At 71.3% G+C, this 56,218-nt stretch carries 54 protein-coding genes (2 of these 54 only partly in view); 29 read left to right on the top strand and 25 right to left on the bottom strand.

The features are described from left to right. Together ACPA54_RS23895 and ACPA54_RS23890 are read left to right on the top strand one after the other, a co-directional pair. Positions 1–464 carry the 3' portion of a hypothetical protein gene (locus tag ACPA54_RS23895; protein ID WP_423532917.1) on the top strand. Its footprint begins 4 nt before the window's first position, so only the last 464 of its 468 coding nucleotides appear in the window; the start codon falls outside the window, past its left edge; it ends in the stop codon at positions 462–464. A gap of 904 nt (positions 465–1,368) precedes the next feature. Then, complete coding sequence (locus tag ACPA54_RS23890; RefSeq protein ID WP_423532915.1) at positions 1,369–2,376, top strand: ArsR/SmtB family transcription factor; 1,008 nt, start codon at positions 1,369–1,371, stop codon at positions 2,374–2,376. On the opposite strand, the gene ACPA54_RS23885 is transcribed toward ACPA54_RS23890, so the two are convergent. Both ACPA54_RS23885 and ACPA54_RS23880 read right to left on the bottom strand, forming a co-directional pair. Next, positions 2,353–2,667, bottom strand: coding sequence for a DUF397 domain-containing protein (locus tag ACPA54_RS23885; RefSeq protein ID WP_423532913.1), 315 nt, complete (start codon positions 2,665–2,667; stop codon positions 2,353–2,355). The two genes, ACPA54_RS23890 and ACPA54_RS23885, sit on opposite strands and share 24 nt — an antisense overlap. After that, the gene (locus ACPA54_RS23880; RefSeq protein ID WP_423532911.1) at positions 2,664–3,488 is read right to left on the bottom strand and encodes a helix-turn-helix domain-containing protein; all 825 of its coding nucleotides are present in this window, start codon (positions 3,486–3,488) and stop codon (positions 2,664–2,666) included. The genes ACPA54_RS23885 and ACPA54_RS23880 overlap by 4 nt, the downstream gene beginning before the upstream one ends. A gap of 116 nt (positions 3,489–3,604) precedes the next feature. Here ACPA54_RS23880 and ACPA54_RS23875 point away from each other — a divergent pair, with 116 nt between their 5' ends. The 5 genes from ACPA54_RS23875 (at position 3,605) to ACPA54_RS23855 (ending at position 6,868) form a co-directional block, all read left to right on the top strand. Continuing rightward, positions 3,605–3,982, top strand: coding sequence for an ATP-binding protein (locus ACPA54_RS23875; protein ID WP_423532909.1), 378 nt, complete (start codon positions 3,605–3,607; stop codon positions 3,980–3,982). 48 nt (positions 3,983–4,030) lie between these two features. After that, positions 4,031–4,672 carry a TetR/AcrR family transcriptional regulator gene (locus tag ACPA54_RS23870; RefSeq protein WP_423532907.1) on the top strand — a complete coding sequence of 214 codons (642 nt, stop codon included), beginning with the start codon at positions 4,031–4,033 and terminating at the stop codon, positions 4,670–4,672. Between the two features lie 259 nt (positions 4,673–4,931). Further along, on the top strand, positions 4,932–5,372 hold the full coding sequence (locus tag ACPA54_RS23865) for a hypothetical protein (RefSeq protein ID WP_423532905.1): 441 nt from the start codon (positions 4,932–4,934) through the stop codon (positions 5,370–5,372). Positions 5,373–5,430: 58 nt separating this feature from the next. Beyond that, positions 5,431–5,853, top strand: coding sequence for a hypothetical protein (locus tag ACPA54_RS23860; protein ID WP_423532903.1), 423 nt, complete (start codon positions 5,431–5,433; stop codon positions 5,851–5,853). A 130-nt stretch (positions 5,854–5,983) separates the two neighbouring features. Beyond that, positions 5,984–6,868 carry an alpha/beta fold hydrolase gene (locus ACPA54_RS23855; RefSeq protein WP_423532901.1) on the top strand — a complete coding sequence of 295 codons (885 nt, stop codon included), beginning with the start codon at positions 5,984–5,986 and terminating at the stop codon, positions 6,866–6,868. A 61-nt stretch (positions 6,869–6,929) separates the two neighbouring features. Here the strand turns inward: ACPA54_RS23855 and ACPA54_RS23850 are convergent, their stop codons facing one another. Together ACPA54_RS23850 and ACPA54_RS23845 are read right to left on the bottom strand one after the other, a co-directional pair. Next, entirely contained in the window at positions 6,930–8,369 is a 1,440-nt protein-coding gene (locus tag ACPA54_RS23850) for a flavin monoamine oxidase family protein (protein ID WP_423532899.1), read from the bottom strand. 9 nt (positions 8,370–8,378) lie between these two features. Beyond that, the gene (locus ACPA54_RS23845; protein ID WP_423532897.1) at positions 8,379–9,191 is read right to left on the bottom strand and encodes an alpha/beta fold hydrolase; all 813 of its coding nucleotides are present in this window, start codon (positions 9,189–9,191) and stop codon (positions 8,379–8,381) included. A gap of 172 nt (positions 9,192–9,363) precedes the next feature. Here ACPA54_RS23845 and ACPA54_RS23840 point away from each other — a divergent pair, with 172 nt between their 5' ends. The 3 genes from ACPA54_RS23840 to ACPA54_RS23830 all read left to right on the top strand — a co-directional run bounded on the left by ACPA54_RS23840 (position 9,364) and on the right by ACPA54_RS23830 (position 11,792). Continuing rightward, positions 9,364–10,215 (top strand): helix-turn-helix transcriptional regulator, encoded by an 852-nt coding sequence (locus tag ACPA54_RS23840; RefSeq protein ID WP_423532895.1) that lies wholly within the window; start codon positions 9,364–9,366, stop codon positions 10,213–10,215. A gap of 63 nt (positions 10,216–10,278) precedes the next feature. Beyond that, a complete protein-coding gene (locus tag ACPA54_RS23835; protein ID WP_423532893.1) occupies positions 10,279–11,064 on the top strand; it encodes an ABC transporter ATP-binding protein in 786 nt (261 codons plus the stop codon). Next, positions 11,061–11,792 (top strand): ABC transporter permease, encoded by a 732-nt coding sequence (locus ACPA54_RS23830; RefSeq protein WP_423532891.1) that lies wholly within the window; start codon positions 11,061–11,063, stop codon positions 11,790–11,792. Before ACPA54_RS23835 ends, ACPA54_RS23830 begins: the two co-directional genes overlap by 4 nt. Positions 11,793–12,028: 236 nt before the next feature. On the opposite strand, the gene ACPA54_RS23825 is transcribed toward ACPA54_RS23830, so the two are convergent. Continuing rightward, positions 12,029–12,361, bottom strand: coding sequence for a DUF1330 domain-containing protein (locus ACPA54_RS23825; protein WP_423532889.1), 333 nt, complete (start codon positions 12,359–12,361; stop codon positions 12,029–12,031). 244 nt (positions 12,362–12,605) lie between these two features. Between ACPA54_RS23825 and ACPA54_RS23820 the strand changes: the two genes are divergently transcribed. Beyond that, the gene (locus ACPA54_RS23820; RefSeq protein ID WP_423532887.1) at positions 12,606–13,400 is read left to right on the top strand and encodes an enoyl-CoA hydratase/isomerase family protein; all 795 of its coding nucleotides are present in this window, start codon (positions 12,606–12,608) and stop codon (positions 13,398–13,400) included. Here ACPA54_RS23820 and ACPA54_RS23815 read toward each other — a convergent pair. Continuing rightward, on the bottom strand, positions 13,397–13,813 hold the full coding sequence (locus tag ACPA54_RS23815) for a DUF3592 domain-containing protein (protein ID WP_423532885.1): 417 nt from the start codon (positions 13,811–13,813) through the stop codon (positions 13,397–13,399). The two genes, ACPA54_RS23820 and ACPA54_RS23815, sit on opposite strands and share 4 nt — an antisense overlap. Before the next feature lie 167 nt (positions 13,814–13,980). Continuing rightward, a complete protein-coding gene (locus ACPA54_RS23810) occupies positions 13,981–14,724 on the bottom strand; it encodes a hypothetical protein (RefSeq protein WP_423532883.1) in 744 nt (247 codons plus the stop codon). Between the two features lie 166 nt (positions 14,725–14,890). On the opposite strand from ACPA54_RS23810, the gene ACPA54_RS23805 reads away from it, so the two are divergent. Continuing rightward, positions 14,891–15,544 carry a class I SAM-dependent methyltransferase gene (locus ACPA54_RS23805; protein WP_423532881.1) on the top strand — a complete coding sequence of 218 codons (654 nt, stop codon included), beginning with the start codon at positions 14,891–14,893 and terminating at the stop codon, positions 15,542–15,544. A 17-nt stretch (positions 15,545–15,561) separates the two neighbouring features. Here ACPA54_RS23805 and ACPA54_RS23800 read toward each other — a convergent pair whose 3' ends face one another. From ACPA54_RS23800 to ACPA54_RS23790, 3 genes are all read right to left on the bottom strand, one after another. After that, complete coding sequence (locus ACPA54_RS23800) at positions 15,562–16,722, bottom strand: ABC transporter permease (RefSeq protein WP_423532879.1); 1,161 nt, start codon at positions 16,720–16,722, stop codon at positions 15,562–15,564. Between the two features lie 104 nt (positions 16,723–16,826). Beyond that, on the bottom strand, positions 16,827–17,522 hold the full coding sequence (locus ACPA54_RS23795) for an ABC transporter ATP-binding protein (RefSeq protein WP_423532877.1): 696 nt from the start codon (positions 17,520–17,522) through the stop codon (positions 16,827–16,829). Further along, a complete protein-coding gene (locus ACPA54_RS23790) occupies positions 17,519–18,811 on the bottom strand; it encodes an efflux RND transporter periplasmic adaptor subunit (protein WP_423532875.1) in 1,293 nt (430 codons plus the stop codon). The genes ACPA54_RS23795 and ACPA54_RS23790 overlap by 4 nt, the downstream gene beginning before the upstream one ends. A gap of 254 nt (positions 18,812–19,065) precedes the next feature. On the opposite strand from ACPA54_RS23790, the gene ACPA54_RS23785 reads away from it, so the two are divergent. The 3 genes from ACPA54_RS23785 (at position 19,066) to ACPA54_RS23775 (ending at position 21,723) form a co-directional block, all read left to right on the top strand. Beyond that, the gene (locus ACPA54_RS23785) at positions 19,066–19,494 is read left to right on the top strand and encodes a peptidase inhibitor family I36 protein (RefSeq protein WP_423532873.1); all 429 of its coding nucleotides are present in this window, start codon (positions 19,066–19,068) and stop codon (positions 19,492–19,494) included. After that, on the top strand, positions 19,491–20,402 hold the full coding sequence (locus ACPA54_RS23780; RefSeq protein WP_423532871.1) for a hypothetical protein: 912 nt from the start codon (positions 19,491–19,493) through the stop codon (positions 20,400–20,402). The genes ACPA54_RS23785 and ACPA54_RS23780 overlap by 4 nt, the downstream gene beginning before the upstream one ends. Before the next feature lie 172 nt (positions 20,403–20,574). Next, on the top strand, positions 20,575–21,723 hold the full coding sequence (locus ACPA54_RS23775) for an RNA ligase (protein ID WP_423532869.1): 1,149 nt from the start codon (positions 20,575–20,577) through the stop codon (positions 21,721–21,723). Positions 21,724–21,797: 74 nt separating this feature from the next. On the opposite strand, the gene ACPA54_RS23770 is transcribed toward ACPA54_RS23775, so the two are convergent. Next, entirely contained in the window at positions 21,798–22,445 is a 648-nt protein-coding gene (locus tag ACPA54_RS23770) for a TetR/AcrR family transcriptional regulator (RefSeq protein WP_423532867.1), read from the bottom strand. Positions 22,446–22,484: 39 nt separating this feature from the next. Here ACPA54_RS23770 and ACPA54_RS23765 point away from each other — a divergent pair, with 39 nt between their 5' ends. Continuing rightward, positions 22,485–22,811, top strand: a complete 327-nt coding sequence (locus tag ACPA54_RS23765; protein WP_423532865.1) for a rhodanese-like domain-containing protein — start codon at positions 22,485–22,487, stop codon at positions 22,809–22,811. Positions 22,812–22,836: 25 nt separating this feature from the next. Here ACPA54_RS23765 and ACPA54_RS23760 read toward each other — a convergent pair whose 3' ends face one another. Together ACPA54_RS23760 and ACPA54_RS23755 are read right to left on the bottom strand one after the other, a co-directional pair. Then, on the bottom strand, positions 22,837–24,372 hold the full coding sequence (locus ACPA54_RS23760; protein WP_423532863.1) for an MFS transporter: 1,536 nt from the start codon (positions 24,370–24,372) through the stop codon (positions 22,837–22,839). 123 nt (positions 24,373–24,495) lie between these two features. Further along, positions 24,496–25,365: a phosphatase PAP2 family protein gene (locus tag ACPA54_RS23755; protein ID WP_423532861.1), complete on the bottom strand. Its 870-nt coding sequence runs from the start codon at positions 25,363–25,365 to the stop codon at positions 24,496–24,498. 351 nt (positions 25,366–25,716) lie between these two features. Between ACPA54_RS23755 and ACPA54_RS23750 the strand changes: the two genes are divergently transcribed. The 4 genes from ACPA54_RS23750 (at position 25,717) to ACPA54_RS23735 (ending at position 32,102) form a co-directional block, all read left to right on the top strand. Further along, positions 25,717–26,580 carry a response regulator transcription factor gene (locus ACPA54_RS23750; protein WP_423532859.1) on the top strand — a complete coding sequence of 288 codons (864 nt, stop codon included), beginning with the start codon at positions 25,717–25,719 and terminating at the stop codon, positions 26,578–26,580. Then, a complete protein-coding gene (locus ACPA54_RS23745; RefSeq protein WP_423532857.1) occupies positions 26,580–27,683 on the top strand; it encodes a sensor histidine kinase in 1,104 nt (367 codons plus the stop codon). Before ACPA54_RS23750 ends, ACPA54_RS23745 begins: the two co-directional genes overlap by 1 nt. A gap of 327 nt (positions 27,684–28,010) precedes the next feature. Next, complete coding sequence (locus ACPA54_RS23740) at positions 28,011–31,796, top strand: multifunctional oxoglutarate decarboxylase/oxoglutarate dehydrogenase thiamine pyrophosphate-binding subunit/dihydrolipoyllysine-residue succinyltransferase subunit (RefSeq protein ID WP_423532855.1); 3,786 nt, start codon at positions 28,011–28,013, stop codon at positions 31,794–31,796. Between the two features lie 126 nt (positions 31,797–31,922). Beyond that, the gene (locus ACPA54_RS23735; protein WP_345678884.1) at positions 31,923–32,102 is read left to right on the top strand and encodes a DUF6104 family protein; all 180 of its coding nucleotides are present in this window, start codon (positions 31,923–31,925) and stop codon (positions 32,100–32,102) included. Between the two features lie 100 nt (positions 32,103–32,202). Here ACPA54_RS23735 and ACPA54_RS23730 read toward each other — a convergent pair whose 3' ends face one another. Next, positions 32,203–33,645, bottom strand: a complete 1,443-nt coding sequence (locus tag ACPA54_RS23730; protein ID WP_423532853.1) for a phosphotransferase family protein — start codon at positions 33,643–33,645, stop codon at positions 32,203–32,205. A 716-nt stretch (positions 33,646–34,361) separates the two neighbouring features. Here ACPA54_RS23730 and ACPA54_RS23725 point away from each other — a divergent pair. Further along, positions 34,362–35,144, top strand: coding sequence for a hypothetical protein (locus tag ACPA54_RS23725; RefSeq protein WP_423532851.1), 783 nt, complete (start codon positions 34,362–34,364; stop codon positions 35,142–35,144). A 542-nt stretch (positions 35,145–35,686) separates the two neighbouring features. On the opposite strand, the gene ACPA54_RS23720 is transcribed toward ACPA54_RS23725, so the two are convergent. Then, on the bottom strand, positions 35,687–36,547 hold the full coding sequence (locus tag ACPA54_RS23720) for a DUF4184 family protein (protein ID WP_423532849.1): 861 nt from the start codon (positions 36,545–36,547) through the stop codon (positions 35,687–35,689). 383 nt (positions 36,548–36,930) lie between these two features. Between ACPA54_RS23720 and ACPA54_RS23715 the strand changes: the two genes are divergently transcribed. Then, positions 36,931–37,752: a DUF4097 family beta strand repeat-containing protein gene (locus ACPA54_RS23715; RefSeq protein WP_423532847.1), complete on the top strand. Its 822-nt coding sequence runs from the start codon at positions 36,931–36,933 to the stop codon at positions 37,750–37,752. Continuing rightward, the gene (locus ACPA54_RS23710) at positions 37,749–38,795 is read left to right on the top strand and encodes a PadR family transcriptional regulator (protein ID WP_423532846.1); all 1,047 of its coding nucleotides are present in this window, start codon (positions 37,749–37,751) and stop codon (positions 38,793–38,795) included. Before ACPA54_RS23715 ends, ACPA54_RS23710 begins: the two co-directional genes overlap by 4 nt. A 180-nt stretch (positions 38,796–38,975) precedes the next feature. On the opposite strand, the gene ACPA54_RS23705 is transcribed toward ACPA54_RS23710, so the two are convergent. The 8 genes from ACPA54_RS23705 to ACPA54_RS23670 all read right to left on the bottom strand — a co-directional run bounded on the left by ACPA54_RS23705 (position 38,976) and on the right by ACPA54_RS23670 (position 48,948). Then, entirely contained in the window at positions 38,976–39,338 is a 363-nt protein-coding gene (locus tag ACPA54_RS23705; RefSeq protein ID WP_423532844.1) for a peptidase inhibitor family I36 protein, read from the bottom strand. 405 nt (positions 39,339–39,743) lie between these two features. Then, complete coding sequence (locus tag ACPA54_RS23700) at positions 39,744–41,204, bottom strand: catalase (protein ID WP_423533071.1); 1,461 nt, start codon at positions 41,202–41,204, stop codon at positions 39,744–39,746. 136 nt (positions 41,205–41,340) lie between these two features. Then, positions 41,341–42,414, bottom strand: coding sequence for an allantoicase (gene alc / locus ACPA54_RS23695; protein ID WP_423532842.1), 1,074 nt, complete (start codon positions 42,412–42,414; stop codon positions 41,341–41,343). Between the two features lie 91 nt (positions 42,415–42,505). Beyond that, positions 42,506–43,864: an allantoinase AllB gene (gene allB / locus ACPA54_RS23690; RefSeq protein ID WP_423532840.1), complete on the bottom strand. Its 1,359-nt coding sequence runs from the start codon at positions 43,862–43,864 to the stop codon at positions 42,506–42,508. Then, positions 43,861–45,015 (bottom strand): glycerate kinase, encoded by a 1,155-nt coding sequence (locus ACPA54_RS23685; protein ID WP_423532838.1) that lies wholly within the window; start codon positions 45,013–45,015, stop codon positions 43,861–43,863. The genes allB and ACPA54_RS23685 overlap by 4 nt, the downstream gene beginning before the upstream one ends. 401 nt (positions 45,016–45,416) lie before the next feature. After that, positions 45,417–47,132, bottom strand: coding sequence for a glyoxylate carboligase (gene gcl / locus ACPA54_RS23680; protein WP_423532836.1), 1,716 nt, complete (start codon positions 47,130–47,132; stop codon positions 45,417–45,419). After that, positions 47,132–48,112 carry a 2-hydroxy-3-oxopropionate reductase gene (locus ACPA54_RS23675; RefSeq protein WP_423532834.1) on the bottom strand — a complete coding sequence of 327 codons (981 nt, stop codon included), beginning with the start codon at positions 48,110–48,112 and terminating at the stop codon, positions 47,132–47,134. The genes gcl and ACPA54_RS23675 overlap by 1 nt, the downstream gene beginning before the upstream one ends. Then, positions 48,112–48,948 carry a hydroxypyruvate isomerase family protein gene (locus ACPA54_RS23670; protein ID WP_423532832.1) on the bottom strand — a complete coding sequence of 279 codons (837 nt, stop codon included), beginning with the start codon at positions 48,946–48,948 and terminating at the stop codon, positions 48,112–48,114. The genes ACPA54_RS23675 and ACPA54_RS23670 overlap by 1 nt, the downstream gene beginning before the upstream one ends. A gap of 201 nt (positions 48,949–49,149) precedes the next feature. Between ACPA54_RS23670 and ACPA54_RS23665 the strand changes: the two genes are divergently transcribed. From ACPA54_RS23665 to ACPA54_RS23640, 6 genes are all read left to right on the top strand, one after another. Beyond that, positions 49,150–49,404: a thiamine-binding protein gene (locus tag ACPA54_RS23665; protein WP_423532830.1), complete on the top strand. Its 255-nt coding sequence runs from the start codon at positions 49,150–49,152 to the stop codon at positions 49,402–49,404. Then, positions 49,401–49,769, top strand: coding sequence for a helix-turn-helix domain-containing protein (locus ACPA54_RS23660; protein ID WP_423532828.1), 369 nt, complete (start codon positions 49,401–49,403; stop codon positions 49,767–49,769). The genes ACPA54_RS23665 and ACPA54_RS23660 overlap by 4 nt, the downstream gene beginning before the upstream one ends. A gap of 169 nt (positions 49,770–49,938) precedes the next feature. Further along, positions 49,939–50,895: a 2-oxo-4-hydroxy-4-carboxy-5-ureidoimidazoline decarboxylase gene (uraD, locus tag ACPA54_RS23655; protein ID WP_423532826.1), complete on the top strand. Its 957-nt coding sequence runs from the start codon at positions 49,939–49,941 to the stop codon at positions 50,893–50,895. Between the two features lie 4 nt (positions 50,896–50,899). Then, entirely contained in the window at positions 50,900–51,811 is a 912-nt protein-coding gene (gene pucL, locus ACPA54_RS23650) for a factor-independent urate hydroxylase (RefSeq protein ID WP_423532824.1), read from the top strand. 184 nt (positions 51,812–51,995) lie between these two features. Continuing rightward, a complete protein-coding gene (locus tag ACPA54_RS23645; RefSeq protein WP_423532823.1) occupies positions 51,996–53,360 on the top strand; it encodes an 8-oxoguanine deaminase in 1,365 nt (454 codons plus the stop codon). A 264-nt stretch (positions 53,361–53,624) separates the two neighbouring features. Beyond that, positions 53,625–54,131, top strand: a complete 507-nt coding sequence (locus tag ACPA54_RS23640) for a hypothetical protein (protein WP_423532821.1) — start codon at positions 53,625–53,627, stop codon at positions 54,129–54,131. Here ACPA54_RS23640 and ACPA54_RS23635 read toward each other — a convergent pair. Together ACPA54_RS23635 and aceB are read right to left on the bottom strand one after the other, a co-directional pair. After that, positions 54,106–54,495: an allophanate hydrolase-related protein gene (locus ACPA54_RS23635; protein ID WP_423532819.1), complete on the bottom strand. Its 390-nt coding sequence runs from the start codon at positions 54,493–54,495 to the stop codon at positions 54,106–54,108. The genes ACPA54_RS23640 and ACPA54_RS23635 overlap by 26 nt on opposite strands. Before the next feature lie 153 nt (positions 54,496–54,648). Further along, positions 54,649–56,218 carry the 3' portion of a malate synthase A gene (gene aceB / locus ACPA54_RS23630; protein WP_423532817.1) on the bottom strand. The gene runs 35 nt beyond the window's last position, so 1,570 of the gene's 1,605 nt are visible here — the last part of the coding sequence; its start codon lies beyond the right edge, outside the window; the stop codon is at positions 54,649–54,651.

Raw genomic sequence — 56,218 nt, 5'->3', positions numbered from 1 at the left:
CGAAGACCCGGCGGATTACCGCCGCCTCCGTGTGCGCCGTCGGCGCCGTGGCCGGCGCTATCGCGATGGCCGGCCCGGCGTTCGCGGCGGGCACCGGCACGGCCGTCTACAACTGCACCGACTCCGTCGGCGGCAGCTACCCCGGCGTGACCGTGAAGTACGTGCGCAACAGCGCCAGCGTCCTCACGCTCACCGCCGCCATCTCCAGCCCCGCCCCGATCGGCGTCGGCGACATCACGGGCAACGTCAGCTGGGCGACCAACCCGCCCGCGCCGATCGGCGGCCTGGTCAACACCACGACCACGAACCCGATCGTCCTGTCTGCGCCCACCAGCACGGCTCTGCCGACCGCGCCGGCCAACGTGGACCTCAGCATCCACAGCGGCGGCAGTGGTGGCCCGGTCATCGCGACCGTGCACTGCGGGTGGTCCAGCACGACCTCGTGGCCCGTCGGCGGTATCTGATCCCACCCGGCAGGGTCCGGTCGTGAACACCGCACGGCCACCAAGACCCGGCCGCCAGGCCCAGAGTGCCCACCTTCGCTGCCCGTACCGCTAATACGGGCAGATAGGCAGGCACTCGCGGCCGCGCTCAAGGGCAACTGCCCTGCGAGCGTGCGGGTTTGACGCTACAGCACCCCGCACACTCAGTGCACAGGCGCAAGAGCGGAAAGTGGCCTCCGGCTTCGGCCGGGGGCCACTTTTCGTCGTCCCGGGGCGCCGGCCGGGCTGCCCCGACGCGCCAACCAACGAAACGGAATCGACCATCCTGACACCGCGCCACGCCCCGGTCAATGGGTGATGACAAGATCAACTTGGTGACACGTGTCGATTTATCGAATGCCTCGCGAGAGGCCTCCAGAGACCCTAAGAATCATGGTCAGCCCCCGTTGACATGGCCTGATGAACGGTCTTTAATCAAGAGGCTCGGCAGCCTTATCGGAGACCTCGGGGGACGATCTTCGACACCCCCCGGGGCTGCCTCGGTATTCGAGGTCCGTTAATTGCGCGTGCGATATTTTCGCATGCGCTTTTTTCGCAGGCCGACCCCCGGGCCCACTGCCCGGCATTTCTCGCCCGGCGGTAATAACCAGGGCTGCGATTCGGGAAATACGCTGCGCATACAAAAATCGACGGAGCGTCATCCGCGGCACGTAATGCGGATTCGCACATCCATCCCGGTTTTGTGAACCCCGGCAAACCGACCGTCGAGTTGGAATGTCGTGCCACCGGACCCCGGGTGCGGGCCGCCGAACACTGGTGTGCGGCACGGCGGAGCCGACGGCGGCAGCCGGTCGCGACACGCCCCTACATGCCCTCTACGCTGCAGGTTTTCAGGTTGGCACGTAAATGATTTAGTCTGTGCCGAATGATGCCGGAGGAGCGGTTTGTCGGCGGGGTCGTCGACATCGAGTTCACCGCCGACGACGTTGCCCGGACCCGGTTCGCGGTCTCCCCGCTGTGGGAGGTCGTTGCCAGCGTCCGTGTGCTGATGGGTGCGGACGAGCAAGGCCTGCACCGCGTTTGGACCCACCAGGCCCTCGACCGGATCGCCGCGGCGAAGCTCCGGATCCCGATGCTGACCTCGCTGGTCGAGGTCCCGACGCTGAGCATCCCGGGCTTCCTCGCGGCACCGCCGACGACGGCGCACCCCACGCTCGACCTCGAACTCGCCGCACTGCGGGCAACACCACCGGAGTTGGTTCGCACGTCGCCGTTGGGGCCGGTGCGGGCGGTCGCCGCGATGCGGAAGGATCCGGCGCGGTCGCTGGCGATGCTCGCGGAGGAGATCGAGGCGTATTGGGAAGTGGCCATGGCGCCGTTCTGGCCGCGCGTCCAGACGCTGGCCGAGGCCGATGTCCGGTACCGGGCCAAGAGGTTCGCGGAGGGTGGGGCGCAGCGGCTGTTCGCTGATCTGAGCCCGGATGTGTCGTGGCATGGCGACACGCTGCACTTGAGGCACCGGTTCACCAGTGGGCGGAAGACGCTCGGGGGGCGCGGACTGCTGCTCGTACCCTCGGTGTTCGTCGTACCCGAGGTCTTCGTGACCCTCGGGTACGACGAACCCCTGCCGACGCTCCGGTACCCACCACGGGGGGATGTGGGCAACCAGGCGTGGCAGCCGAGGCCGGAGCCCGGCTCCGCGGCGTTGGCGCGCATTTTGGGGCGGGGGCGCGCCAACATTCTCGCGGAGCTTGGGGCCCCGGCGTGCACTGCGGACCTCGCCCGACGGCTCGGGAAGACGCCGGGCGCGATCTCGCAGCATCTGGGGGCGATGCGGGCTGCCGGACTGGTCAGCGCGCACCGCAGCGGTCGGATCGTGTTGTACGCCCGAACGCGGGTGGCGGAGGCGCTATTTGAGCGCCCCGGTGAGTGAGGCCCAGGAGGCGGAGGGGATGAGGAGGTGGCCCCGGTTCGCGTCCTTGGAGTCGCGGACGGGGACGAGGGTGTCGGCGGTCGTGTTGACCTCGACGCAGTCACCACCGCTGCCACCGCTGTGGGAAGACTTCCGCCAGGCATCGGCGACCTCAAGGCACTCACCGCCGCTGCCACCGCTGTACGTGCCCTTACGCCAAGCGTGGGCCACCTCAATGCAGTTGCCGCCGTTGCCGCCGCTGTACGACGACTTGCGCCACCCGATGAACCCTGCCCGGTCGGTACGGGTCATTGCCACTCCTCAGCCCAACGCTCAATGGCCACAAGCGATTCCTGCGGCGACAGTGCCGCCGCTCGGACAAGATCGTAGGCCGTCTGAGCACGGGCAACCAGCGCCGGGTCGTCCAGCAGATTGCCGGTAAACACACCCTCAACGTAGGCCACGGGAGGCGCATCCTCGAAGGTCATCAAGAAGATTGGTCCTTCCATCAGCGCGTGTGCTCCGGCCACTGATGGGACCACCTGAACGATCGCCTTCTTGTCCCTGATCAGCTTGGCGATGTGCTGGCACTGGGCCCGCATCACCTCGTGCCCGCCGATGGGCAACTGCAACGCGAACTCGTGCAGGATGAACCACAACCTCGGCTTTGCCGAGTTCTCCAAGAGGCGCGCCCGCTCCATCCGGGCGCGGATACCGTCCTCGATCTCCTCTTCGGGCCCCCACGGCATCCAGGCTTCGAAGACTGCCCGCGCGTAGCCCTCGATCTGCAACAGCCCTGGCACCAGGTTCGGCGAGAACTCGCAGATGCTGTCCGCCTGCTGCTCCAGATCGGCAACCTCAGCGAAGTACACGGCGTGCTTGGTCTGGTTCACCAACTCGCACAGTCGCGCCAGCAACCCGCCGCTGTTGAGGATCTCGTCCAGCCGCACGGACATGTCCATCTGGGGCTTCCGCACCGCCGCCTCGATCTGGCCGAGATACGCCCCCGAGCAGAACACCAGCTCCCCCAACCGGTCTTGCGTCAGGTTTGCTTGCTCGCGCAGCCGGCGAAGCTCGGCACCGTAGAAAGCACGCGGTGACTTCGACGGGTCCAGGTACTTCGGGCTGCCCATGATCCAATCCCCCTGTCCGGCTTCGCCGTTGCTGGCTGGCCAACACTGTCAAGACTAACTCCGGACAGCGACGCTGGAACCACACTCTGCAACATTTTCGAGAAGGGGTTCCACTCATGCCACCCGCTTTCGAACGCGTCTTCGACCTCCCCGACGACCCGCGCGCCGCCGGTCTCGCGCGGGCGCACACCCGCGCCTTCCTGCGCGGACGTGCGCTCGCCACCCTTACGGATGACGCCGAACTGCTCGCTTCCGAGCTGGTCACGAACGTGATCCGGCATGCCGGCGGCCGTCCACAACTCACTCTGACGAAGGACGCGTCCGCGGTGCGCATCGGCGTGTCGGACAAGGGCTTCGGCCTCCCCTCCCTCAAGGCCCCCGACCTCGACACCCTGACCGGCCGCGGCCTGTTCCTCGTCGACCGCCTGTCGGCGCGGTGGGGATTCACGCGTGAGCCAGACTGTTCGACCGTGTGGTGCGAACTGGCCACCTGACCCGTCCCCGCCCCGCGCCCGAGCCCGCGTACGACCCCAGGAGCCCCCGTGACCGCCAGCACCCCCGGACCGCCCGGAACCGGCACCGGACCCGGCCCCGGACGGCCTCGCGATCCGCGTACCGACGACGCGATCCTCGACGCCGTCCGCGAGCTGCTGCGCGAACAGGGCTACAACCGGCTCAGTATCGAGGGCGTCGCCCGCCGTGCCGGGGTCTCGCGTCCGACGGTCTACCGCCGCTGGCCGACCAAGGCGCACCTCGTCCACGAGGCCGTCTACCCGGCCCAGGACGTCCACTTCGCCGCGCCCGACGACGACTCCGCCGAGTCCGCCGCCGGGCGCGACTTCACCGACGACATCGAACGCTTCGTGGAGGCCGCACTGGTCTCCTTCCAGCGCCCGGAGACCGCCTCGGCCGTCCCCGGCCTCCTCGCCGACTACCGCGACCAGCCGGAACTCCGGGAAGCCCTGAACACCCGGCTGGACGCCGTCCGCGCCGCGTTCCGCGACCTCGTCGACGCCGCCGTGGCCCGCGGCCAGGCCCGCCCCGACCTCGACGCGGACCTCCTGTACGACACCCTCAGCGCCGTCGTCCTCTACTCCACGCTGAGCAGCAGCCGCGCCGTTGGACCCGGCTTCGCGCGCTCGGTCGCCGAGCTGGTGGTCGGCGGTGCGGGGCGCGGCGATTAGCCCCGGGAATGTCACACAAACAGCTCCGACAATCACACAGAATAGTCGGAACGATAGGCGACACGTGTCATCAACATCATTTTCCTTTTCTTGATCTTTGTTGATCCATAATCATGGCTATACGTAGCGAAAATATCGCCGGACACCTTGACTCTCGCCATGCCTTCGGCCACGGTATTCACCGGAACATCGCGCTGGCACCCCCTCTGAACTGGCACTTCAGCCGATCCTCGCCTGTCGAGTGGAGGGAGAAATCCCCATGCGCACCTTCCGCAAAACTGCTGGTACCGCCTTGTGTGCGGCCGCCCTCACCACCGGAACCATCGCGTTGGCAGGACCCGCGTCCGCGGCCGGAACCGGTGAAGCCTTGTACAACTGTTCCGACGGCCTGGGCGGCAATTACTCAAACGTCGACATTTTTTTCAACCGCACGACCGGCGGCTTCCTGACGGTGGGCACCGGTCTCACCATGACCCCCGGCCCCAGCGGAACCACGGCGATGTTGAGCTGGGGCGGAACGCCGCCAGACATCCCGGGGCTGACGGAAGACCCGCTCCATCCCGGCCAGTTCTCCAAGTCGGGCACCCCCAGCCTGCCGACACCGCCGCGAACGATCATCAGCCACATCCCGACGACGCCGCCCGTCACGGTCACCTGCGTGTACACCGCCACCGTGCGCTGGCCCGTCGGCGGGATCTGATCCCGCACCGCGGGATCCCTTGCGACGTACCCCTGCTCCGATCCGAAAGGAAGAGGACATGTCCAAGCTTCGACGCGCGGCCGCCGCGGCGGCCTGCACTGCTGCACTCACCACGGGCACGTTCGCCATGGCCGGGCCGGCAGCGGCGGCCCCGGGATATTTGACCTACGACTGCACGATGGGAGCCGCGACGTTCACCGGTGTGGACGTCTCGCTGCAGCGGACCGCAGCGGGCCACGTAACGCTCGTCGTGGACATCACTCCCCCGCCCAGCATCGCCGCTGACATCTTCGCCAACGTCGGTCACGCCGTGCTGTACAACCACTACGTCGTAGTTCCCCCCGGCCCATTCTTCCTCGAAGGCGACACCTTCATCCCCATCGGAACGCCGCCGCCGACACTGGACCTGCGCTTCATATCCGCGGGCACCACGATGAACTGCACCCTTGTGCACGTCTGGTCGTGGGACCCAAGCATCTGACGGCGCCCGGCCCGACGAAGCGTGCCGCCCGTGGATCCCTCCACGGGCGGCACTTTGCGTGCGGGCATTGCAATCCTTCGCGGCCCTCAATATTTTACGTGTCGTAACGTAAAGAAATTCGGAGGCCTACATGACGACCACCCCCACCCCGCTCACCGAACCGTCGATCCACAGCGACGGGCTGAACCGCGAGCGGATCCACGCGAACGGCATCACCTTCTCGGTGGTCGTCGAGGGCGACCCGAACGGGCAGCCGGTCCTCCTGCTGCACGGCTGGCCGGACTCCTCCGCGCTGTGGCGGTACCTCGTCCCGGTGCTCGCGGACGCCGGATTCCGCGTCATCGCCCCCGACCTGCGCGGCTGCGGCGACACCGACCGTCCTGAGGACGAGTCGACCTACGCGATCGCGAACATCCTCGCCGACGTCAACGCGATCCTCGACCACTACGGCATCGACAAGGCGCACGTCGTCGGCCACGACTACGGCGCCGTCCTGTCCTGGTCATTCGCGGGCTACTTCCCGCAGCGCGTCGACCGGCTGACCGTACTCTCGGTCGGCCACCCGAACACCTTCAAGGAGCGCAGCGTCGAGCAGAACGCCAAGTCGTTCTACGTGCTGCTCTTCCAGTTCCGCGGCGTCGCCGAGACCTGGCTGTCCCAGAACGACTGGGCCAAGCTCCGCGAGTGGCTGGCCAGTTCCCCCGACGTCGACGAGTACGCCCAGCACCTCGCCCGCCCGGGAGCCCTCCAAGCCGCCCTCGCCTGGTACCGCACCAACGTCACCCCGGAATCCCTGGTGACCGACGCGCTCCCGACTCCCACGGTGACGTCCCGCACGATGGCGCTGTGGGGCACCGAGGACATTGCCCTCACCGAGGACTTCATCACCCGCTCCGCCGAGCACGTCGACGCGCCGTTCCGCTACGAGCGCTTCGAAGGCGCCGGGCACTGGTTGTCCCTCGAACGCCCGGCCGAGGTCAACAAGTTCGTGCTGGACTTCCTGACCGGCGAGTGATCCGCGGGTGGCGGCGCAAGGTCATGCCGTGGTCGGTGCCGCCACCCCCGGAACTACCGCGTCAGGATGCGCCGACGACCCGCGTCAGCTCACTGAACGGGACCGGCGCGCCGAGGATCCGCTCGGCGACCCGGTGCCCGGACTGGAAGGCGCCGTCGACCGTGGCCGGCGAGGTGCCCCAGGTGGCTTCGCCCGCGAAGTGCAGGACGCCGTCGACGGGTTCGCCCAGCGCGTCGTGGTCGCGGTGCGACGAGCCCGCGGCGATATAGGAGTAGGAGCCGAGGGCGAGCGGGTCGCTGCCCCAGCGGGTGATCCAGTGCGCCGTGGGCTCGGGGACGGCGTCGCCGTAGATCCCGCGGAGGGAGCCGACGACCGACGCGACGATCTCGTCGTCCGTCTTCTGTTCGATCTCCCGCGCCCAGGCACCCCCGGCGAAGGTCAGCAGCATCGGCGTGCCGCTCACCGCGGAGACGTCGTACCAGGAGTGCCATGGGACACCAGGGCGGCCGTGCTGCCGGATCGCGTAGACGCCGTCCGGCCAGAACCGCTCCGGGAACTGGAGGAAGACCTTGTTGAACACGCCCATGCCGAGCCGCGCGATCGGTCCGGCGACGGCCTCGGGCAACGCGGGCGTGAACGTGATCGCTCCGGCCTTGAGCACGCCCAGCGGCACGGTGACGATCACGTGGCGGGCCTCGAAGGACGCGTCCGCGGTCTCGACCCGCACGCCGTCGCCCGTCCGGGTCACCGCGGTGACCGCGGTTTCCAGGCGTACGTCGAGGCCTTGGGCGAGCGTCCGGGGAACCACGTCGTAGCCGCCCGGGAAGATGACCTCGTCGCCGTCGATGGCGTCCTCGTCGAGGCCGTGCGCGTCGACCTGCTCGATCTCCGCGCCGCACTGCTCCTCGGTGCGGTGGCGGTAGAAGGCTCGGAGGCGTTCGACGCGTTCGGCTTCCCAGCCGGTCTCGGTCAGGGTGCGATCGGTCGCGGTGGCGTAGCTCTCGCCGGGAGCCGCCGCCGCGGCGGTACGCAGGAGCGCTTCGTCGGCCGCGGCGACGTCGGCGATCCACTGGCGGGTCGCCTCGTCGTCCAGCCGTTGCCGCGACGCGTCGTAGTCGGCGATCGGGCGGCCGCCGGCCTGGAAGCTCCCCACGGTGAACTCGCGCGTCTCGATCCCGAGCGCGTCGACCAGGTGCGCGAGCGGGTTGCCGTTGATGCCGTGGATCCACGAGGCGCCGCGGTCGACGGAGAACCCCGCCTCGCGGTCCGTCCACATCCGCCCGCCGATGCGGTCCCGGGCTTCGAGCACCACCACACGCCGTCCTGCGTCGTGCAGCAGCCGTGCCGCCGTAATGCCGGAGATTCCGGCTCCGACGACGATCGTGTCCAGCATCTTCCACCGTTCCCAGGGGACGTTCAGTCGGCATTTGGGAGCGTATCGGGCCGAATCCGCGCACCGTTTGCGGGGCCGACCGGGAGAGTCGGCCCCGCGGACCGGCACCCGTCCACGTCAGGAGCCGAGGACCGCGCGGATCCGCTCCGCGGTGCCCCGCGGCCGGAAGACGTAGCCGTTGTGGCCGCCCGGGAACAGCTCCAAGGATGTGCCCAGTTCACCCGCGAGCATCGCGGCGCTCGCGTGTGGCCAGACGTGGCGCGAGTTCTCCCCCGCGGCCGGCACGATCCTCGACGTCGTGCCCTTGAGCGTGGCCACGTCGAGGACGTGGCCGCGGATGGCGGGCAGGTCGTACGTCAGGAGCACCTCCGCGTCCCGCCGATGCTCGGGCGGCGGGGTCCGGGTCGGCAGGTCCGGCTCGGCGTCGCTCGGGTCGATGTCGATGTCGGCGGCGAACCGGCGCATGGCCGCCACCGCGCCCTCCGCCCGGAAGATCTCCTCGACGGCCTCCAACTGCCCCAAGGCGACGTGAGGTTCCGGCAGCACCTGCGGGACGGCCGGTTCGTGCGCGATCAGCGTCGCGACCTGCTCCGGGTGCCGGACGGTCAGCTCCAGGGAGATCAGGGCGCCGAAGCTCGTCCCGTACACGAATGCGGGCTCCGACGTCAGCGCGGACAGCAGTGCGGACACATCCTCGGCGTGTGTGCCGATCGACGTGGCGGGGGCGTCGGTCGCGCTCCCCGCCAGGCCGCGGCGGTCGAAGGTCAGGACCCGGTAGCGGTCAGCGAGGTGGCGGGCGAGCGGTTCGTTCGCGTCGACGCCGTGGTGGCCGCCCGCCACCAGCAGGAGCAGCGGGCCGTCCCCGCGGACGGTGTAGCGCAGCCGCGCGCCGGGGACGGCCAGGACGGATTCCGTGACGGTTGCTTCCATGATGCGACCACCGATCTGCTCGTCGGACGGGCCTTCGCTCGGCCCGCCACCGATCGTGCCGCCGCCGTCCGGACCGCGAAATCGGAGGCCTTCCCCTAGGAGTCGCGCTCCCAGGATGAGCCGCACGCGACCCCGGTGCCCGCCGGCACCGCCCGGCTATCCTGCGAAGGCGATGACACCGAACCGCCCCGACCTGGCCGATTTCCTGCGCCGCTCGCGCGAGCGGCTGACACCGCGCGACGTCGGACTGCCGGAAGGGACGCGGCGCCGTATCCCAGGCCTGCGCCGCGAGGAGGTCGCGATCCTCGCCGGGATGTCCGCCGACTACTACATGCGGCTGGAGCAGGCCCGCGGCTCCCAGCCCTCCGTGCAGGTACTCGCGGCGCTGACGGCGGCGCTGCGACTGACCGAGGACGAGCGGGACCACCTCTATCTGCTGGCCGGACACCGCCCACCCGAGGGCGCCCGGGCCGGGGAGTATCTGCGGCCGGGTCTGCGCTACCTCCTCGACCGGCTCGACGACGTGCCCGTGCAGGTGGTGAGCGACCTCGGCGACCTCCTCGCCCAGAACGACCTGGCGCTCGCCCTGTTCGGGTGTGTGTGCACGGTCGCCGAGGAAGACCGCAACATCGTGCTGAGCTGGTTCACCGACCCGGACGTGCGCGGCCACTTCGCCGCCGAGGAACACGACGAGCAGGCCCGGCAGCTGGTCGCCGACCTGCGCGCCGCGACGACCCGCCGCGGCGACGACGAGGCCTCGCGCGCGCTTGTGGCCCGGCTCCAGGCCGCGAGCCCGGAGTTCGCCGAACTTTGGGAGCGGCATGAAGTCGCCGTCCGCCGCTCGCACCCCTACCGGCTCGTGCACCCCGACCTGGGGCGGATCGACCTCGACTGCGAAGTCCTGGCCACCCCGGCCGCGGACCAGCGGCTGCGGATCTTCACCCCGCCGCCCGGCGGCACCTCGGTCCTCGACGAACTGCGCGTGCTCGGACCGCAGCACCGGCACCGCGCGGCCGCACCGTAGATCCGCCACGCCGAGGGTCACTCGCCCCTTGACCGGCTCACCGCCGCCCTCGATATTCGGCGCATGCCGACCCCGGATCCGGACGCACGCCCGGCCATCGATGCCGCCGACCTCACCGTTGTACGCGGCGGCCGCACCGTCCTCCACGACCTGACCTTCACCGTCCCGCGCGGCAGCGTCACCGGCCTGCTGGGCCCGAGCGGCTGCGGCAAGACCACGCTCATGCGCGCCCTGACCGGCGTCCAGGCGCACGTCCAAGGCACCCTCACCGTGCTGGGCCGCCCCGCCGGACACGCAAGCCTCCGCACCCGGCTCGGCTACGTCACGCAGGCGCCGTCCGTCTACACGGACCTCACCGTGCGCGAGAACCTCGACTACTTCGCCGCGTTGCTGCGCGTCCCCAAGACCGACGTCGACCGCGTGATCCACGAAGTCGACCTGGACGCCCACGCCAAGGACCGCGTCTCGCACCTCTCCGGCGGCCAGCGCGCCCGCGTCTCCCTCGCCGCGGCGCTGCTCGGCACGCCCGAACTCCTCGTGCTCGACGAACCCACCGTCGGCTTGGACCCCGTCCTCCGCCGCGACCTGTGGGACCTCTTCCACCGCCTCGCCGCGGACGGCGTCACGCTCCTCGTCTCCAGCCACGTCATGGACGAAGCGGACCGCTGCCAACGCCTCCTGCTCCTCCGCGACGGCAGACTCCTCGCCGACGAAACCCCGGACTCCCTCCGCGAAACCACCGGCGCCGCGGACGCCGAATCGGTGTTCCTCGCCCTCATCGAAGCGGGTGCGGGCGCCCAAAGCCCCGAGAGCGCCACCCGTTCCAGCGGAGAGGCCGATCCCCGATGACCCCGCTCCTCGCCACCGCCCGCCGCGTCCTGGCCCAACTCCGGCACGATCCGCGGACGATCGCCCTGATGCTGCTCGTCCCGTGCCTGCTGCTCGCCCTGCTGCGGTGGCTCTACGCGGGCAACGCACCGATGTTCGACCGCATCGGCGGCCCGCTGCTCGGGATCTTCCCGTTCGTCGTCATGTTCCTCGTGACCTCGGTCGCCACGCTCCGGGAGCGCTCCAGCGGCACCCTGGAACGCCTTCTCACGCTGCCCATCCGCAAGTTCGACCTCATCGGCGGCTACGGCCTCGCCTTCGGCCTGATGGCGGTACTCCAGGCGCTGCTCGCCACCGGGCTGTCCCTCGGGCTTCTCGGCCTCGACATCGCCGGGTCGACGTGGCTGCTGCTCCTGGTCGCTGTGTTGGATGCGCTGCTCGGCCTCGCCCTCGGACTGCTCGTCAGTGCCTTCGCCGACACCGAGTTCCAGGCCGTCCAGTTCATGCCGGCGGTCGTTCTTCCGCAGTTCCTGCTGTGCGGGCTCTTCGTCCCGCGTGACGACATGCAGCCGGCGCTGCGCGTGATCTCCGACGTCCTGCCGCTCTCCTACGCCGTGGACGCCATGAACCAGCTCACCAAGTCACCCCACGTCGGAGGCGACTTCGTCGTCGACATCGCCGTCGTCGCGGGCAGCGCGACAGCAGCCCTCGTGCTCGGCGCGACGACCTTGCGCCGAAGGACGGCGTAGCGCTTCCCCCGAATGGCGGATTGGTCCTACGACCCCAACTCGGCAGACTCGTCCGGGGATTCGCACCAACGAGTCCTGTCCCGGGAGGCGCTGCCTCCGGGGCGGGACGGGCCGACCTGACCACGACGGCCCGTCCTCCGCACATCCGGCGGTGCCGCGCACCTCCGAGCGCGGCACCGCCGCCAGGGACCGGACACGTCGAGCCGCGGCGTGAGCCCGGCAAGCCGGAGCCGCGCTCACTGCTCCTTCACCGCCTGCTCGGCGCGGTATCCGGCCGGGACGCCCTCGACCAGGATGATGTCCGCGTCCATGTGGCGGGTGCGGAGCGGGAGGATCTCGCGGTAGGCGGGGCTGTCCCACCAGGCCGTGGCGGCGTCCATCGACGGAAACTCGATGACGATCGTCCCGGCGTCGCCCCAAGTGCCTTCCATCACGCGCAGGTCCTTGGGGGCGTGGACGATGAACCGGCCGCCGAACGGGTCGAGGGTGGCGTCGATGCGCAGCAGGTACTCGACGATCTCGGCGTTGAACCGGACGGAGTTGACCTGGGCGATGGCGTAGGCGGTCATGGCGGGCTCCTCGTGGGTCGGGGTTTCCGGCTCTTGCGCCGGTCCCGTGTCGGGTCTTCGGTGCGGGGCGCTTGCGGCGTCTCCCTCTGCCCATGAACCTACGGAGCGGCGCCGGGGGCGGAATCAGTCGCGCATAGGTAATGCGGAGTCGGGTGCCCGGCGGCCAACCCGTACCGTGACCGGTACGGCAGCCGGATCGGTCCCCCGACCGGCATCTCGCGAACCTCGGAAGGGGCCGATACGCATGGGCGCACGTCAGCTGGACACCGGCGCGGACGGGCTGGTCGCCACCGTCGAGGACGGCATCGCCACGCTCCGCATCGACCGCCCGCAGGCGAAGGGCGCCCTCACGGCGGCCATGTGGTCGGCGATCCCGGGCCTGCTGGACGTGCTGGCGCAGGACGCCGAGGTCCGGGTCCTGGTCCTCCGCGGCACCGGCGGGGTCTTCTCGGCCGGCGCCGACATCCGCGAGCTGCGCGGGCACTACGCCACCGCGGAATCCGCCGACGCGTACCACGCGCTCAACGCGACCGCCGAGCAGGCGCTGGCGGCGTTCCCCAAGCCCACCATCGCCCTGGTCCAGGGCCCGTGCGTGGGCGGCGGCTGCCAGCTCGCGGTCGCGTGCGACCTCCGCTTCGCGGACAGCACGGCCCGCTTCGGTGTCACCCCCGCCAAGCTCGGCATCGTCTACGACGCCACGTCCACGCACCGCCTGGCGCGGCTGGTCGGCGTCTCGACGGCGAAATACCTGCTGTTCACGGCGGACCTGATCGACAGCCGGCAGGCTCACGAGGCGGGCCTCGTGGAAGCCGTCCACAGCCCCGAAGACGCCGAGGAGCGGGTCTACGCCGTCGCGGCCACGATCGCCTCGCGCTCCCAACTGACCGTGCGTGCAGCAAAGGACCTGCTGGGTTCGGAAACGATCGATCCCGACCGCGTCCACGCCTGGGAACAGGCTTCGCGTGCTTCCACGGACGTCCAGGAAGGCCTGGCCGCGTTCACCGAGCGCCGGGCGCCGGAGTTCACCTGGGGCGGCTAGCCGAGGAGTCCCGCCAGCCCGATGCCGAACATGCCCAGGCCGACGACGAGACAGACCGGCATCATCACCAGGATGAGCGCCACGGCGGTGACCTGGTCACGGTTGGCGACCACGGAGACGGTCGTGGGTGTGGTCGGCAGGTACGTGATGTCCTCGGTGTCGCCGACCTCGCGGGCGCTGTGGACGGAGAGCCGGTCCGTGACCACCTCGGTGCCGTCCGCGGTCGTGAACTCGGCGACGATCCAGTGCGTGTCGCCGTCGTCGTCGGTGTCATAGCCGACGCGAACGACCACCGCTGTCGCGGGCATGCCGTCGCGCTTCATCTTCCGTTGGGCGACGAAGGTGCGTATGCACCACCACCCCAGGTACGCCAGGAAGGCGCCCAGCAGAACGAAGAAAATGTCGCGCACCATGACCCGGATGGTGTCGTACGGCCGGAGGCAGGACAACGGGCATATCCCTCCGGCACGGAGGGTGCTCACGCCGTCGCACGCCGGGCGGATCGCGGCGGCGATCCCCCGGCGTGCGGCGTGGTCAGGTCACGGCGGGCGGACGTGGTGGTTCACGTCCGGTGCCCGGGTCAGCGCGGGGCGACGCCCCAGCTGACGGACTTGCCCGGCTTGTCGTACGGCTCCTCGGTCCACTCCGCGCCCGCGACCTTGCTGCTGCTCGGGGCGAGGGCGATCACGCAGGTGTCGAACGACTTGCCCTTGGTGAAGGCCGTCGGGGCGGTGTGGTCCGTGCACTTGGGGAAGTCGGCGCCGAACAGGATCAGCGGCTGCGCCATGCCGCCGTCCGGCATCAGGCCGTGCATGTTGGTCGCCGACGTGTACGACAGGTCCGTCGTCCCGGCGTTCGTGATCGTGTACTTGATGTAGTACGGCGTCAGCCCCGCGATGCTTCCGCTGCCGGTCATCTTCAGCGAGGACAGGTCGGCCGGCGAGCCCGCGTCGATCGACGTCACCGTCATGGTGACCGTGCCCTTCGTCGAGCCGCTCTGGAAGTCGATGGTCGCCGCTTCGCCGATCTTCAGCGTCGTGCCGGGCTTCGCGGCGCTGCCGCCGGAGCCCGAGCCGCCGCCGTTCGCCGCGCTCGTCGGCGCCTTCGAGTCGGACGACGAGCCGGCCGAGGAACCCGCGGCCGACCCCGCCGAGGGGCTGTTCGAGGCGGCGGCCGTCGAGACTCCGGACGGCGGACCGCTGTCCGGGTTGGTCTTCTCGCCGCTGTTCTTCTTGGAGTCGTTGCAGCCGGTCAGGACCAGCGAACCGGCCACCACCAATCCGGCTATCGCCGCGACGGACCTCCGCGTCCGGAAGACGTTCATGGGTTCCTCCCCGTGGGTAACGCAAGTGATGCACGTGGCCTGTGTGATGGCACAGCGCGCCGAGCATCCTCCCGGGACATCGGCAAACCGGCGGTCACGGATCCGGCCGGATATGTCCTGCGGCGAGTAAATGAGGTATTTCCCTCGGCCGTTAGGGTCGTGTCCCGTGACCGACGCCTCCCCTGCCCAAGCGCCCGCCTACCTCGCCACCACCGCCGACGCGTACGACGCCGTCGCCACCCTCTACGCCGACATGGCACGCAACGCCCTCGACACCACACCCCTCGACCGCGCGTTCCTCGCCGTCTTCGCGGAACTCGTGCACGGCCGCGGGCCCGTCGCCGAACTCGGCTGCGGACCCGGTCAAACCACCGCACATCTTCGTGATCTGGGCCTCACGGATATTTTCGGCATCGACCTGTCCCCGGCGATGATCGGACTCGCCCGCGCGGCCTACCCGGACATCCGCTTCGAGATCGGCTCGATGACCGCCGTGGACCTCCCCGACGGCACGCTGCAGGGCATCCTGTCGTGGTACTCGGTCATCCACACGCCGCCGGTCGAACTCCCCTCCTATTTCGCCGAGTTCCGGCGCCTCCTCGCGCCCGGCGGGCATCTCGCGCTCGGGTTCTTCGAGGCGGAAGGCGGTCCGGTCACCCCGTTCGACCACAAGGTGACAACCGCCTACCGCTGGCCGGTCGACGACCTGGCCGCCATGGCCGGCGCGGCGGGCTTCACCGAGGTCGGCCGCATGCTCCGCGAACCACTCGAAGGCGAGCGGTTCCGGCGCGGCCATCTGCTGATGTCCAGCGCCGAGTAAGCCGGCCCCGGCACAGCTCACCGGCGCAGGGCTTCGACCGGCTCGATCCGGGACGCCCGCCACGACGGGTACAGCCCCGCGACCAGCCCGGTCAGCATGCCGATGAACGGCGCCGCGAGCACCGTGCCGGGGTGCACGACCGGCGTCCAGTCGCGCGCCACGGCCGTGCCGACCACGGCGATGGTGCCGAGGCTGGTGCCGATCAGGCCGCCGACCGCGCCGAGCGCCGCCGATTCGGCGATGAACTGCGCCAGGACGTGGACGCCGCGCGCACCCAGCGCGCGGCGCAGTCCGATTTCGGCGGTGCGTTCCATGACCGCGACCAGGGTGGTGTTGGCGATGCCGACCGCGCCGATCGCCAGGCAGATCCCGGCCAGCATCAGGAACAGCGTGTCCAGGTCGGAGGTGACGTTGTTGCGCAGCGTCCGCGGGTCCGGCGGCGGTATCGGCTTGAAGTAGTCCGGGTGTTCGGGGCGCAGCGCGTACGGGGATTCCTGGGCGACCTGCCGGGCGGCGCCCATGCGGGTGGAGATCAGCATCGCGGCGCGTCCGCCCGCGTCGGGGGGACCCCAAAGCCCTTCGGCGGCGGTGCGCGGCACCAGCACCGACACCAGGAGGTCGGGCATGCGCTTGGTGCTGCCGAGGATGCCGATCACGGTGAACGGCTTGTCGGCAATAAACACGGCCGGCTGGGTCTCCAGCGTCGTGATCCCGAGTCGCGCGGCGACTCCGGCGCCGATCACGGCGACGCGTTCGCCGCGGCCGTCGTGGAAGGCGTCCCAGGACCGGCCTTGGGTGAACTGCGCTTGGGCGGCGCCGAAGACGCCCGCGGTGGCGGCCACGAGCGGCGGGCGTTCGCCGGCCGGGCCGCGGCCGGTCGGCAGCGAGCGGATGTCGTCCTCGGGGCTCAGCCGCACCGTCCAGTACGTGCCGGCGGCCGTCACCCCGTTGAGGGCGCCGACCCGGGTGTCCGCGTCCGCGGGGAACGAGTTGGGCACGTAGTCGGCGTCGCTGCCGCCGGTGTCCTGCACCGTGACCTCGGTCGCGGTGAACCGGTCGAACCGTTCGTCGATCTGTGCGCCCGCGGTCGCCGTCAGCCCGAGCACGGCGACGAACGTGCCGACGCCGAGGACGGTGCCGAGCACCGTCAGCATCGACCGCGCGGGACGCTGGAGCATCCCCGCCACGGACTGCCGGACGAGGTCGCGCCGGCCGAAGGTGGAGCGCGGCAAGTCCGAGGCCGGGCGCCGGCCCGGCCGCCACCGGAGCTGCGGCAGACGCCTCACCGGACCGCGTCCCGCGGTGCCCGCACGGTGAGCCGTCCGTCGCGGATGGCCAGGCTGCGGGTGCCGCGGGCGGCGACCGCCGGGTCGTGGGTGATCAGCAGGACGGTCATGCCGGCGCCGTGGAGCGCGTCGAGGTGCGCGAGGACTTCGTCGGCGGTCGCGCTGTCGAGGTTGCCGGTCGGCTCGTCGCACAGCAGCAGCTTCGGCTTGCCCGCCAACGCCCGGGCGATCGCCACGCGTTGGCGTTCGCCGCCGGACATCGTGGTGGGCATCGCCGTCATACGGTGCCGCAGGCCGACGAGGAGGAGGGCGCGGCGGGCCCGGACGACCCGTTCACTGTGCGGAACTCCCTGGTAGACCATGGAGAGTTCGACGTTCTGCGCGGCGGTGCGGTGCGGCAGGAGGTGGAACGACTGGAACACGAAACCGATGCGGCTTCCGCGGAGGCCGGAGCGTTCGGCGTCGGTCAGGGTCGAGGTGTCCGTGCCGTCGAGGAAGTAGCGTCCGGAGGTGGGGCGGTCGAGCAGGCCGACGACGTTGAGGAACGTCGACTTGCCCGATCCGGACGGGCCGACGATCGTCACGTACTCGCCGGTCTCGATCCGCAGGTCCACGTCCGCGAGCGCCGTCGTCTCCGGCGGGCCCGGGTAGGTCAGACCGACGCGCTCCAGCGCGATGACCGGCGGCGTCACTTCGCGCCCTTGCCGTCCGCGCCCGCGGCGTCGCCGCCCACGCCGACCACCACTCGTTCGCCGGGGCCGAGTTTCGCCGTCCCGGCCGGGGTGACCTGGACGAAGCCGCCCGCGGTGGCGCCCGGCCGCACCTCGACCCGGCGCCGGTCGCCGTTCGGGCCGACGACCGTCACCACGGTGCGGCCGTCCGCCGTCGCCGACATCGCGGTCACCGGGACGACGAGCACGGGGCCGGCCGACGCGGCGGCCTCGACGGTGAGCCGGACGTCCTGCCCGGCGAGCTGCGGATCCAGCGGCTTGGTCGGCGTCACCACGACTTCGAACGAACGGCCGCCCGAGACGGCGGCTTTGCCGTCGCCCGACGCCTTGTCCGCGGCCGGGTCGGTCGGTGTGTCGGCGACCGACGACACCGTCGCCGCGACCTCGACACCGGTCAGCTCGGACAGCACCTTCACGGCCATCCCGGTACGCACCAGCTCTTTGTCCGCCGGGGCGAGCGCGCCCCGCACGACGAGCGTGCCCGCGGACAGCGTCAGCGCGTGCTCGGCGACGGCTTCGCCGACCTGCGCGTCGAGCGCGGTCACCCGGCCGGGGAGAGTGCGCAGGAAGACCACTTCGGACGCGGGCAGCATGGCTCCCGCGGGCCCCGCCGCGTCCTTGCCGTCGCCGGCCGCGGAGGCCTGCGGCGCGGTGTAGCCGATGCGCTGGTAGAAGGCGGCGACCCCGTCGCGCGTGCCGTTGCCGTAGGAGCCGGCGGCATCCGAACCGGTCGACACGCCAACAGCACTGAGCGCCTTCTGCAACTGTTCGACGTCCTTGCCCTGCGCGCCCGGCTTCAGGTCCCGGTACGCGGGGACGTCGCCCTGGAGCACGAACACCGGCCGCCCGGAGATCTCCAGCAGCACCTGGCCGCCGTTCACGGCCGCCCCGGTCTTGACCCGCACACCCGTCACCACCGCGGCCCCGCCGTCGGCGCCGGACTTCCCGGCGCCGCTCGCGGGCACCTGGACCGACTGCGCGGGCGTCACCTTGCCGCGCAGCATGACCGTGTCCACCAGACGGCGGGATTCCACCTGCGCGGTGATCAGGGACTTCGCCGGCGGCGCCGCATCGCTGGCCCGCTGCGCGGGCGATTTCACGAACTGTGCGGCCAGCAGGCCCAGGACGACGAGCAGAACCGAGCCGACGACGATCACGATGAGCATCCGCCGCCGCCGGTCGCCGGGGCCCGTCTCGGATGCGGAGCGCCGGCCGCCGGGCGGGGTGTAGACCGCCTCGCCGAGAATCACCTGCTCGCCTCCGGTTCCCGGTCGCGACCGGGCGCGCTCCCGCCCCCGGCCTGTCCTGCCGACGGGCAACGGTGCCACGAACGGGCCGCGGGAGGCCGCCGTGCGCGCGTATTGGATAGGTGATTGACCCCCCATATTTTCCGGCCCAAAGATGAACTCTGCTATGACGGCGTTGACTTCGGAATCACCCCCACCAAGCCGCCGGCACAGCGACCCGAGTTCGGTTTCGGAATGCACAGACAACAAGGAGGACGATGGTGAATCGCCCACGGACTTTCCTCGCGGCAGCCTCCGCAGCCGCGATCCTCGGCTCGGTTTTCCTCACGGCCACTCCGGCCTCCGCGACCGCGGGATCCTGCAAGGCGGGTGACGCCTGCCTGTACTACAACTCCGGCTACGGCGGGTCGAAGTACGGGATCAGCGGCCCGGTTTCGGACTACGCGCCCTACAAGTTCAAGGGCGGCAACGCCAACGGGCAGCGTCTGAAGAACAACGTCGCGTCGGTGCGCAACATGAGCACCTCGCTCACTCTGACGGTGTTCTACAACAACACGTACAACTGCAAATACGCCTGCCAGAAGTTCCCCCCGGGCAGCAAGGCCAACCTCAACAGCAAGATGAAGAACGAGAATGCGTCGCAGCTCATGAACACGGGCCTCGACCTGTCCCACAAGCCCGTATGAGAATTGCGCGCACCGTACTCGGCCCGATCGCGGCTTTCGCCATAGTCGCCGGTGCCACGGCCTGCTCGTCGTCGTCCGACGGCGGGACGGACGCGGCTCCGCCCTCGATCGGTCCGGTGCAGCAGCTGACGGACATGTCGCACCAGGCACTTCCCCTGGAGGCGTACATGCTGCAGCCCGGCCAGTTCGCCACCATCATGAGCGCCCGTCGGCAGCTGGTCACCCAGTGCATGCAGCGCTTCGGGTTCGACTACCGGCCCGCGACGGCGGACGGCGGCACGGATCCCACCGCCGGCAAGACGCAGTCGCAGATGCGGTACGTGGACAGCAGCGCCCACGTGTCGGCCTACGGCTACCACCAGGAGCCGGGCGTCGGCACTCCGGCCGTGGAGCCGCAGCGCTCGCCGACCGAACTCGCGGTCCTGACCGGCTCCTCCGACGGCGGCGACGCCCCGGGGCAGACCACCGGACGCGACATCCCGGAAGGCGGCTGCTTCGGCGAGGTGGACCGGACGCTCGCCCAGCGCGGCGTCATCATCCAGGACGACGAGCTGGTCAGCACGATCAACATCGAGGGCATGTCGCGCTCGACCCAGGACCCGCGTCTCAAGCAGGCGTTCGCGGCCTGGTCCGCGTGCATGAAGGGCAAGGGCTACACCTACGCGACGCCCAAGGAGGCGAACCAGGATCCGCGCTGGTCGACTCCCACGGCAAGCGCGGAGGAGATCGGCACGGCGGTGGCCGATCTCGCGTGCATGACCGAGAACAACGTGGTCGGCACCTGGTTCGCCGTCGAATCGGCCTACCAGAAACAGCAAATCGAAGCGAACTTCGAGAAGCTGGAGCAGGTCCGCCGGTCCATCGACACGAGCATCCGCGTCGCGAACGGCATCGTCACCGCAGGGTGACCGGACCCGGCCGCGGAACGGCCTCCCGAAGGCAGTTCCGCGGCCACCGCCCCGCCTCCACCGGGCCCCCCGCGAAATTGACGCGACTGCGCGACGGGTCGCCGCGCATACTCGGCCGCGTTCGCCGTTTCGTCTGTGCCCGGGGGTTTCCGTGGAGGCCGAGCTACGTCCCGTGTCCGATGCGCGATCGGGGCCTGAACCGCGCCCGCTGTCCGCGCTGATGTCGCCCGCCGCGTTGGCCGAGGAGGTGGCCGCGGGCTTCGTGCGCCGCACCCGGCACCCGGAACTCCCGCTCTCCGTCTACGCGTACACCGCACGCTGCTTCCTCACCCAGCGCTGGACGCCGGTCACCCGCTGGACCCGCGGCCTGATCGTCGACGACGAGACCGGCACGATCGCCGCGCAGGCCTTCCCCAAGTTCTTCAACGCCGAACAGCACACCCCCGACTCGCCGTTCGCACCGCCCCTGCCCGCCGGCGAGCCGTTCGAGCTGTACGACAAGGTCGACGGCAGCCTCGGCATCCTCTTCCACCACGCGGGACGCTGGCGCGCCGCGACGAAGTCCTCGTTCACCTCGCCGCAAGCCGTCTGGGCGCAGGCCTGGTTGGACACGCACGACACCGGATCCCTCTCCCCCGGCACGACCTACCTCGCCGAGGTCGTCTACCCCGAGAACCGGATCGTTGTCGACCACGGCTCGCGCAGCACGCTCGTCCTGCTCGGCGGCTACGGGCCCGACGGTGCCGAACTCCCGCTCGCCGAGCTCGCCGCGGCCTGGCACGGCATCGGCGACGTGGTCGACAGCCACCGCCCAGGCTCCCTCGCCGACTTGCTGCGCGACGCGGCGAACAACCGGGGCCCGGACGGCCGTCCGCTGGCCGGCACGGAGGCGGAGGGGTGGGTGGTGCGCTTCGCGTCCGGTGTACGCGCCAAGGTGAAACTGGGCGACTACGTGCGCCTGCACGCCACGATGACGCGCACCAACGAGCGCGGCGTCTGGGAGGTCCTCTCGCGCGGCGGGGACCCCGCGGAACTGTTCGACCGCATGCCCGACGAGTTCCGCACCTGGATCCTCACCGTCGCCGCCCGCCTGACCCGCGAACACGACGACTGGGCGGCCGCCGCGCACGCCGCCTTCGCGGCGATCGGCCCGGTCCCGGACCGCCCGGCATTCGCCCGCAAGGCCACCGACCCGGCGCTGAAGGCCTACCGCGCGGCGCTGTTCCTCCTGTACGACAACCGCCCCATCGACGAACTCGCCTGGCGCGCGGTCCGCCCGGCCACCGCAGGGGTTCCGTTCCTGGTGGGCGACCCGGGCTGAGCCCGAGCGCGGTCGGACCGGTCGGGGTGACGCAGCCGCTGATGTAGCGCGGCCGGTTCCCCCGACCGGGTGACTCACACCCCCGACGCAACCTGCCGCGCCTGCCAGGCCAGCGTGTCCGCGATGTCCGCGGGCGTGCGGCCCGCGTCGAGCTGCGCGGTCAGGGCCTCGGCCGCGAGCGGGGCCAGCAGCGCCTCGGCCAGGATCTCCACGCGCGGTGCCGGATGGCCCGCCGCGGTCAGCAGCACGGCCGCGTGGTGGCACCAGAACCGGTAGGCGCCGATCCGGTAGCGGGCGCCCGGCGAGGCGGTCTCGGACGCGCGGACGAGTTCCAGGTTGGCGAAGGCGTAGTCGAGGTACGCCCGCACGAACGCCTCCAGCCGGTCGGCCGGCGCCGCCTGCCCCGCGCCCGGCCCGAGCGGCGCCTCCCCCCGCAGGATCCCCTCCTGCAGTTCCGTCTCCCGCTCGTGCAGCAGCGCCGCCGCCAACCCGGCCCGGTCTCCGAAGCGGCGGAACAGCGTGCCTTTCCCCACCCCCGCGGCCGCGGCGATCGCGTCCATGCTCACTTGCTCGACCCCGTGCGCGGCGAACAGTTCCGCGGCGGCGTCGAGGATCCGGCGGCGGTTGCGGACCGCGTCGGCACGTTCGCGGCGCGGCGGGCCGGACGTCAGCGGAACGCCGGTTGACGAAGCGGACTGCGGTCCGTTAATTTTGTCGGGCACAACCGGACCATAGTCCACTTACTTGGAAGGCGTCCACTCATGACCGTGCTCATCACCCGTGCCGACCTGGAAATCGCCGTCAAGGAAGGCTCCGTCACCGTCGTCGACGCGCTCGCCGGCGACTACTGGGCCCAGCAGCACCTGCCCGGCGCCGTACCGCTGCACCCGAGCGAGGTCGCCGACCGCGCGTCCGAGGTGCTCCCCGACCTCGACCGCCCCGTGGTGACCTACTGCTCCAACGCCGCCTGCCCCAACAGCGGCCAGGTCGCCGACGCGCTCACGCGTATGGGGTACACGAATGTCCGCAAGTACAAGGAAGGCATCGAGGACTGGGTGGAAGCCGGCCTGCCCGTCGAGTCCGCCTGACCCGACCCGCGCGGGAGCGTTGGGACTACTCGGCCCCCCGCTCCCGCGCGGAGCCGTCCGCGGTGGACGCGTCGAGGTGCGCCCCCTCGATCGGCGGCCCCTGCACCGCGCACGCCGTCCGGCACTCCGGCTCCGCGTGCTCCGGCTCGCCCGGCTTGCCGGCCAGCGCGTCCGCGCTGACCGTCAGCCACGCCAGCACCGCACCGAGCACCAGCAGGCCCGCGCAGATCAGCATCGCCTTGTCGAAGCCCGAGTCGACCGTCGACGGCACCCGGTATCCGTCGCCGGTCATCCCGACGATCGCCGGAAGCCCCGCCACCGCCAGCAGCCCGGCCGCCCGGGCCGCCGCGTTGTTGACGCCGCTCGCGATGCCCGCACGGCTCACATCCACCGACGCGAGCACCGTCGCGGTCAGCGGAGCGACCGTCACCGACAGGCCGAGGCCGAGCACGGCGACGCCCGGCAGCACGGTGGTGACGTACGGGGCGTCCGCGCCGATCCGCAGCATCAACATCAGCCCTGCCGCACACAGCAGCGGCCCGACGGTCATCTGGATCCGCGGCCCGATCCGCTTCGCCAGCTCGCCGGACCGCGCGGACAGCAGCAGCATCAGCACGGTGATCGGCAACGTCGCCAGCCCGGAGGCCTGCGGCGAGTAGCCGGACACCGTCTGGAGCTGGAGGACCAGGAAGAACAGCACCGCGCTGAGCGCCGCGTACACGCACAGCGTCACCACGTTGACCGCGGTGAACTGCTTGGACCGGAAGACGTCCAGCGGCAGCATCGGCTCCGCGACCCGCCGCTCCGTCATGACGAACGCCGCACCGGCCGCGACGCCCGCGATGCCCGCCAACGCCGCGGTCACCGGCGCCGTCGGCGCGGTGATCAGCGCCCACGTCACCCCGGCGAGCGACAGCGCGGCCAGCGCCGAGCCGGTGACGTCGAACCGTCCGGTGGCCTTGGGGTCGAACGTCTCGGGCACGTGCCGGATCGCGACGGCGATCGTGACGACCGCGAGCGGCAGGTTGATCAGGAAGATCCACCGCCAGCTCGCCGCGTCCACCAGCCAGCCGCCCAGGAACGGCCCGATCGCCGTCGCCACACCGCCCAGGCCCGACCAGGCGCCGACCGCGCGCGGCCGGTCGTCGGGATGGAACGTCGCCTGGATGATCGCCAGCGATCCGGGGGTGAGCAGCGCGCCGCCGATGCCCTGCAGGGCGCGGGCGGCGATCAGCAGCTCGGCATTCGGGGCGATCCCGCACAGCAGCGACGCGGCGGCGAACCAGGCGACGCCGATGACGAACACGCGCTTGCGCCCGTAGCGGTCGCCCAGGGCGCCGCCGAGCAGGATGAGCCCGGCGAGGGTGAGCGTGTACGCGTTGACGATCCACTGCAGCGCCGACACCGAGACGCCCAGGTCGCGGCCGATGGTCGGCAGCGCGACGTTGACGACCGTGCCGTCGAGCATCGCGATGCCCGACCCGAGGACGGTGGCCAGCAGGATCCACCGTCCGGCCGCCGATTCGAACCGGACGCTTTCCGACCGCGCGGTCTCCGCCATACCCCGATCATCGGTGCTTCGGCGCCCGACAGCACGGCGAAACCGGCCCCGGGAACGCCGAAGGGGCCCCGGTCGGCGGGGCCCCTTCGGGCGGGTTTCGGCGGGCGGACAGCCGGGCTCGGGTCAGCGGCTCGGGGCCCGTGGCGCCGGGATTATCCGGATGAGCTTCGCGTGCGGGGAGCGGTCCGGGAACGGCACGATCACCATCGCGATGGCCAGCAGGATCGTCGCGACGAACGCGTCCAGCCAGTAGTGGTTCGCGGTGACCACGACCACCAGCAGCGTTATCGCCGGGTGGAACCAGATCAGTCGGCTGCCCGCGCGGCGCAGCGGGTCGCGGTTGCACCACACCGCCATGACGCCGATGGCGACGACCAGGGCCCAGCCGAAGTGCAGGGACGGCATGGCCGCGTACTGGTTGGCGATCTTGGCGCCGACGCCGGAGTACGGCGAGCTGCCGTCCTGCATGCCGGTGTCGACGAAGCCGGGCATCATCCGCGGCGGCGCGAGCGGCACCAGGATGTGGATGACCAGCGCGATGCCGGTCATGATCGCCAGGAGGTTCCGTATCCACTTGTAGTGGTCGCGGTGGCGGATCCACAGCCACAGCAGGAACGCGACGGTGATCGGGAAGTGCACGAACGCGTAGTACTTGTTGGCCGCGGTGATCAGCGCGTCGGACTGCATGAACCAGTGCTGGACGACGGACTCGTCCGGCAGGTGGAGGTCCTGCTGGAGGGTGAGGACTTCCTTGGCGTTGGCGAACGCCTTGGCGTCCTCGTTGCCGGAGATCCCGCGGCCGAACTTGTAGACCAGGAACAGGGACGCGACCAGGAGCAGTTCGCGGATGGCGTCGCGCGCGGTCTGCTTGCGGGCGGCCCGCTTGGCGATGCGCTCCTCTTCGGAGCCCGGCGCGGGCGGTGGTGCGGGGTCCGCGACGGGGGCGCTTGGCGCCGTTTCCGGGCTTCCGGTTTTGAGCCTGCCGAGCACCACGCCCCCTTGCTCCTCACTACGACTCGCTCTGACAAGTCGTCAGATGTTGCGTTGCGTCACCGAATTCCTGCGCAGCGTCAGCGCTTCGTCGCGCTCGGCGGCTGCAAGCCGCACGCCAGCCTATGCCTTGCGCCAACGGGCGGCGTCCACCACGTGAACGAGAAGCACCCGGCGGAAATCACCCCCAGGTCCAACTTCTCTCCCTCCAAGGACATTCCGGGACACTGTGCGGTTCCCGGTTGTGCGCGGGGAGTTATCCCTGGGGATCCTCGGGCGCCCTCCGGCATCCGTTGTCCACAAGTCCTGCCATCCGGCCCCCACGCCCCCCGCACCCCTCTCTACGCTGCGGGCATGAGCGACCACGCGTCCGCATCCGCCCCGCTGCCGCACTCCGCGTCCGGCGCACCTTTCGCCGCGTCTTCCGTCCCGTCCCCGGGCGTCCCGCACCAAGCCGCCGCGGGGCCGGGCGAACAGCGCCTCGTGCTCGTCGTCGAGGACGAACCGACCATCGCCGACGCGGTCGCCGCGCGGCTGCGCGCCGAAGGCTTCGCCACCGCGGTGGCGACCGACGGCCCGTCCGCGGTCGCGCTCGCCGAGCGGCAGCGGCCGGACATCGTCGTGCTCGACGTCATGCTGCCCGGCCTGGACGGCCTGGAGGTGTGCCGCCGGATACACAACGTGCACCCGGCCGTCCCGGTGCTGATGCTGACCGCCCGCGACGACGAGACCGACCTGCTGGTCGGCCTCGCGGTCGGCGCGGACGACTACATGACCAAGCCGTTCTCCATGCGCGAGCTGGTCGCCCGCGTGCACGTGCTGCTGCGCCGCATGGAGCGCGCCCAGGCCGCCGCCCGCCGCGAGGCCCCCGAGACGGTCCGGCTGGCCGGGCTGAGCGTGGACCGCACCCAGCGGCGCGTGCACCTGGACGGCGCCGAGATCCACCTGACGCCGACCGAGTTCGACCTGCTCATGTGCCTCGCGACGCGTCCGCGCGCCGTGCTGTCGCGCGAACAGCTGCTGGCCGAGGTGTGGGACTGGGTCGACGCGTCCGGCACCCGCACCGTCGACAGCCACATCAAGGCGCTGCGCCGCAAACTCGGCGCGGAGTGGATCCGCACCGTGCACGGCGTCGGCTACGCCCTGGAGACGCCGGGCGACCTCGGCACCGGGCCCGCCGGGACTGCCGGATCCGCCGGGTCCGGGGTGGTGCCGTGATGGCCCGACCGGCGTGGATGCGGGCCCGGCCGCTGGACCCGCTGCGCTCGATCAAGATCAAACTCGGGGTCCTGGTCGTCGCGTCGGTGTTCACGTCGACCGTGCTGATGATCCTCGGCCTGCGCGCCGACGTGCGGTTCCGGTACATGTTCGTGGTCACGTCGCTGGCCAGCCTCGCCGTCACGCTGCTGCTCGCGCACGGCATGACGTCGCCGCTGCGCGAGATGACCGCGGCCGCCCGCGCCATGGCACGGGGCGACTACTCGCGGCGGGTCCGCGCCACCTCGCGCGACGAGGTGGGGCAGCTCGCGGACGCCTTCAACCGCATGGCGTCCGACCTCGAACAGGTCGACCGGCACCGCCGCGAACTGGTCGCCAACGTCTCGCACGAGCTGCGCACCCCGATCGCCGGGCTCCAGGCGCTCCTGGAGAACCTGGTCGACGGGGTGTGGGAGCCCGACAAGGAACGCCTCGGGCAGGCGCTGACGCAGACCGAGCGGCTCGGCCGGCTGGTCGCGGACCTGCTCGACCTGTCCCGCATCGACGCGGGCGTGGTGCCCCTGCGGGCTCGCGAATTCGCGGTGCGGCCGTTCCTGGAGGGCGTGCTGCGCGAGGCCGAGGCGGTCGGCCTCGACGTGGTCTTCGTGGTCGACGTCGAACCGTCGACGCTGACCGCGGTCGCCGACCCCGAGCGGCTCCACCAGGTCGTCACCAACCTCGTCGCCAACGCCTGCCGGCACTCCCCGCCCGGCGGCCGGGTGTCACTCCATGCAACCGCCCACGAGGGCCCCGGCAGCCTCGTCCTGGACGTGCAGGACCAGGGCCCGGGTATTCCGCGCGAGGAGCGCACCCGCGTTTTCGAGCGGTTCATCCGCGGCGGCACCGCGATCGGGGAAGCCCCCGAATACCAGGGCGGCCGGCGCCGCGAAGGCGGCGGCACCGGACTCGGGCTCGCCATCGCCCGCTGGGCGGTGGACCTGCACGGCGGTGAAATCGCGGTGGCCGAATCCCGGTTCGGGTGCCGAATACGCGTCGTTCTTCCGGACCGGAATGCCCGCGATCAGGCCGGTACCGACAGTCTGTCGGCCCATCTCCGGCCATGACCGAGGGTGACCCCACGCCGTGCGGAGCAAAACCCCCCAAGACCCCCGCACCGCACATGTGTACTGGTCAACGCGGGTAGGGCGCCCCAAGGCGGTTCGCGCTCACGGGATACCGGCGCTCCGGTTATGACATTGAGTCACCTAGAATTACCAGCAAAGGGACAATTCTCCGCCTCTCGGTCATCTCTCTGTGATCTACGCGACGCGTAGGACGTAGGGCCTGCGCACCATGGCCGAAAGGGCGTAGCCTTGTTTCCCGCTGTCCACCACCCCAGGAAGCGGAAGAGGGCGGTTGCCGCCGTGTCGTCACAGTCCCCTAGCAACCCGATGGCCAGCTTCGGCCCCAACGAGTGGCTTGTCGACGAGATCTACCAGCAGTACTTGCAAGATCCCAGTTCGGTGGATCGTGCCTGGTGGGATTTCTTCGCCGACTACAAGCCCAGCGGAGACGCGGTAAACGCACCCGCAGCAGACTCGTCGAACCGGAGCGGTCCCATCACCACCAGCACTGAGAGTGCGCCCGGCACCGCCGCGCCCGCACCGATCCAGGCGGCCCCGGCCGCCCCCGCCGCACCTGCCGCGGCGGCACCTGCCAGCAACACCAACGGAGCGCCCGGCGTCGCCACGACGACACCCGCGCCCGCGTCCAGCCACCCGATGGTGACCAGCGGCCTGCAGAACGCCGCCGCGGCCGTCGCGCCGAAGCCGACGCCGGCCGACCGCGAGACGCCCGCCGCCAAGGCCACGCCCGCGCCGTCCGCCGGACCGGAAGCCGTCCAGCTCAAGGGCCCGGCCGCGCGCGTCGCCGTCAACATGGACGCGAGCCTGACCATCCCGACCGCGACCAGCGTGCGCGCCGTCCCGGCGAAGCTGCTGATCGACAACCGCATCGTGGTGAACAACCACCTCAAGCGGGCCCGCGGCGGCAAGGTCTCCTTCACCCACTTCATCGGCTACGCCCTGGTGCAGGCGATCAAGTCGATGCCGGCGATGAACCACGGCTTCGAGGAGCGCGACGGCAAGCCGTTCCTCATCAAGCCCGAGCACGTCAACCTGGGCCTCGCGATCGACCTGACCAAGCCGAACGGGGACCGGCAGCTGGTCGTCGCCGCCATCAAGAAGGCCGAAGAGATGGACTTCTTCGGCTTCTGGCAGGCCTACGAGGACATCGTCCGGCGCGCCCGCGCCAACAAGCTCACCGTCGACGACTTCGCGGGCGTCACCGTCTCGCTCACCAACCCCGGCGGCATCGGCACCGTGCACTCCGTGCCGCGCCTGATGCCCGGCCAGGGCACGATCGTCGGCGTCGGCGCGATGGAGTACCCGGCCGAGTTCCAGGGCGCGTCCTCGGACACCATGGCCCGCCTCGCGGTCAGCAAGATCCTCACCCTGACCAGCACCTACGACCACCGGATCATCCAGGGTGCGCAGTCGGGCGAGTTCCTGCGTCGCATTCACCAGCTCCTCCTCGGCGAGGGCGGGTTCTACGACGAGATCTTCGCCTCCCTGCGCATCCCGTACGAGCCGGTGCGCTGGGTGCAGGACATCTCCGCCAGCCACGAGGACGACGTCAACAAGACGGCGCGCGTCCAGGAGCTGATCCACTCGTACCGGGTCCGCGGCCACCTCATGGCCGACACCGACCCGCTCGAGTACAAGCAGCGCCGCCACCCCGACCTCGACGTCGTCGAGCACGGCCTGACCCTGTGGGACCTCGAACGCGAATTCGCGGTCGGCGGGTTCGCCGGGCAGTCGATGATGACGCTCCGCGAGGTCCTCGGCGTCCTGCGCGACTCGTACTGCCGCACCGTCGGCGTCGAGTACATGCACATCCAGGACCCGCAGCAGCGCCGCTGGATCCAGGAACGCGTCGAGGTCCCGCACACCAAGCCCGACCGCGAAGACCAGCTCCGCGTCCTGCGCAAGCTCAACGCCGCCGAAGCGTTCGAGACCTTCCTGGCCACCAAGTACGTCGGCCAGAAGCGTTTCTCCCTCGAAGGCGGCGAGTCGACGATCCCGCTGCTCGACGCGGTCATCTCCGCCGCCGCCGAAGCCGGCCTCGACGAGGTCGCGATCGGCATGGCGCACCGCGGCCGCCTCAACGTCCTGACCAACATCGTCGGCAAGTCCTACGCCCAGGTCTTCCGCGAGTTCGAAGGCAACATCGACCCCAAGTCGATGCACGGCTCCGGCGACGTGAAGTACCACCTCGGCGCCGAAGGCACCTTCACCTCCGAGGACGGCGCCCAGGTCAAGGTGTCGCTCGTCGCGAACCCGTCGCACCTCGAGGCCGTCAACCCGGTCCTCGAAGGCGTCGTCCGCGCCAAGCAGGACATCATCGACATGGCCGGCGCGGGCTTCACCGTCCTGCCGCTGCTCCTGCACGGCGACGCCGCGTTCGCCGGCCAGGGCGTGGTCGCCGAGACCCTCAACATGTCGCAGCTGCGCGGCTACCGCACCGGCGGCACCGTGCACGTCGTCATCAACAACCAGGTCGGCTTCACCGCCGCCCCGGCCGCATCGCGCTCGTCGATGTACGCGACCGACGTCGCCCGCATGGTCGAAGCGCCGATCTTCCACGTGAACGGCGACGACCCCGAGGCGTGCGTGCGCGTCGCGCAGCTCGCCTTCGAGTACCGGCAGGCGTTCCACAAGGACGTCGTCATCGACCTGATCTGCTACCGGCGCCGCGGCCACAACGAGGCCGACAACCCGTCGTTCACGCAGCCGCTGATGTACGACCTCATCGACAAGAAGCGCTCGGTCCGCAAGCTCTACACCGAGGCGCTCATCGGCCGCGGCGACATCACCGTCGACGAAGCCGAGCAGGCGCTGAAGGACTACCAGGACCAGCTGGAGAAGGTGTTCGCCGAGGTCCGCGAGGCGACCACCGCGCAGCTCCCGGCGCACCCCGAGCCGCAGCAGCTGCCCGAGTTCCCCAGCCCGATCGGCACCGCGATCGCCGGCGAGACCGTCAAGCGGATCGTCGAATCGCAGATCTCCCTGCCCGACGGCTTCGCCCCGCACCCGCGCCTGCAGCCGCAGCTGCAGCGCCGCGCGGCGATGGTCGAGGACGGCACGATCGACTGGGCGATGGGCGAGACCCTCGCGTTCGGTTCGCTGCTCATGGAAGGCCACCCGGTCCGCCTGGCCGGCCAGGACTCCCGCCGCGGCACCTTCGGCCAGCGCCACGCGGTCCTCGTCGACCGCGAATCGGGCGGCGAGTGGACGCCGCTGGCGAACCTCACCCCCGAGCAGGCCAAGTTCACCGTGTACGACTCGCTTCTCAGCGAGTTCGCCGCGATGGGCTTCGAATACGGCTACTCGCTGGCCCGCCCGAACGCCCTGGTGCTGTGGGAGGCGCAGTTCGGCGACTTCGCCAACGGCGCCCAGACGATCATGGACGAGTTCATCTCGTCCGCCGAGCAGAAGTGGGGCCAGCACTCCGGTGTCGTGCTCCTGCTCCCGCACGGCATGGAAGGCCAGGGCCCGGACCACAGCTCGGCGCGCATCGAGCGCTACCTCCAGCTGTGCGCCCAGAACAACATGACGGTCGCCGCGCCGACCCTGCCCAGCAACTACTTCCACCTGCTGCGCTGGCAGGCGCACAACCCGCACCACAAGCCGCTGGTGGTGTTCACCCCGAAGTCGATGCTGCGCCTCAAGGCCGCCGCGTCGAAGATCGAGGAGTTCACCTCGGGCGAGTTCCGCCCCGTCATCGGCGACACTTCGGTGGACCCGAAGCAGGTGCGGCGCGTGGTCATGACGTCGGGCAAGTTCTACTACGACCTCGAAGCGCACCGGCAGAAGTCCGGCGCGACCGACGTCGCGATCGTCCGCGTCGAGCGGCTCTACCCGCTGCCCGTCGAGGAGATGCGCACCGAGCTGACCCGCTACGGCATGGAGCGCTACGGCAACGGCCTGGAGCTCGTGTGGGCCCAGGAAGAGCCGGCGAACCAGGGCGCGTGGCCGTTCATCGCGCTCAACCTGGTCGAGGCGGGCCTGCCGACGCCGCGCCGGATCGCCCGTCCGCACGCGTCGTCCCCCGCGGTGGGTTCGGCCAAGCGCCACGAGGCCGAGCAGCAGGGCCTGGTCGCGGAGGCGTTCGCGTAGTCCGCCAGCCCCCACGGCTCGTTACGGGCCGGTTTTCCGCGGGTCCGCCCCGGCGCTTACGATGCGCCGGGGCGGACCCGTTTCCGCGTCCACCCGCACCCGCACGCACGGCACAGGAGCAGCAACGTGTACTTCACCGACCGGGGCATCGAAGAACTGGAGTCGCGGCGCGGCGACGAGGAAGTCACCTTCGCTTGGCTCGCCGAACAACTTCGCACCTTCGTCGACCTGAACCCGGAGTTCGAAACCCCGGTGGAACGCCTGGCGACTTGGCTGGCGCGGTTGGACGACGAGGACGAGGAGTAGGAGCGCGAGCGGGGAGAGCCGCGCAGCCGGTCGGCGCGAGCGGACCCGACCCGAGCGCCCTGTCCTCCACCACGCGGGGCGTTCAACGGTCCCTCAGCCCTCAGCGTGAACGTTCGGCCGTCACGCCAAGGCTCTTGTCCTGGTGGGCGTCGACGTGGCCGACCCCCGGCAGCTGTGCCGGGAACCCGACGTTGACTCCCGGAGCCGACCGGCGGACTTCGTCCGCGAGCGAAGAAACCGTGGGCAGCGCGGCGGCGGTGTTCGCGGTCGACGTCACCGGCGCAGGGGACCCCCGCCTTGGCGGTTCCGGCACGGCGATCAGCCCACCGGGCCGAAGCTCCGGCCTTTTCCTGGCCGTTCCTTCCGCGTACGCCTGCACACTGCTGCTGGGTGTGAAGCCTTCCGGCATCGTCAGCACAAGGGTCCGCCGAGGGCCCTTGGGGTGGGGGCTGCCGGCAGCCTTGTGCTGGATCACGGCGTCGTCGTACATCCGCCGGTAGGCCCATGCCAGGGCCTCCGCCGACAACTCGCCACCGCCGAGGCGGCCCATAGCCTTGCCCCAGCCCGCGGCGTGCTGCTCGGCGAGATAGGCGATCTCCCTCGCCACCGTTTCCTCGGGGACGCCGTACGCAACCGAGTCGGCAAAGTTGTTCGCACGCCACTCCGGGGCGGTGATCGCACCGCTCGCGCGGCGGAGGTCACGCCACGCCGTCACTCCCTCGTCGAAGCCACGCTCGGGAACGCCCAGTTCCTCACGTGCGCGTTCCTGGAGCCGGACCTCCTGGTCCTCGGGGAGCAGACACTGGTTCAAGGTGGAGGCGATGAAGTACCTCGGGTCGCCGACGGTGAGCAGTTCGGGGTCGAAGAACACTGTCCTGTCGTGCAGGACACCCATGTTGCCCGCCCAGATGTCCGGCAGTCCCTTCACGTGGCGTACTTCCGGGACGTGTTCGAGGGCGTCCACAGGAGCGGCGATGAGCCGGGTGAAGTCCTTCGGAAAGACGAGGTCCTCGTGCAGTCGGCCGACGGCGGGGATGCCCGTGACGCGTGCCCAGTCCTGACGTACGCGCCGCGTGTGATGGTCGATGAAGCCCTGGCGGGTCGCAGGGGGCAACACCCCGATGGGTGACGCGTCGATCCTCAGACGGGAGACCTGGCCCATGTACTCCGGGATGTCGAATTCCACAAGGCGCTCGGGGAACGGCTCCCGAAAGGCCGGACCGTTCTGGGGCAGTTCGGCCATACCCTCGATGTACTCGATCAGCATGAAATGCCCGTCGCTGCGCGTCCAACCGGGTGTGGCGTAGACGATGCCGGGCGTCTGCGGCAGATGGCTCATGGCGCGGATGATCGCCGGTTCCGCCCAGACACGGTCGTACTTGTCGTTCGCCTCCATCTTGGGACGCCGGTACAACAGCGCGCCATACTCGCGGTCCTGGCACCTGACCGAGAGGTTCTGCTGACCCACCAGGGCCACCGCGGACTTGTCGTCAATCCGCCGCTCGACCTGTCGGGCCAAGGCACGTGCTGCGGCGTCGCTCATCGGCCACGACCCGTCCGCAGCGTGCGACGGGCTCATCCCCTGCCTGCACGCGGATCGCGACCGGACCAGCGACAGGCAGTTGACCGTCCCCATCGATGCGACCACGGTGGTGTCAGGCCCGGTGCCCGCCGAAGCTCAGGCACAACCCGTCGCGGAACCGTGTACGCCGTCTCGCCGACACCCACCACCACGGCGCTCCGCTTCACCGTCTTCACCGGCTCCGTGTTGCGTGCGGCCCGAAGTCTCACCACGGTGTCGTCCACAGCCGGACTGTAGCGGCCTTCGGGGCAGCGGGCACCGGGTTGACGGTGCTCCGCATCCGGCACCCGCGCGCCGCAGACACGTCCGCGGTCGTCAGAGGAGCGCATGATGATCGCCTCCAGTGCATGAAGCACGATGCCGGCACGCCAGTCTCCAGCCGGCACCCACACGACACGAGTTCCTCACCAACCCCGCTTGTGCGTCCGGCCCCACGGTCGTTTTCGTGGGACGGCTCTCGCGTGGCTGAGGGGCCTGTGTGCGGGTCGGGTGGTTCGAGGATGACCGCTCGGATCCCGCGTCGCCGCAGGTGCGCGCGGATCGCCTTCCCGCGACGTGCCGTGCGCACTGCGGACGCCCGGTGCCGGACTGTCCTGTCGGCGTGGGAATTCGTCTTCTGCACGCGGGAGTTCGCGGGATCCGTGGACGGGCGTCGGTCCGACCGGTTCGCTGTGCGCGTGGCCACACTGCGTCAAGTCCTCGAGGACCTGGGCCGTCTCGGCAAGTCGCCGGTGCTCGCCGCCCAGGCGCGTTACATAGCCGCGCGATGGCTCCAGCACGAAGCCAAGGAGCAGGGGAACGCCGAACAGACCGGGCAGTTCGATGCCGGCGCGAAGGCGCTTCATGCGCGGGCGCTGCAAGACATCGAGGCGGCCGTCACCGCCGAGGTCGACGTGTATGTGGGCTTTGGGACGCACCACGGGCGCATCACGGACGCCATGGCGGAGCACATCCGCACCGAGCGCGCCCAGGGCCAGCGGGACCGCGTGAGCCAGTTGAGCAAGCGTGCACGAGACGAAGCCGAACAGGGGGGCCACGACGCCGCGTCCCTGTTGGAGTGGGCCGAGAATCGGAACATCGCGCCGTTGAACCACCGAGTCATGGTCGACTCGAATGCCCGCACCGCCGTGGAGCGCCTCGCCGACCTTCGTTTCACTTGGCATGCGGGCTCCGCGGCCGGGTTCCCGCGCGGCGAACCCGACGCGATCACGGCGGCCGAGGAAAGGGTGGACGTCTTCCTCCTCAGGCAGGCCGATTCCGCTGTAAACGGGTACCTCGCCCTCGAAAGCCTCCGGCACTTGGACGGGCGCCGTGCGGCAGCCCGGGGTATGAGCACCGGAGCGCCCGGGCTCCCCGGGAATCCGGGGGCCGGAAGGGCCGGACCTCCCTCGGCCGAGGTGCGGACGGCCAAAGAACCCCGCGGCGCCGCACACGAGGCCGACAAGAGCGCCGAGTTGTAGGCCATGGCTCTTGAGTGGTCCACCCGGCTGGAACGGGAGACGGCGCTCGCGGAGGTCGTGGCCGCTGCGGCAGCCGTCGCCGACCGGCTGCTTTGGCCAGGCGCCGGGGGGACACTGGCGGTCTCGGGTGGAAGCGAGAGTGACCGCCCCCTGGCGGAAGTCCTCGACGCGCGGCAGAGCCCGGACGACGGCGACGCGGGCTCGGTGTCGGTGGCCTTGGCCGGGCTGAACGAGGGCTGGGTTTCCCTGACCGTGGCGTCCTGCGGACGGCGGGCTGACGGCCCCGAGTTCGGGCAATTTGCGTACGTCGACCGCGGTCGAACGCGTGACGGTGTCGCGCTCGGGGTGTGCTGTGCGATCGCCGCCGCGATGTGTGGCGGCGGCTTGGTATGGGTCGAAGCCCCACGCGCTCGGTTCCGCCGGAGAGCCGACCGGATTTCACGATCCGGTCGTCCTCGCCGCGGCATTCGCCCCGGACGAGCCCGCGCCCTCCCCCCACGCCGCTGGCTCACGACTGCCGGCGTTCACCGCCTATGCGGACTTCAGCCCGCCCGAGTGACCGTCCCGCGGCCGCGCCAGACCGCCCATACAGCACCGTAGGTCAGGAGCGCCAGGGCCAACCCGCGGCCGAAGCCCGTGGCGAAGTAGAAGCCGACGACCTCGAAGGACTGGCCGTTGTAGGGGCGCATGCGGTGTATCGCCGCGGCGAGGCCGGCGAGGGAGAGGGCGGCGAGGACGGCCAGGCGGGCCGGGACGCCTATGCGGGTGCGGTGGTCGACAGGGTGGGCGGGGAGTGCGGTGAAGCGCCGGGTGGACCACCACGTGATGGCTGCCAGGCCGACGACGGTGCTGGTGTGTTGGAGGAGGACGAACCACGGGCGGCCGAAGAGTCCTTCGTCGCGGAGCCAGGGGGCGACGTTGGCGACGCCGGGGTCGCCGTAGTGCGTCCAGGCGTCCCAGCACAGGTGGGTGAGGGCGCCGATCCAGGACGAGACGAGGAACCAGCCCGCGATGCCGACGAGTTCGCGGGGGCGTAGGCGGCCGGTGCGGAGGTCGGCGGGGACGTGCGGCAGGAGCGGGGCTTCGATGCGGGCGCGGATGGCGTCCGGGACGAGGGCGAGCAGCGGGCGGAGCAGGAGCAGGTGCCAGACGGCGACGGCGATCGCGGTCAGGACCGGGGCGATGAGGAAGACACCGGGGACCACGGCGTGCGTGTCGCCGCGTTCGTAGGAGAGCGGGCCGAGGCGCAGGTCGACGAACAGGACGGCGTCCGGCGCCATCGACCCGAACGCGAGCGCGGACGCGACGAGCGGGCCGCGGCGCGAGGGTTCGCCGGGGACACCGGTGCGCGTGCCAGAGGCGAGCGGCAGGGTCGCGGCGATGTGGCTGAGCGTGAAAGGCATCGAGGCGTTCCGGGTCCCGTCGGTGGCAGGCCGACGGCGGGGGCGCCGGTCGGCTGGGCAGGCAAGGCTATGCCGGTCGGATGATCACACCGGCCGGGGGAACCCCCGTAGTTTCCAGCGTAGTCGGGGCCCGGCGCGGCCCACCGCCGTCCACAGGCCCTGTCCACAGCCCTTGCACACCTCTTGCGCGGCCCTTGCCCGGCCCGCTCACGGCATCCCCGCAAACGGAACCGATCCACCCCCTTGACGCCCGCCGAACGCGATATATCGTGGATGGCGGGGGTCACGCGATATATCGCGTGCCGCGTGTCCCTGGGGGAAGCGCGTCCGTCCCAGGCCATGGTGCTCCACCGCGCCTACGGCCGGAAGGAGAGGGGGGATACATGTCCCGATGGACCGTCGCCGAGCCGCAGGTGCTCGACCTCGATCCGGTCCGCACCGTCCGCGTCCGCACCGTCGCTGGCCTCGTCGACGTGGTCGGCACCGACGGCCCGACCCGGCTCGAAGTCGCCGGCCTCGAAGGGCCGCCGCTCGACGTGCACCACGACCCGGACGCCGGCGAACTCGTCGTCGGCTACCAAGACCTGACCTGGACCAACCCGAAGACCTGGCTCGACCGCCACGTCCACGGCCGCTCCTGCCGGGTCGCACTCGCCGTCCCGTGGGACTGTGCCGTCGACACCGCCGTCATGTCCGCCCACGCCACCGTCTCCGGCGTGCACGGCACCGTCGCGGTGCGCAGCGTCGCGGGCGGCATCACGCTCGTCGGCCTGACCGGATCCGTCGAAGCCGCCACGGTCGCGGGGGCCGTCGAAGCCGAATCCCTGGCCGGCGACTTCCAGGTGGCCACCGTCTCCGGCGACCTCACGCTGGTCGAAGGCACCGGCGGACGGGTCCGCGCCCACTCCGTCTCCGGCGCCATGGTCATGGACCTCGACGCCTTCGGGCGCAACGATGTCCACCTGTCGACGGTTTCCGGGGGACTCACCGTCCGCCTCCCCCACGATGGCGACGTGGAGGTGGACGTGCGGTCTTCGAGCGGCTCGGTCGGTTCGGCGTTCTCCGAACTCACCGCACGCACCGGATTCGGAACCTCCCGGTTGGTCGGCACGTTGGGCGGTGGTACGGGGCGTCTGCGGATCAGTTCGGTGTCGGGGGACGTCGCGCTGCTGCGCCGGGCGCCGGAAGGAAAGGTATCGGCATGACCCCGGTCTTCGGCCACGGCCGACTGCGGCTGTATCTGCTCAAGCTCCTCGACGAGAGTCCGCGGCACGGCTACGAGATCATCCGGCTGCTCCAGGACCGTTTCCTGGGCCTCTACGCACCCTCGGCGGGGACCGTCTACCCGCGGCTCGCCAAGCTCGAACAGGAAGGCCTGGTCACGCACTCGGTCGAAGGAGGCCGCAAGGTCTACCGGATCACCGAGGCCGGCCGCGCCGAGCTGGCCGAACGGCAGCCCGAACTCGACGCACTGGAATCGGAGATCCGCGATTCCGTCTACGAGCGGGCCCGCGAGATCCGCGACGAGGTCCGCACCTCGGCCCGTAACCTGCGCGAGGAACTCCGCCAGGCCACCCGGGAGATGCGGGACACCCCGCAGGACGCCCCGGGCACGCCCGGCGCGGACCGCGGCAGCGCCGCGTCGGGCGGCGCCGGCAAGGACGACCCCGTGTCGGCGTGGGCCAAGAACATCGGCCCGGCGCTGTCGCAGAAGATGGTCGACCTCGCGGAGGGCCTCGCCCAGGGCCTCGCGGGCCTCACCGAGCACCACGCGCAGCACCTGGAAGAAGAACTCCGGCGCCGCTTCGGCCCGGAGGGCCCGGGCGACGGACGCGGCGGGAAGGCGGCCACGGCCACCGGAAAGCCGACCGGCACGACCACGGGCAAAACCGCAGGCCAACCGGCAGGCAAGACCGCGGGCAAGTCGGCGGCGAAGCCGGCCCCCGCGACGGCCGGCACCGACGACCCGTGGCGCGCCGAGACCGACCCGGCCACGGACCATGGCACCACGCCCGCCGCGGACTCCCCCGCAGGCGAGTCCGGCAAGGCGGGCAAGACGGGCCAGTCTGAGAAGACCGGGAAGTCGGCCCCCGGTCTGGACGAACTCGGCCGCCTGTTCGATCGCTTCCGCACCGAGATCGACACGGCTGCGGGATGCGCCGGCCTGACCCCGAGCCAGGTCGACCGGGCCCGCGACGTGCTGGTGCGCGCGTACACCGAGTTGAGCGACATCGTGAACGACCGGTGACGTGACGTTTCTGCACAGCAGCGGCAACGGCCACGGCCACAGGCACGGCAATGGCCACAGCCGTGGCCACCGGAAGAGCCGGAGTGGACCCCCGGGCGCAGCCCCCCGACAGTGGCGCGCCCGGGGTGAAGCGCGCGGCTCGGCTCCCTGACCGGCCGACCGCGCGCGTTCGCGGGGCGCTCAGCAGCCGAAGACCGGCCGCGGGCGCATCGAGCTGACCTTGGAACCGAAGTCGCCCAGACCCCCGTTGAATCCGGACGTGACGACGTGCGCGTCGCCCTTGTAGGCGGCGTGCTCGTAGAGGCACCACGTGTCGCCGGTGTTGTTGTTGACCTGCGCGACGTGGTCGTTGAGGCGGCCGCTGCCGAACCCGCCCAGGTCGTACACGCCCTTGCTGAACTCGCCGCGCGCGCCGTTGCCTTCCACGCACAGGGTGGCCGCCGGGCAGCCGATGGCGGACGCCGACGAGGCGAACGCCACGGTGGGCGCGATGAACGCGGCGGACACGAGGACGGCGATCAGCGGGCGGCGCAGCGAACGCACAGATTGCTCCTGAGAGTTGGTGGGATGCAGCCGAAGACGGACGGCAACGGCCCGGTCACGCACGGCAGTCCAGCACCGCCCCCGAGGGGAACACAACGGTTGGTTACGGACGTTGGTGCGCCCGGGTGAACCGATTCCTCCGAACGGCCCAGCCGCCCAACGCCTCATGGCGCAGGCCACCGAGACACCGGCCCGGCCGCGACACGGCACCGGCCCGACTCCCCGGCACACCCATGAGCCACCCCGCTCACGGACGTGCCGGAAGGCCGGGCCCGCGGGACCGACCCCGGCGGCGGGCACACGCCGCGGTGCCCACCGCCGGAATCAGGTCGGCCGGTCGGCCGGTCGGCGGTCCGCAGTCGTCCTCAGCCGTCCTCAGCCGTCCTCAGCCGTCCTCAGCCGTCCTCAGCCGTCCGACTCCCGGATCTCCCGCACCGCTTCCGCCAGACGCCGCCCGTAGTCCGGGTCCGCCGCGTGGAAGTGCGGCAGCACCCGGTCCACGATGTCGTCGCGGGTCACCTGCCCCAGGCTGCCCGCCAGGTTGGCGATCAGCCGCGTCTTCTCCTCGTCCGACATCAGCCGGTACAGCTCCCCCGCCTGCACGAAGTCGTCGTCCTTCACATGCGCCGGGGCCTCGTGCGTGCCGGTGAAGCCCGTGACGGCGAGCGGCGCGCCCAGTGCTTGGCCGGTCTCGTACGGGCCGCCGAAGCTGTTCGGCTCGTAGTTCTTCGCCCGGCCGCCGGTGTTCGTCGCCATCGTGCCGTCCCGGCCGTGGTTGCGCGCGGTCGTGGCGTGCGGGGCGTTGACGGCGAGCTGCGTGTGGTTCACGCCCAGGCGGTAGCGATGCGCGTCCGCGTAGGCGAACAGCCGCCCCTGGAGCATCTTGTCCGGCGACGGACCGATCCCCGGCACGAAGTTGTTCGGTGAGAACGCCGCCTGCTCGACCTCGGCGAACACGTTCTCCGGGTTCCGGTTCAGGACCAGCCGGCCGACCTTGATCAGCGGGTAGTCGGCGTGCGGCCACACCTTGGTCAGGTCGAACGGGTTGAACCGGTAGCGGGCCGCCTCCGCCGCCGGCATGACCTGGACGTGCAGCGTCCACGACGGGAACACGCCCCGTTCGATGGCCTGGTGCAGGTCGCGCTGGTGCGAGTCCGCGTCGCCGCCCGCGATCTCGGCGGCCTGGTCGTTGGTGAGCGAGCGGACGCCCTGGTTCGTCTTGAAGTGGTACTTCACCCAGAACGCTTCGCCCCCAGCGTTGACCCACTGGTAGGTGTGCGACCCGTAGCCGTTCATGTGCCGGTACGACGCGGGGATGCCGCGGTCGCCGAACAGCCACGTCACCTGGTGGGTCGCCTCCGGGGAGTGCGACCAGAAGTCCCACACGTTCTCCGCCTCGGTGATGCCGGTGAACGGGTCGCGCTTCTGCGAGTGGATGAAGTCGGGGAACTTCAGCGGGTCCTTGATGAAGAAGACCGGCGTGTTGTTGCCGACGAGGTCGTAGTTGCCCTCCTCGGTGTAGAACTTCAGCGCGAACCCGCGCGGGTCCCGCACCGCGTCGGACGCGCCCAGGTTGCCGGCGACCGTCGAGAAGCGCAGGAACACCTCGGTGCGGCGACCGAGTTCGCCGAGGAAGTGGGCGCGGGTGTAGGCGGACACGTCGTCCGTGACCTCGAAGAACCCGTAGGCGCCGGACCCGCGGGCGTGCACCACGCGCTCCGGGATCCGCTCCCGGTTGAAACGGGCGAGCTTCTCCAGCAGGTACTGGTCCTGGATCAGCAGCGGACCCCCGACACCGGCCTGCGCCGAGTTCTGGTTGTCCGCCACGGGTGCGCCCGCCTCGGTGGTGAGGACCCGCTCGGATATCGGCCCGGACAGCGGCTCGGTCAAGTGCTCGGACATGCGGTGATGGCTCCTGTCGGCAGTCGGTGGGCGGATGGAGGCGTCGGCACTCCGCGGCGGGGGCGCGGCGGCGTCACTCCCCGGTGCGGGCGTCGCAAGGTCACTCCCCGGTGCGGGCCCGCAGGTCGGCGATGGCCGCGGGGGTCAGCTCCCCGATGAGGCGCAGCCGGGCGACGCCGCCGTCCGGGTAGACGTCTATGCGCACGTGGGTGGCGGGGCGGCCGGGTGCGACGCGGAAGCGGTGCCGGGTGTCCGGCTGGACGGGCGTCGCGGGCAGCAGGTCGAACTCCTCGGCTCCGGCGCCGCCGTCGGATGCGGCGAGCCGGATCCAGCCGGGTGCGTTGCCCTGGTAGTGGTCGGTGTCGACTTCGACCGCGGTGATCAGGGCCTCGCCGGCGAGGCGGAAGGCGACCCAGTCGTGGCCGTCGTCGCGGCGGCGGCGGGTTTCCCAGCCCTCCCCCATGACGCGGGACCGGCCGGGCGCGTTCATGTGGTGCGGCGGGGAGAAGTAGCGGTCGCTGGCGGCGAGCGCGGCGCCGCCGTATTCGGCGGCGAGGACGTCCACGGTCAGGCCGTCGAGGTAGTCCGGGTCGGGGACGACCTCGCCGTGGACGCGCAGCCGGGCGACGCCGCCGTCCGGGAAGATGTTGAGGCGGACGTGGGTGAACCGGCCGTCGGCAGCCACGTCGAACCGGTGTGCGGTGTCGCCTTGGAGCGGGCTGTGCGGCACGATCTCGGTCCATTTCACATCCTCGGCGAGGACCTCGTCGACCGAGGGGATGCCGGGCACGAATGCCGCTTCGACGGACGCGTACGGCGGGTAGTTGCCGAGGAAGTGCGCGGTGTCGACGACGATCCCGCGGATCACCCCGGGCGCGCCGAGGCGGACGACGGCCCAGTCGTGCTCGTCGGGGCGGACGTGCGGCTTGGCCGCGCTGGTGCCGCGGCGGCGGCGGGTCTCCCAGCCGTCCATGATCTGCCCCTTGGGGCCGAACGTGTGCGGCCGGAACTCGGGGGCGCGGTCCAGGAGCAGGTTCTCCTTGTCGGCGAACCATTCGTCGTTGGCGGCGATCACCCCGGCGCCGAGGGAGCGCGCGGCCAGGTTGGTCAGATCGGCGAAGTCGGTATGAGCGGAGGAATCGGCGTAATTCGACGGGCCTTCGGGTGTGGTCATCTGCATCTCCGGTCTCGTGCGGGGGCGCTGACGAAAGATCAGAAACCGGGGGGCGGGGCGTGGCCGCGGCGGCGGCGCTGCGCGGCGGTGATCACGACGCGCCCCGGGCCAGCAGCGTGCCGTGCGGGGTGCCGTCGACGTCGAGGCGTCGGCCGCGCAGCCAGGTGGCGCGGACGACGCCGGTCAGTGCGCGGCCGGTGTACGGGGTGACGGGGTTGCGGTGGTGCAGTGCGGCCGGGTCGACGGTGAAGGCGGCGTCCGGGTCGAACACCACCAGGTCGGCGTCGTAGCCGGGGGCGATGGCGCCCTTGCGCGCCAGTCCGGCGAGCCGGGCGGGGCCGGTGGACATCCAGCCGGCCAGGTCGGCGAGGGTGTGCCCGCGGCGGCGGGCTTCGGTCCAGATCGCGGGCAGGCCGAGCTGGAGCGAGGCGATGCCGCCCCAGGCGAGGGCGAAGTCGCCTTCCTCCAGGCGCTTGAGGTCGACGGTGCACGGTGAGTGGTCGGACACGACGGCGGCGAACTCGCCGCTGGCCAGGGCTGCCCACAGGCGGTCGCGGTTGGCGTCCGACCGGATCGGCGGGCAGCACTTGAACGAGGTGTCGCCGTCGGGCACGTCCTCGGCGGCCAGGGTGAGGTAGTGCGGGCAGGTCTCCGCGGTGGCGGCCACGCCGTCGGCGCGGGCTTTGGCGAGCAGCGGCAGCACGTCGGCCGAGGACACGTGCAGGACGTGCACGCGTGCGCCGGTGGCGCGGGCGGCGTCGAGGAGTCCGGCGACGGCGGTCGACTCGGCGGCGTCCGGGCGGGACGCGAGGAAGTCGGCGTAGTCGCGGCCGGCCCGCTGCGGTGCGGCGTCGAGGACCTCGGGCGCCTCCGCGTGGACGATCGACAGCGCGCCGATCCGGGACAGCTCGGCCAGGGCGTCGTCGAGTTGTTCGCGGTTCAGGTGCGGGAACTCGTCGACGCCGGACGGGGACAGGAAGCTTTTGAAGCCGAACACGCCCGCGCGGTACAGCGGTTCGAGGTCGTCGAGGTTGTCCGGTACGGCGCCGCCCCAGAACCCGACGTCGACGTGCACGCGGCCGCGCGCGGCGTCCTGCTTGGCGTGCAGGGCGGCGACGGTCGTGGTCGGCGGGATCGAGTTGAGCGGCATGTCGATCAGCGTCGTCACCCCGCCCGCGGCGGCGGCGCGGGTGGCGCTCGCGAAGCCTTCCCATGCGGTGCGGCCGGGTTCGTTGACGTGCACGTGGGTGTCGACCAGGCCGGGCAGCAGGGCGCACGCGCCCAGGTCCTCGACGTGCGGCGCGTCGACCGAGCCGTACGGCTCGACGGCGGTGATCCGCCCGCCCGTGACGACGACGTCGGCCGCGGTCTCGCCGTCCGGCCCGACCACGCGGCGGGACCGGAAGACCCGCGACGGGGTACCTGGGGTTTCGGCAACCGGTGCGGTCATGGCGCGGCCTCCTCGTCGGTCGGCTCCGGCAGGTCGCGGGCCACCCGCGCGCCGGCTTCCTCCGCGTACTTCCCGGCGTCGGCGAGCGGGTCGCCGCCCTCGGCGATCACGTCGAGCGGGTACGCGCGGACGATCCCGGCCGCCCGGAGCTGTTCCGTGGACAGCTCCAGGCGGCCGCACACCGCCACGACCGGCACCGCGGCGCGGGCGGCGGCCGCGGCGACCCCGGCGGGGGCTTTCCCGTGCAGGGTCTGCCGGTCGAGGCGGCCTTCCCCGGTGACGACGAGCGCGGCCCCGGCCAGGACCGGCGCGAAGCCGAGGAGGTCGAGAAGCAGGTCGATCCCGGGGCGCAGGGACGCGCCGAGGAACGCCATGGCGCCGAAGCCCACCCCGCCGGCGGCACCCGCGCCGGGCAGGTCGGCGGTGCGGTCGTTCCCCGGCACGTCCCGCCCGGTGATCACGGCCCAGCGGGCGAGCGCGGCGTCGAGGACCGGCACGTCCTCGGGTCCGGCGCCTTTCTGCGGGCCGTAGACCGCCGCGGCCCCGGTGGGGCCGAGCAGCGGGTTGTCCACGTCGGAGGCGATGACGACGTCGATGCCGCCGTAGCGGCGGCGAAGGTCGGCCGTCTCGATGCGGTCCAACGCGGACAGGGCGGCGCCGCCGGGCGGCAGCTCGGTCCCGCGGGAGTCGAGCAGCCGCCCGCCGAGCGCCTGCACCAGGCCGGCGCCGCCGTCGGTGCAGGCGCTGCCGCCGAGACCGAGGACGATGCGACGCGCCCCCACGCGCACCGCCTCGGCGATCAGTTGGCCCACGCCGTAGCTGCTCGCGGTCAGCGGTGCGGGCACGCCGCCGGGCAGTTTGACCAGCCCGGCGGCCTCGGCGAGTTCCACCACGGCGGTGCTGCCGCGGAGGGCGAACGAGGCGTCCACGGGCTGCCCGGTCGGTCCGGCGACCCGGGCGGGGACCCGGCGGAATCCGGCGGCGACCGCCGCGTCGACGGTGCCGTCGCCGCCGTCCGCGACCGGCATGAGCCGCAGGTCGGCTTCCGGCAGCACGCGCCGGATGCCGTCCGCGATGTGCGCGGCGGCCTCGGCGGCGGTGAGCGTGCCCTTGAACTTGTCGGGCGCGACGACGATCTTCGGCGGATTCACAGGACACGCTCCTTTCGGGGAAACCAGGGGCCTCCGACGGTAGTGAGGCCGGACGCGGGACGGGAGCCTGTGGACAACGGGCTGTGGACGACGGAACCGGCCTGGTACCCGCGCGGGCCCGACCGCTCTCCTTCGGACGGTAGACCAACCGGCCCGTCCCGCGGCGCCGACGCGGCGCCGGCCCGTCCGGGGGGGTGCGCCACCCGGCGGCACGGGCCGCGACACCGGTTCGAGTGCCGCCGGGTGGGCGTGGGGGCGGCCTACGGCGAGGCCGCCGGATCCCGGCCGGAGCCGGGGGCGTGCGGCGGGGCCCGGCGGGAAGACGGTCCGGGTCGGTGCCGGACCCCGCGGTTCCGGGGCCGCCGGGAGCCGCTTCCGCGGTTCTCCGGCGGCACGCGCCGCTACGGCGCGGGCTCGAATTCCCGCACGGCGTCGATGGCCGGGCCGTGCGGTGTGTTCGCCTCGCGCTCGATCATGATCTCCACCAGGACCGGCCGGGACGTGGTCCGGGCCTCCTTGCGCGCCCATTCCAGCGCGTCCCGGATATCGCCCGGTTCGAGGACGCGGCGGCCGGAGCAGCCGTACGCCTCCATGATCTTCACGTTGTCGGCGCCGTAGTCGTCGTAGTGGATGTCGACCTGGTAGTTCATGTCGTACGGGATCGACGCCTGCCGGATGAGCCCCAGGTACTCGTTGTTGAGCATGACGATCACGAACGGCACGTTGTACTGCGCCGCGACCGCCAGCTCCTCGACGAGGTACTGGAATCCGTAGTCGCCGACGATCCCGACGACCTCCGCGTCCGGGTCGCTGTTCTTGAGCGCCTTCTTCACGCCGATCGCCGCCGGGATCTCCCAGCCGAGCGGGCCTGCCTGGCCGCAGATCTGGTAGCGCCGCGGCTTGTAGGCCTTCTGGTGCTGGCCGCCCCAGATCTGGTACAGGCCGATCGCGGTGACGAAGTAGGCGTTCTCGTCGAAGACTTCGTTGATCTCCTTGTACGCGCGCGGCGCCTTCACCGGCACCGTGTCGAAGTCCTCGCGCCGGGTCAGCGTCGCCTTGAGTTCCTGCACGCGCGCCACCCAGTCGCCCGCCTCGCGGCGGAGCCCGCGGTCTCGGGCGGCCTCCAGGAGTGCTTGGAGGAACAGCCGGGTGTCCGCCACGATGCCCAGGTCGGGCTCGAACACCTTGCCGATCTGCGTGGGTTCGATGTCGACGTGGATGAACTTCCGCTGCCCGCGGTACACGTCCAGCGCCCCGGTGTGCCGGTCGCCGAACCGCGCACCGAGCGCAAGCACGAGGTCGGATTCCAGGAACGACGCGTTGCCGTACCGCTGCGACGTCTGAATGCCCGTCATGCCGCTGTAGAGCGGGTGGTCTTCGTCGATCGAGCCCTTGCCCATCAGGGTGACCTGCACCGGGATCTGCAGCAGCTCGGCCAGTTCGACGAGTTCCTCGTGTGCTTCGCCGATGATCACGCCGCCGCCGGACAGCAGCAGCGGGCGCTCGGCGGCCAGCAGCAGGTCGAGAGCCGCTTCCACGCGCGGCAGGTGCGGGTGCACCTCGGCGACCGGCAGCGGCGCGTCCAGGTCCGGGTCCCACAGGATCTGCTGCTGCTGGACGTCCAGCGGCAGGTCGATCAGCACCGGCCCCGGACGGCCCGACCGGGCGATCCGGAACGCCTCGCGGAAGATCCACGGGGCCTGCGCGGCCTCCTTGACCTGCACCGCCCACTTGGCGACCGGCTTGGCGATCTCGACGATGTCGACCGCCTGGAAAGCCTCCTGGTGCAGCTTGCTGGAGACCGCTTGGCCGGTGATGCACACGATCGGGATCGAGTCGGCGTGTGCCGTGTAGAGACCGGTGATCATGTTGGTGCCGGCCGGGCCCGACGTGCCGATCGCGACACCCACGTTGCCGTTGGTACGCGCCCAGCCGTCGGCCATGTGCGTGGCGCCTTCTTCGTGCCGGACGATCAGGTGCTCGATCGTGCCGTCCTTCTCCAGCGCCTTGTAGAGCGGCAGGATCGCCGCGCCGGGGCAGCCGAAGGCAGTGTCCACGCCCTCGGACTTGAGGACGTGCACGACTGCGTCCATCACCGGCATGAGCTGCGGGGCCATCAGGCTCCCCCTCCGTTCCCGGGCCCGTTCCCGGGCCCGTTCCCGGTTCCGTTCCCGGTCGCCGCACCGCGCGGGCTCGGCGCGAGGCCGTTGAGCCGTTCCAGGCCGAGCAGCAGGCCGCTGTGGTCGAGGCCGCCGTCGCCCTGCGCGCGCAGCGCGGCGACGAGCTGGGTCGCAAGGGCGCCGAACGGCAGGACGAGGCCGAGTTCGCGGGCCGCCTCCGAAACGATGCCCATGTCCTTGTGGTGCAGGTCGATGCGGAAGCCCGGGGCGAACTCGCGGGCGCGCATGGCGGCGCCCTTGCGGGCCATCACGGTGCTGCCCGCGAGGCCGCCGCCGAGCACGGCCAGTCCGGCCTCGGTGTCGACGCCGGCATGCTCCAGGAACAGCAGGGCCTCGGCGACGAGTTGGATGTTGCCCGCGACGATCAGCTGGTTCGCGGCCTTGACGGTCTGGCCGGCGCCGTGCGGCCCGACGTGCACGATCGTCTTGCCGAGCGCCTCGAACAGCGGCAGCGCGGCGGCGAAGTCGGCGGCGTTCCCGCCGACCATGATGGACAGCACCGCTTCGATCGCGCCCGCTTCGCCGCCGGACACCGGGGCGTCCAGGACGCGCAGCCCGAGCGCGGCACCGGCTTCGGCGACGGCCACCGACGTGCTGGGCTTGATGGAGCTCATGTCGACGACGAGGGTGCCGGGGCGCACGTTGGCAAGCACGCCGCCGACGCCGTACATGACCTCTTCGACCTGCGGGTCGGCCGGGACCATGGTGATCACGGCGTCCGCGTCGCGGACCGCGTCGGCGATGTCGTCCGCGCCGCGGCCGCCGGCCTCGACCAGGCGGTCGATCTGCGGGCGGGTCAGGTTGTATCCGGCGACCTCGTAGCCGGCCTTGAGCAGGTTGGCGGCCATCGGGCCGCCCATGATGCCCAGGCCGACGAAGCCGATCTTGCGTATCGCAGGGGTGTCAGTACTCGTCATCAGGCGTTTCCCTCCCCGGAGCGCCGGTCGCGCGGGAGCCAGCCGAAGCTGTCCGCACTCGGGCCCGCGGGCTTGTATTCGAGGCCGATGCGGCCGCCGTAGCCGGCGTCCGTCAATCGGCCGAACAGGTCGTCGAAGTCGAGGTCGCCGGTGCCGGGCTGTCCGCGGCCCGGGCTGTCGGCGATCTGGACATGGCCGAAGCGGTCCGCGTACGCCGCGATCACCGCCGGCAGGTCCTCGCCCATCACGGCGAGGTGGTACAGGTCGCACAGGAACTTCGCGTTGCCGAGCCCGGTCGCCGCGTTGACCGCGTCGACCACGTCGACCGCCGCCTTCGCGGAGTCGAGCTGGTACCGCGGGTTCTCCACGGTGTTGACCGCCTCGACCAGCACGACCGCGCCTTCGCGGTGCGCGGCCTGCGCCGCCAGCGCCAGGTTCTCCAGGGCGAGTTCGCTCTGCGCCTTGGGGTCGAGGCCGTCGACGCGGTTGCCGTAGAGCGCGTTGAGCGCCCGGCAGCCCATCCGGGCGGCGAACCCGGCCGCGACGTCGATGTTGGCGCGGAACCGATCGGAGTCCGCGGGCCGGGACAGCAGCCCACGGTCGCCCGCGGGCATGTCCCCGGCATCGAAGTTGAGGCCCACCAGCCGGACGCCCGCGTCTCCGAACGCACGTTCCAGCGCGTCGAGTTCCGCATCGTCCGGGGTCGGGCCGGCGAACGGCCACCACAGCTCGGCCTCGGCGAAGCCGGCGTCGGCGGCGGCCTGCGGGCGGTCGAGCAGGGGCAGTTCGGTGAACAGGATCGACAGGTTGACATCGAAGCGCAATGCGGCGCTCACGGACTCACCTCTTCCACGGCCGTCTTCCGTGATCTTCCGCAGGGCGATTGCCTGGTGTGACGAGCCGCGACGGCTCAAATTCCACGATGCGGAAGCAAGATTCTGCTTAACGGAATGATGCCACGCGCCTTCAACAGTTTGTCAATGCCGCCCGGGGGCCAATCCTGGATTAGTCGATTTCCGCTGGCTAGGGTTCAGCGCGTGCGATTGAAGGTGGAGTTCACGACAGAGCCGTTCGAGCTGGAGCACGTCCCGGCGCATGCGCTGGAGGCGCGGCGGATCGTCGCCGAGGCCGGCCTCGACGTCGAGGTGGGGCCGTTCGGCACCAGCGCGGAGGGCGATGCGGAAACCGTGCTCGCGGTGGTCGACCGGCTGTTCCGGGACACCCTCGGCGTCGGCGCGACCCGTATCTCCGTGCAGGTCACCGCCGTCCCGGCGGCCGAGGAGCAGGCATGACCGAGCCCGCCCACCCGCTGGTCGACGCGGTCAAGCCGCTCGTGGACGCGATGGGCGCGGCACTGGTCGCGCCCGGCGACGCCCGCCCCGAGGACGTCCTGCTGTCCTGGGAGGGCGCCCCCGTCGTCGCGGTACGGCTCCCGCACCTCGGCGCCGCCCTCGACCGCCTGCTGGCCGAAATGGAACGCCAGTTCGGCGGCCCGCTCGCCGACCTCGGCCGCGAGGACAAGCAGCGCGTCGTGCGGGTCCTGGAGGAGCGCGGCGCGTTCACCATCCGGCACGGCGTCGAGTCCGTCGCCGCGGCGCTCGGCGTCAGCCGGTTCACCGTCTACAACTACCTGAACCGGGAGCAGGGCGACCGCTAGCGCCGCCCCGATCACCCTCCCCCGTTTGGACGTTCCTCCACAACCGGGCGTTCACCCGCCCGGTTGATCCACTTCAACAAACTGTTGACGATGTGTCGACGGGCGACCTACCGTTCCGGAAGACCGCGGTTCCGACGATCGGACGCGATGACTCCTACGGAGGTCCGGCGTGGCCGATCACCCGGGATCCACGGCTCCACCCGACGCATCCGGCACCCCGGCGGCGTCCCGCGCCGCCGGGCTCGCCCGGCTCAACGCCGCCGACCCCGCCGAGGCGGTCAACCTCCTCGGCGAGGTCTGCGCGAGCCGGCAGTGGATCGACGCGGTCGCGGGCCGCCGCCCGTACCGCCTCCTCGACGAGCTGTACGCGTCGTCCGACCTGGCCACGGCCGGGATGACCGACGCCGACCTCGACGAGGCGATGGCCGGACACGCGGTCATCGGCCGGCCCCGCGCGGGCGACGACCAGTCGCACCGCGAACAGTCCGGCGTACACGGCGCCGCCGCCGACACGCTCACCGAACTCGCGGACGGCAACGCCGAATACGCCGCCAAGTTCGGCCATGTGTTCCTGATCTGCGCGAGCGGCCGCAGCGCCGCCGAGATGCTCGCCGCGCTGCGGGCTCGGCTCGGCAACGACGCGGCCACCGAACGGGCCAACGCCCGCGAGGAGTTGCGCAAGATCAATCGCCTCCGGCTGGCGAAGCTGGTCGGCGCACCCGAGCCGCAGGCATCCCGCGGCTCCCTCCAGCCCGGTTCCCACCCCTCCGATCGACCAGGGGCAGGCATGACCGCCATTTCGACCCACGTCCTCGACACCAGCGCCGGCGACCCGGCACGCGACGTCCCCGTGGAGCTGGCCGTCCTGGCCGCGGACGGCAGCTGGCAGGTGCTCGGCGCCTCCGCGACCGACGCCGACGGCCGCTGCCCCGGTCTCCCCCCGGTGTCCCCCGCCCCCGCGACGGTACGGCTGCGCTTCGACGTGGCGGCCTACCGCGCCGGGCGCGGCGAAGACGCCTTCTTCCCCGAGGTCCAGGTGGTCTTCACCACCGATCCGGCGCGCCCCCGCTATCACGTTCCGCTGCTGCTCAACCCGTACGGATATTCCGTTTACCGAGGGAGCTGACCCCATGCCGATGGTGCTCGGCCAGAACCAGTACGGAAAGGCGGAGACCCGGATCGTCCGGGTGCGCCGCGACGGCACTCGGCACGAGGTCAAGGACCTCAACGTCAGCGTGGCACTGTCCGGCGACCTCGCCGACACGCACCTGACCGGCGGGAACGCCGCCGTGTTGCCGACCGACACCACCAAGAACACCGTCTACGCGTTCGCACAGGAGCACGGCGTCACCTCCGCGGAGGACTTCGCCGTGCTCCTCGCCCGGCACTTCGTCGACTCGCAGCCGACCATCCGGCGCGCCCGCATCCGCGTCGAGGAGTACGTCTGGAACCGGATAGCCCGCCCCGAAGCCGGGCACCGCTTCATCGGCGCCGACGAAGTCCAGCACTCGTTCGTCCGCGACGGCGCCGAGACCCGCACGACCGAAGTCGTCTACGACGGCGAGCAATTCCGCATCATCTCGGGCCTGAGCGGGCTCGTGGTGATGAACACGACCGCGTCGGAGTTCTGGGGCTACATCAAGGACCGCTACACCACGCTCCGGGAGGCGTACGACCGCATCCTGGCCACCGAGGTCAACGCCCGATGGGTGTTCGGATGGTCCGGCGACGACCTCGCCCCCGTTCCCTTCGAACGCTCGTACGCACAGGTCAAACGGCATCTCCTCGAAGCGTTCGCGGAGACCTACTCCTACTCGCTCCAGCAGACCCTGTACGCGATGGGCAACCGGGTCCTCAACAACCGCCCGGAGATCGACGAGATCCGCCTGTCGCTGCCCAACAAGCACCACTTCCTGGTCGACCTGGAACCGTTCGGGCAGAAGAACGACCACGAGGTCTACTACGCAGCCGACCGGCCGTACGGGCTCATCGAGGGCACCGTGCACCGCGAGGGCGTCGTCCCCGTCATCCCGATCGACTGACACCACACGGCCGGACCCGGTCGGCCGGGCCCGATCGGCTCACCCCTGTTCCCCCGGCGGCGCGGTCCCGGCCGACCCGCCGCCGGGCCCGCCTGCCGGCTCCCGGCCGCCCGGTCACGCGACAATTGCACCGAGGGAGGGGCGACCCGCCCGGAGGGGCGACCACCGTGAAGGGGCGGCCACCGTGACCCGCATCGTCATCGAGAACGCGCACATCGCCACCGTCGACCCGGACGACACCGAGATCGCCGGCGGCCATGTGATCGTCGCCGGGAACCGCATCGAAGCGGTCGGCTCCGGCCCCGCGCCCGCGGTGCCGGACGTGGTGCGGCGCATCGACGCGTCCGGCCACCTGGTCACCCCGGGCCTGGTCAACACCCACCACCACTTCTCCCAGTGGATCACCCGCGGCCTGGCGCAGAACTCGGCGCTCTTCGACTGGCTCGTCGAGCTGTACCCGACGTGGGCGCACATCGACGAAGCGCTGTGCCACGCCGCCGCGCAGGGCTCGGCGGCGGCGCTCATGCTGTCGGGGTGCACGACGGCGACCGACCACGCCTACGTCTTCCCGCGCGACGGCGGCGACATCCTCGGCGCGGAGATCGCCGCGGTCGCCGCGCTGGGCCTGCGGTTCCAGCCCACCCGCGGGTCGATGGACCTGAGCATCGACGACGGCGGGCTGCCGCCGGCGAGCGTCACCGAGGACACCGACGAGGCCCTCGCCGCCACCGAGGCCGCGATCGACCGCTGGCACGACCCGTCGTTCGACTCGATGCTGCGGATCACCGCCGCACCCTGCTCGCCTTTCTCGGTGTCCGCGGAACTCCTGCGCGGCGCCGCGGAACTGGCCCGCCGCAAGGGCGTGCGCCTGCACACCCACGGTTCCGAGACGGTCGAGGAAGAGCAGTTCTGCCGCGAGAAGTTCGGCATGGGTCCGACGGACTACTTCGCCTCGCTCGGCTGGCTCGGCGACGACGTGTGGATGGCGCACTCGATCCACATGTCCGATGCCGACATCGCCGCCTTCGCCGCCACCCGCACGGGTGTCGCGACCTGCCCGTCGTCCAACGCGCGCATCGCCGCGGGCACCGCCCGCGTACCCGCCCTGCTGGCCGCGGGCGTGCCCGTCGGACTGGGCGTGGACGGCGCCGCGTCCAACGAATCCGGCGAACTCGGCACCGAGCTGCGCAACTTGGCGCTGCTCAACCGGGTCGCGTGGGGCCCGGACGCGATGCCGGTACGTCGCGCGCTGCGCGTCGCCACCATGGGCGGCGCTCAAGTCCTGGGCAGGGAGCGCGAGATCGGCAGCCTCGAACCGGGCAAGCTCGCGGATCTTGCGGTGTGGAAACTCGACGGGTTCCGGCACGCGGGCATCGCCGACAAGGTCGCTGCCCTCGTCCTCGGCGCGGCGGCGCCGCTGACCCTGCTGCTGGTCGACGGCATCCCGGTCGTGGAACACGGCCACCTGACCCGGGTCGACGAGGACGCCATCGCGCGGAACGCGGCCGACGCGGCAGCCACGCTCGCGCGCCGCGCCGGTCTGCACTGACCCGGGCGCGCCGGCCCAGGCCGGGTGGCAAGACGGGGGCAAACCCGGCCGATCGGCGCCATCCCGTCGACCTATCAAGGGAATTGAGTACGGGTACTCATGTTCCGCCCGGGACTGCGGATGAGCATGGGGCGACGCCGGTTCCGTCGGCGAGTGCGCAAGAGGGGCTTCCCTCGGTTCTCCCCAGCGGGGGGAAGCCCCGGCACTCCGCCGAATCCGCCCGGAAACTCGCGACCGCATCCCGTGCCGCGAAAGGAGCACCCGGTGGTGCCTTCCGAGTCCCCGCCGCGATTCCGCGACGACCTTTCCACCATCTACGACTTCATGGACGAGATCCTCATCCGGTGCCCCCGCTGCGGAGCGCTCGCGACCGTCGCGGCGTATCCGAAGCGGCTGGTGCTGTCGCCGTTCCAGTCGCGCCGGCTGAGCTGCCGGGCCTGCGGGCACGTCCGGGACAAGGACAGCGGGGTGTATTCGATGCCGAACCCGGATGCGCCCGCCATGTACGACCCGTACTTCGCGCTGCCGCTGTGGCTCCAGGCACCGACCGGGCACGGGCTGCTGTGGGCCTACAACCTCGACCACCTGGCGCTGATCCGCCGCTTCGTCGCGGCGGAACCGCACGAGGACGCGTGGACCGAGGAGGGCCTGCGCATGACGCTGGTGTCGCGGCTGCCGCGGTGGATCGCGCAAGCGGGCAACCGCACGGAAGTGCTCCGCGTGATCGCCCGCTTGGAGGCGTCGGTCAGCTCTCGCGGCCCAGGGTCTTGAGATAGGCGCGCCAGCCGCCGTACTCGGTGATCTCCTTGTGCGCGCCGGTCTCCAGTTCGCCGACGCGCAGGACCATCGAGAACGACGCGGAGCCGTCTTCGAGCTTGATGATGCCGAATTCCAGTTCGGCGGGTTCGGTGGGCAGCAGTTCGTCGCGCAGGACCTCTTCGGGGACGTCGTAGACCTCGCCCTCGATCTGCGCGGTGCCCTCCGGGTCGGGCAGCAGGCCCGGGCAGCGGTCGGCGATGGAGAAGAACCGGTAGCCGGGAGCGGTGCGGGTCTTCATGACCAGCGGCGCACCCTTGAGGTGGTGGTGGAAGGGGCCGCCTTCCATGGCCTGGCCGTTGAGGAACATGCGTGCCATGCGGGACTCCTGTCGGGCGCTTAGGGGTGCGGAGGGGTGCGGAACGGCCGGGGGCGTCGCCGGGACGCGCCCCCGCGACCGGCGGGCGCCGCCCGGCCGTTCCGCGCTTGAGGGGGCCGCCGGTCGTGCGGCCCCGGCGGGTGCGGGGCGGGCTCAGTCGAGGAGCGCGCAGCCCGGCACGGTGAGGAAGTCGGCGAAGTCGTCGGCGAGGGCGACCTTGAGGAACAGGTCGCGGGCGTCGGCCCAGCGGCCGCCGTCGAACGCCGTGTCGCCGAGTTCCTCGCGGAGCGAACCGAGTTCTTCGGTGACGAGGCGGCGGACGAGTTCCGCGGTGACCTTCTCGCCGGTGTCCGACAGCACGACGCCGTTGTGCACCCACTGCCACACCTGGGAGCGGGAGATCTCCGCGGTGGCGACGTCCTCCATGAGGCCGAAGACGGCGACCGCGCCGTGGCCGCGCAGCCAGGCTTCCAGGTAGCGCAGGCCGACGCCGACGGCGTTGTGCAGGCCGCCGGAGGTGGTGCTGCCGCCCGCGGACGCCACGTCGAGCAGGTCGTCGGCGGTCACCTCGACGTCGGGGCGCTGCCGGTCGAGCTGGTGCGGGCGGTCGCCGAGCACCGCGTCGAACGCGGCGCGGCACACGGGCACCAGGTCGGGGTGCGCGACCCACGAGCCGTCGAAGCCGTCCCCGGCTTCGCGGTCCTTGTCGTCGCGGACCTTGGCCAGCGCGGCGGCATTCGCGGCGGCGTCGCGGCGGGACGGGATGACCGCGGACATGCCCCCTATGGCGTAGGCGCCGCGCCGGTGGCAGGTCTTGACGAGGAGTTCGGTGTAGGCGCGCATGAACGGCGCGGTCATGGTGACCGCGTTGCGGTCGGGGAGGACGAACGCCTCGCCCGCGTCGCGGAAGTTCTTGACGATGGAGAACAGGTAGTCCCAGCGGCCCGCGTTGAGCCCGGAGGCGTGGTCGCGCAGTTCGTAGAGGATCTCGTCCATTTCGAACGCGGCGGGAATGGTCTCGATCAGCACGGTGGCGCGGATGGTGCCGCGCGGGATGCCGAGGACGTCCTGGGCGTGGTTGAACACGTCGTTCCACAGCCGGGCTTCGAGGTGGCTCTCGGTCTTCGGCAGGTAGAAGTACGGGCCGGAGCCGCGGGCCAGCAGCCGGGCCGCGTTGTGGAAGAAGTACAGGCCGAAGTCGAGCAGGGCGCCGGAGACGGGGGTGCCGTCGACGAGGACGTGGCGTTCGTCGAGGTGCCAGCCGCGTGGGCGCATGACGACGGTGGCCAGTTCGTCGTCGGGCTTGAGGCGGTATTCCTTGCCTTCGGCGGTGGTGAAGTCGACGCGGCGTTCGTAGGCGTCCACCAGGTTGCGCTGGTGGACGATCACGTTGTGCCAGGTGGGCGCCGACGCGTCCTCGAAGTCGGCGAGCCAGACCTTGGCGCCGGAGTTGAGCGCGTTGATGGTCATCTTGCGGTCGGCGGGGCCGGTGATCTCCACGCGGCGGTCGCGCAGCATCGGCGGCGCCTCGGCGACCGTCCAGTCCGCCTCGCGGATCCCGCGGGTCTCGGGCAGGAAGTCCAGGCGGCCGGTGCGGGCGATCTCGGCGTACTTCTCGCGGCGCTTGGCGAGGAGTTCGGTACGGCGCCCGCCGAACCGGCGCTGCAGGTCGGCCACGAAGCGCAGGGCGTCGGTGGTGAGGATCTCCTCCCCGCGCGGCACG

Origin of the sequence: Uniformispora flossi, from assembly GCF_049534875.1 — a bacterium.
Taxonomy (GTDB): Bacteria; Actinomycetota; Actinomycetes; order Streptomycetales; family Streptomycetaceae; genus Yinghuangia; species Yinghuangia aomiensis.
The sequence above is the reverse complement of the archived record's forward strand: the minus strand, read 5'-3'. Positions and strand labels throughout refer to the sequence as shown.

What these genes read in the sequence shown, in the direction of transcription:
- ACPA54_RS23890 (WP_423532915.1), top strand. Translation starts at nt 1,369, where the DNA reads ATGATGCCGGAGGAGCGGTTTGTCGGCGGGGTCGTCGACATCGAGTTC.
- ACPA54_RS23885 (WP_423532913.1), bottom strand. Translation starts at nt 2,667, where the DNA reads ATGACCCGTACCGACCGGGCAGGGTTCATCGGGTGGCGCAAGTCGTCG.
- ACPA54_RS23880 (WP_423532911.1), bottom strand. Translation starts at nt 3,488, where the DNA reads ATGGGCAGCCCGAAGTACCTGGACCCGTCGAAGTCACCGCGTGCTTTC.
- ACPA54_RS23875 (WP_423532909.1), top strand. Translation starts at nt 3,605, where the DNA reads ATGCCACCCGCTTTCGAACGCGTCTTCGACCTCCCCGACGACCCGCGC.
- ACPA54_RS23865 (WP_423532905.1), top strand. Translation starts at nt 4,932, where the DNA reads ATGCGCACCTTCCGCAAAACTGCTGGTACCGCCTTGTGTGCGGCCGCC.
- ACPA54_RS23860 (WP_423532903.1), top strand. Translation starts at nt 5,431, where the DNA reads ATGTCCAAGCTTCGACGCGCGGCCGCCGCGGCGGCCTGCACTGCTGCA.
- ACPA54_RS23855 (WP_423532901.1), top strand. Translation starts at nt 5,984, where the DNA reads ATGACGACCACCCCCACCCCGCTCACCGAACCGTCGATCCACAGCGAC.
- ACPA54_RS23845 (WP_423532897.1), bottom strand. Translation starts at nt 9,191, where the DNA reads ATGGAAGCAACCGTCACGGAATCCGTCCTGGCCGTCCCCGGCGCGCGG.
- ACPA54_RS23840 (WP_423532895.1), top strand. Translation starts at nt 9,364, where the DNA reads ATGACACCGAACCGCCCCGACCTGGCCGATTTCCTGCGCCGCTCGCGC.
- ACPA54_RS23835 (WP_423532893.1), top strand. Translation starts at nt 10,279, where the DNA reads ATGCCGACCCCGGATCCGGACGCACGCCCGGCCATCGATGCCGCCGAC.
- ACPA54_RS23830 (WP_423532891.1), top strand. Translation starts at nt 11,061, where the DNA reads ATGACCCCGCTCCTCGCCACCGCCCGCCGCGTCCTGGCCCAACTCCGG.
- ACPA54_RS23825 (WP_423532889.1), bottom strand. Translation starts at nt 12,361, where the DNA reads ATGACCGCCTACGCCATCGCCCAGGTCAACTCCGTCCGGTTCAACGCC.
- ACPA54_RS23820 (WP_423532887.1), top strand. Translation starts at nt 12,606, where the DNA reads ATGGGCGCACGTCAGCTGGACACCGGCGCGGACGGGCTGGTCGCCACC.
- ACPA54_RS23815 (WP_423532885.1), bottom strand. Translation starts at nt 13,813, where the DNA reads ATGGTGCGCGACATTTTCTTCGTTCTGCTGGGCGCCTTCCTGGCGTAC.
- ACPA54_RS23810 (WP_423532883.1), bottom strand. Translation starts at nt 14,724, where the DNA reads ATGAACGTCTTCCGGACGCGGAGGTCCGTCGCGGCGATAGCCGGATTG.
- ACPA54_RS23800 (WP_423532879.1), bottom strand. Translation starts at nt 16,722, where the DNA reads ATGCTCCAGCGTCCCGCGCGGTCGATGCTGACGGTGCTCGGCACCGTC.
- ACPA54_RS23785 (WP_423532873.1), top strand. Translation starts at nt 19,066, where the DNA reads ATGGTGAATCGCCCACGGACTTTCCTCGCGGCAGCCTCCGCAGCCGCG.
- ACPA54_RS23780 (WP_423532871.1), top strand. Translation starts at nt 19,491, where the DNA reads ATGAGAATTGCGCGCACCGTACTCGGCCCGATCGCGGCTTTCGCCATA.
- ACPA54_RS23765 (WP_423532865.1), top strand. Translation starts at nt 22,485, where the DNA reads ATGACCGTGCTCATCACCCGTGCCGACCTGGAAATCGCCGTCAAGGAA.
- ACPA54_RS23760 (WP_423532863.1), bottom strand. Translation starts at nt 24,372, where the DNA reads ATGGCGGAGACCGCGCGGTCGGAAAGCGTCCGGTTCGAATCGGCGGCC.
- ACPA54_RS23750 (WP_423532859.1), top strand. Translation starts at nt 25,717, where the DNA reads ATGAGCGACCACGCGTCCGCATCCGCCCCGCTGCCGCACTCCGCGTCC.
- ACPA54_RS23745 (WP_423532857.1), top strand. Translation starts at nt 26,580, where the DNA reads ATGGCCCGACCGGCGTGGATGCGGGCCCGGCCGCTGGACCCGCTGCGC.
- ACPA54_RS23740 (WP_423532855.1), top strand. Translation starts at nt 28,011, where the DNA reads ATGGCCAGCTTCGGCCCCAACGAGTGGCTTGTCGACGAGATCTACCAG.
- ACPA54_RS23730 (WP_423532853.1), bottom strand. Translation starts at nt 33,645, where the DNA reads ATGAGCGACGCCGCAGCACGTGCCTTGGCCCGACAGGTCGAGCGGCGG.
- ACPA54_RS23720 (WP_423532849.1), bottom strand. Translation starts at nt 36,547, where the DNA reads ATGCCTTTCACGCTCAGCCACATCGCCGCGACCCTGCCGCTCGCCTCT.
- ACPA54_RS23715 (WP_423532847.1), top strand. Translation starts at nt 36,931, where the DNA reads ATGTCCCGATGGACCGTCGCCGAGCCGCAGGTGCTCGACCTCGATCCG.
- ACPA54_RS23710 (WP_423532846.1), top strand. Translation starts at nt 37,749, where the DNA reads ATGACCCCGGTCTTCGGCCACGGCCGACTGCGGCTGTATCTGCTCAAG.
- alc (WP_423532842.1), bottom strand. Translation starts at nt 42,414, where the DNA reads ATGACCACACCCGAAGGCCCGTCGAATTACGCCGATTCCTCCGCTCAT.
- allB (WP_423532840.1), bottom strand. Translation starts at nt 43,864, where the DNA reads ATGACCGCACCGGTTGCCGAAACCCCAGGTACCCCGTCGCGGGTCTTC.
- gcl (WP_423532836.1), bottom strand. Translation starts at nt 47,132, where the DNA reads ATGGCCCCGCAGCTCATGCCGGTGATGGACGCAGTCGTGCACGTCCTC.
- ACPA54_RS23675 (WP_423532834.1), bottom strand. Translation starts at nt 48,112, where the DNA reads ATGACGAGTACTGACACCCCTGCGATACGCAAGATCGGCTTCGTCGGC.
- ACPA54_RS23660 (WP_423532828.1), top strand. Translation starts at nt 49,401, where the DNA reads ATGACCGAGCCCGCCCACCCGCTGGTCGACGCGGTCAAGCCGCTCGTG.
- pucL (WP_423532824.1), top strand. Translation starts at nt 50,900, where the DNA reads ATGCCGATGGTGCTCGGCCAGAACCAGTACGGAAAGGCGGAGACCCGG.
- ACPA54_RS23635 (WP_423532819.1), bottom strand. Translation starts at nt 54,495, where the DNA reads ATGGCACGCATGTTCCTCAACGGCCAGGCCATGGAAGGCGGCCCCTTC.